Here is a 57,671-nt window from a genome sequence, read left to right as displayed (position 1 = left end):
CGCAGGTCATGCTGGTACTGCTCTGAGCGCGGCTCTGGGCATGGCCGTGGCGCGCGACATGAGCGGTGGTGACGAACACATCGTCGCGCTCGCAGGCGATGCGGCGTTTACCAACGGCATCAGCTTCGAGGCGTTAAACAACGTGGCCGCGCAGACCAAGCGCATGATCATCGTGCTCAACGACAACGAGTGGTCGATCGACAAGAACGTCGGCGCGATCGCAGAGTACTTCCACAAGATCGCCACGAACCCGACGTATGTGAACTTCTACGATCGCGTCACAGGCCTGGTTGAAAAGTTCGGCGGACAGGCTGCGCGGCACATCACGCGCAAGGCCGAAGAAGCCGCGAAGGGCGTCATCGGCCGCGGCATGATCTTCGAAGAGTTCGGGCTCGGTTACTACGGCCCCATCGACGGCCACAACCTGCCGATGCTGATCGAGACCTTCAAGTTCCTGAAGACGCAGAACCGCCCCGTCGTGCTTCATGCATTGACGCAGAAGGGCCGCGGCTTCCAGCCGGCGCTCGACAAGGTGAAGAAGTTCCACGGCCTCGGACCATACGATCCTGAGACCGGCGAGACGAAGGCGGCAGGGCAGAAGACCTATTCGGAGATCTTTGCCGAGACGCTGAACAAGCTCGCTGACATGGATCGCAACGTAGTGGCGATCACCGCGGCGATGCCCAACGGCACAGCGCTCGACGTCTTCCGTCCGCAGCATCCTGACCGCTACTTCGACGTCGGTATCGCCGAGGAACATGCCGTATTGTTTGCGGCAGGTATGGCGACGAAGGGCTATCGACCGTTCTGTGCCATCTACTCGACCTTCCTGCAGCGTGCGTTCGATCAAGTCGTGCATGACGTCGCTCTGCAAGAGTTGCCGGTTGTCTTCTGCATGGATCGCGGCGGCCTGAGTGGCGACGACGGTCCGACGCATCACGGCCTCTTCGACATCAGTTATCTGCGCAGTGTTCCGAACCTCATCCACATGGATCCGAAGGACGAGGACGAGCTGCAGGACATGATGTTCACCGCGCTGAAGCACAACGGAGCGAGCGCGATTCGCTATCCGCGCGGTACAGGCCCCGGTTCGGTGGTGAAGGAAACCCCGGTGGCGCTGGAAGTAGGCAAGGCTGAAGTCATCCGTGACGGCGCTGATCTCGCCATCTTCTCGCTGGGCAACATGCTGCCAGAGGCCGAGAAAGTCGCGAAGGCGCTCGAAGCGGAAGGCCACTCCGTCGCCGTCATCAACGCGCGCTTTGCGAAACCGATCGATGCCGAGTGCGTACTCTCCTATGCTCGCCGCTGCGGTCTGCTGATGACGTTGGAAGACCACGTCCTGGCGGGCGGTTTCGGCTCGGCGGTGCTTGAGGCCCTGCACGATGCGGGGCTCGAGACGCCGGTGGTGCGCGTGGGCTGGCCTGACCAGTTCATCGAGCACGGTAAGCCGGATGACCTTCGCGCGAAGTACGGCCTGGCGGCTGAGGCGGCGCTGGAGCGGGTTCGTCCGCTGCTCCGCAAGCCTGTCAGCGCATAGCTCAAAGTCATGAGAAAGAGGGTGGCTGCGGCCACCCTCTTTTCGTTTCAGCGAGCGTTTGTCGTGGCGCGCGCCAGCAGAGCTGCTGTGCGTTCGTGTCGGATGCGCCAGGCGTAGTGCAAAGCAGGTTTCGCGGCGAGCACACCCAGTTCGCCAAACGGCGGCTCGTAGGTCACCTCGTCTGTGACGAGAGTGCCGGGCATCCCCTTGTCGTTGTCGCGCGCGGTGACGGTGTGGCAGTGTCGCCAGCTTTTGAACGGGCCGGTGTACTGCACGTCGCAAAAACCCTCGTTCCAGCGGAAGTCTTCGATGCGGGCGTCCCACCCGGCGCGCGGAGGAAGCCACGGAGCGATGCGCGCGCTGATCAGAATGCGGCTGCCGGAGCCGGCCACGGCGCCGGGAAAGCGGGGTGTCCCTTCAGGTCTTGGCGGGGGCGCCTGGAACATCGCTTCCTCGATGCGAACCTTCTGCCAGGCGGGCATCAGCCGCGGCAGGTTCTCCGGGTTGGCGAAAAACGCGAAGACAAGCTCCACCGGATAGGGTAGCCACTGCTCGGCATGGAAATGTTGAGGCATTGCCAACTAGGATGCCTGTTTACCGTGCGAATTTCGCGCGGTCGTCTCAGATATCGCACAAAAATTGAATATGCGACGTGTCTAGTCCGAGATTTGTTGTAAGGTAAATAAGAACTCGGACTAACGGGGTCGCCAATATTTCGGACGGATGCGGTCGTATTCGTTTCCGGGGCAAACTGCGGCCTGATTTTCCGGGATTGAGAGATGACTGCGTGTGGATGAGGGCCGCGCAGGAATAGCAGAAAGGCCGTGAGGGCTGCCGATCTGCGCTGACAAACGCGCTTTCCCAGAGCTTCGCATGGGAGGCGCCAACACACAGCGCGAGGCCGTGTGTCCGGCAAGTGAGCGATGGGTCGCTGCACGAGGCCAGAGGGCACACAAGACTTTTTGAGGCAGGGAGCAAGATTTTGAGTAAGCAGATTGAGTTGAAGACAAGCCTGATGGCGGGACTTTTCGGCACGGAACCGGCGCAGCCGGCAGGCGTTACCGCCAGCCGCCGCAAGAACCCTCTGGCAGCGATGGTGGCCCTCACGCTGGCAGGTCTGACGACGACCACGGCCGTGGCCGCGACCACGCCGACGGACAAGAACGACGACCTTGGCAAAGAAGCCGACCCTCACCATGGTCACGAAGGTGCGGGCCAACATCCGAATGACCCCGCACATGAAGTGCATAAGTTTGATATCCCCGCAGGTCCTCTGAGTGAAGTAATCGCGGCGATCCGCAAGCAGGCGGGCATCCGCATCGCGCTGGCCTCGCAGGACAAGATGGCCGATGTGCCTTCGCAAGGTGTGAGCGGCGTGATGCCGGTGGACGCAGCGTTGCGTCAGGCGCTCGATGGTACGGGGCTTGCTGCGCGCTTCGACGCACCGGATTCGGTAAAGATCGACGTCCGTTCTGCAAATGAGTCGGTAGTGGTAACGGCTGACAACCAGCCTACGAATTTGAAATACACCGCACCGCTTCTCGATCTACCTCAGACCGTCAACGTTATCGGAGGCGAAGCCATGCAGCAGATGGCCGCGACTTCGCTAGTTGAGGCGCTTCGTGCTGTTCCGGGCATCACCTTCGGTGCTGGAGAAGGCGGCAACCCTCTCGGCGATCGTCCCTTCATCCGTGGTTTGGACTCTCAGTCGAGCACGTATATCGACGGCATGCGTGACATCGCAGCCCAGTCGCGCGATACCTTCGACATCGATAGCATCGAAGTGCAAGAAGGCCCTGGCGGTGCTTATGGCGGTCGCGGGACGGGCGGCGGCAGCATCAACATGAACAGCAAGATTGCTCGTAAGGATCGCTTCATTGCAGGTAGCTTTATGCCCGGCACCTCGAGCTATAAGCGCGCAACGATCGATGCGAACGCGAAGTTGATGAACAGCGTTTATGGTCGTTTGACCTCAATGTGGTACGACGCTGGAGTTGCTGGGCGCGACGGCGTGAATAACAATCGCTGGGGCTTCGCCCCGAGCCTCGCCATTGGTCTGGGCCACCCGACACGTTTGTTTTTGGACTACTACCACCTGATCACAAATAGCATTCCTGATTCGGGTATTCCGTACAACAATCCTGCAAACACGTACGCCTCAACCTACGCCGCTGCTGGATACAAGCAGGTTCTCCAGCCGGGCGATGGCACGCCGATCGCATTACCTTACAGAACGATCTTCTACGGCCTGCTTGACCGCGATAAGGATAAGGAATACGCGAAGATCGGTACCGCACGCGTCGAACAGGATTTGTTCCATGGCAAGTCACTGCTGCGCAACAGCTTCCGCTACGAGCGCACCAGCCAGGACTATCTTTGGACTCTTCCTGACGACAGCAAGGGTAATCTCTACTACGGTCTGTTATTCCGCCGCATCAATGCGAAGTACAACTCCGTGTATACGCTTGGCAACCAGACAGATCTATCAGGGGCGTTCAATACGGGAAGCATCAAGCACTCGTATGCGGTGGGCATGGAATTCTCCAAGGAACGCGGCAACATCGATAGCTACACCAACAACACGACAGCGTTCACTTCGCCCAACGCTCAGGGAACCGGCGGTACAGAAACGTGCCAGCTTGGGCTAGGTGCGGCTTCAGCTTATAACTGCACTTCGCTGTTTGCTCCCAATGATCGGGATCAGTGGATCGGAGCGTCAGCGAAGGGTGTCATTGGACTGACCTATACCAATTCGGTATACCTTGCCCATAATCCATCCCACTCGGTCGCGGTGACGAAGTCTGCTTATGGCTTCGACACCATTACGCTCAACAAGCATTTTCTCGCTACGGTGGGCGGTCGCTATGACCACTTTGAATCTAGCTATCTTTCCTCGACAGTCGCGAAGCAAGTGGTGGTCAACGATCTTGGAACTTACATTGCAGGCTTGACGTATAAACCCAACGCTGTGACGAGCATCTACGGCACAGTGAGCACGGCCGCGATTCCGACGGGCAACGCTTTGGCGCAGGGTACTGACACTTCGAACTTGAGCACGGTTGGTAACAGCAACCTGCAACCCGAGACGATTCGTCAGGAAGAGTTCGGCGTGAAGCGTGAACTCGCTCATGGTCGTGCGTTGGCGCATGTCGCGGTATATCGCGAAGACATCCAGAACGTTCGCATCACGCTCGCAGACGGCAATGTTGGCGCGGCGGGTACAGACCGTACGATCGGTCTCGAAGCTGGTGTCACTGGTTACATCACGCGCAAGTGGGATATGACCGGTGGTTATAACTTCATCGATGCCATCCTTACTAATGCCGGCGGTGCAGGTGCAGCGAACGGTCTGACGAATGGCAATCACATGCCAAACACGCCTTGGAGCAGCTTCAGCCTTACGAGTAATTACAAGATCATCCCACGCCTTCGTGTCGGTGGCGGTGTCTACGCAAACTCGATGGTCTGGGGTAATCAGTCTACAAATAAGTGGGTCCGTGGTTACACCCGTGTTGACCTGTTCAGTTCCTACGATGTGAACAAGCACTTCAGCATTCAGGGCAATGCGTTGAACGTTGGTGACAAGGTGTATTACCAGCAGGCGTATACGACGCACTACGCAGTGCTTGCTCCGGGACGCACGGTGCTCGTCGGCCTCAACGTGAAGTTCTAACTCATTAGCAATGAACGAAGAAGTAACAACGCAGGAAAATCTGGAACTGGTGCGCGAAGCGGCGATGAGCGGCGTGCACCAGGCCCAGGTGCTCTTCGGCCAGATGTTGCTTGACGGCAGACTCGTCGAGCGCAATCCGACGTGGGCGCTGCACTGGTTTGAGCGTGCTGCGCAAAGCGGCGACGTGATGGCCATGAACATGGCCGGGCGTTGCTTCGACCAGGGCTGGGGAGTCGCGCGCGATGCGGTGATGGCGGAGAAGTGGTTTCGCAAAGCGGCGGATCGCGGGCTCGACTGGGGCATGTACAACCTCGCCACGTTGCTCGCGCTGGGCGAAGGCGGCGTGAAGCAGGACAAGGCGCAGGCGTTTCACTGGCTGCTCGAGGCCGCAAAGCAGGGGCATGTGAAGTCGATGAACATCCTCGGGGGCTTCTATGAGGACGGCTGGATCGTGAAGGCTGATCGCGAGAAGGCGCGCGAGTATTACAGGCTCGCGGCCGATGGCGGTGACTTCCGCGGGCACTTCAACACAGGACGTCTGCTGCTCGAAGATGGCAACGAAGAAGCTGCGATCGCGTGCTTCCGTCGCGTGCCTGAGACCGCGACACAGGCCTTCATGGCCAAGATGAAACTCTTTCTGGAGCAGTCTGCTTCGGCGCGCATCAAGTCGTTCGCGCAGGAGCTCGCTGCTTCGCACACACCCACGCAGGCGCAGGACATACTCGTCGGCGCCTAGTTAGCCGGAGGTAAGACCATGCTGATTCCCATTCCCGATGTACTGACGCAGGACGAGGTCCGCGAATTTCGCGAGGCGCTCGACGCTTCGCAGTGGGTGGACGGCAAGGTCACTGCGGGTTATCAGTCTGCGCAGGTGAAGAACAACATGCAGATGCCGGAGAACCATCCGGTCGCGGTCGAGATCGGCCAGCGCATTCTGCAGGCGTTGCAGAACAATCCTGTCTTTGTGGCGGCCGCGCTGCCGAAGAAGATTTTCCCGCCGCTCTTCAACAAGTACGCAGGTGGACACTCGTTCGGCAATCACGTCGACAACTCGATCCGCCGGATCAACGCGACGGGCGAGCACATTCGCACCGATCTCTCGATGACGCTTTTCCTTTCGCAACCTGATGAGTATGAGGGCGGGGAACTAGTGGTCGAAGACACGTATGGCAGCCACTCGGTGAAGCTGCCTGCAGGCCACGCGATTCTGTATCCGTCGACGAGTCTGCATCATGTCCGCCCGGTGACGCGGGGCGCGCGCGTGAGCTCGTTCTTCTGGATGCAGAGCATGGTGCGCGACGACGTGAAACGCAACCTGCTGCTGACGCTGGATGTGTCGATCCAGAAGCTCACGCAGGATGTTCCAAACCATTCGTCGTTGGTCGATCTCACGGGCGTGTATCACAACCTGCTGCGCCAGTGGGCTGAGATCTAACAAGCTTCGGCAGCCTCCACTGCCGAGGAAGCGCCCGCATCACCCTCATGGTGCGGGCGCTAAATTTTTGCGCGCAGCGGTCTCTCCTGCCCATAAAAAAGAGGCGTGAGGACCCAGGGCCTCACGCCTTGCATTGGAACTTCGAGAAAGTTAGTTGGGCATCAACACGGTGTCGATGACGTGGATCACGCCGTTCGACTGGAAGACGTCCGGGGTGGTGATCCAGGCGGTGCCGCCCTTCTCATCCGTGATCTTGATCTTGCCCATGTCCATGGTGAAGGTGAGCATGCCGCCTTCGACAGTCTTCGCCGAATAGGTGCCGTTGCCCTTCTTGATCCACTTCATGAGGTCATGTGCGCTGATCTTGCCGGGCACAACGTGGTAGGTGAGGATCTTCGTCAGCGTGGCCTTGTTCTCGGGCTTGACGAGCGTATCAACGGTGCCAGCGGGCAGCTTGGCGAATGCATCGTCGGTCGGTGCGAAGACGGTGAAGGGGCCAGGGCCGTTCAGCGTATCAACGAGGCCAGCGGCCTTGACGGCAGCGACGAGCGTCTTGTGGATCGGCGAGTTCACCGCGTTCTGCACGATCGTCTTGGAGGCGTACATCGGTGCGCCGCCTACAGTGGGGTCAGCCTTCTGAGCAACCATGGTGCTGCCACAAGCGAGAAGCGCAGTGGCGCAGAGAGTGAGCAAAGTCTTCTTCATAGCGGATATTCCTTTCGTCCTGAGGACGTGGGTTTTAGAAGCACTGAAGTTCTTTTGCGTCTCCGGCCGGAAAGGCAACACTTTGCTAACGCATGGCCAAGGGAAGTGGATTGCACTTTCGAAAATTCTTTTTACTGTTGCCTCCGCGAATACAGAGAGGCCCCCTTGCGTTGACAAAGCAAAACGATGATCGTCAACTTCTAAGAGAGTGGGAAGTCTGACCCATCCCGAGCCCGTAGCCACGCCAACCCATCCTGGTGTTGACCACCATGATCGTGGGTTGCTGTTGGTCGCGCTCTTCAAGCTCGCCAAGGCGCTGTTCTTCGTTGGGGTAGGGGTGGGTGCCTTGCACCTCGTCCATCGCGATGTAGGCGAAGTGGCGATGCGTGTTGCGAGTCTCTTTCGGCTCGACACCGAAGGCCCGGTGGTGCGATTCATGCTCGATCGCGCCGATCTGATCTCCGGCCATCAACTACGCCGCACAGCGTTGTTCTCCATCCTCTACGCGGGCGTCTGCCTCGTCGAGGGTTTCGGGCTCTACAAAGAAAAGACCTGGGCGGAGTACTTCACCATCACGCTGACGGTGCTCGCGCTGCCGTGGGAGTTCTTCGAGCTCTTCCGCGATCCGACCGCCTTCCGCGCGGGCCTGCTCGCCTTGAATCTGCTGGTGCTCGGCTACCTGCTCTTTGTGCTGCGTCGTATGCGCCGCAAACAGGAACTGCGCCGTACTTCCGTCGCCAGCTAGGCCTCTACGGCGTTCACCGGCCATTCCAGGTCAAACTTACGGAATCCGCTCCACTTTCTTCCACTGAGAACGTGATTTGGCGTTCCGGCCCCAGTTTCGCGCTTCGGGAGCCGCGGATGCGGCTTCTCCGTCGGGAGAGCACAGTCGAAACGGGCATCGGGCAATGCGGATCGAGGAACGGGATTTGCGAAATTCCTAGGGAAATCGAGATTCTGCCGCTACACTTTCGCTTTTTATGCGCCTAAATGAGCAGAGGTAACTGCCACAAGTGCGACATGTGGCAAGACTCAAAAACGCCAACACTAGATGTAGTGGATATCAGCACCGTTTACACCATTCCGTGTTTTTTCCACATTCAGCGCACAAGAATTATCGGCCGATTCCAAAATAGGGCTTGCTTCGCGGGGTATCTCGCGAGATTCTTGTGGAACGAAGTGGTCAAAAGTGGTCTAAAGGGGTGAGTCGAAGCAAGATTTCAGCTCAATCCTACTTCGTTTCGGGCCCTGAAGGTGAGTAGCCGGCAAGGTTCCGAAATCGAGAGGCAGAAACGTGTTTCGCGGCAATCATCCAGCTCGGGTCGACGAAAAGGGACGCCTTAAGGTTCCTGCCGATTTCAAGCGCCGCGTAGACGAGTTGTACGGGCCGCAGTTCTTCATCACCAGCCGCGACGGTAAGCGTGCGGAGATTTACCCGATGAAGGAGTGGGAAAAGATTGAAGAGGGCATTGCGAAAGCGCCTGCTTCGGGAGCCAAGCGCAAGTTTCTGGACGTAACGAACTATTACGGCCAGGTGGTGGAAATGGATGGGCAGGGCCGGTTGCTGATTCCGCAGGTACTGCGCGGGGCAGCGGTGATCGAGGGTGATGTAGCGGTATTGGGACAGCAGACGTTCCTCGCTGTGGTGAACGACCAGAAGCACAAGGCAGCGCTGGAGGCCGAGCCTCTGACGGATGCCGATATCGAAGCGCTGGGCGTGATTGGTTTGTAAAGGTTCAGCTCCTGAGCGGAGCGCATGAGGCGGATGACAGATGGAAAAGCCGCAACATGTACCGGTTCTTTTTGATGAATGTCTTGACTATCTGAATTTGAAGCCCGGCGCGACGGTGGTTGACGCGACGCTGGGATTCGGCGGGCACTCTTCGGGCATCGTCCGGAGGCTCGGACCGAGCGGCAAGTTGATCGCGTTTGATCGCGACCCCAAGGCGATGGCCTTGGCGAAGGAACGGTTGGCAGGAGTTGCTGCTGAGCTGGGTTCCGAGATGCCGCAGGTAGAGTTTGTGCCACGAGCGTTTTCTGAGGCGCGCGAAGTGATTGCGCCGGGATCGCTCGATGGTCTGCTGGCCGACTTTGGCGTCAGCAGCATGCAGCTGGATGAAGCTGCACGGGGATTTAGTTTTCGGGCCGACGGGCCGCTGGATATGCGCATGGACGCACGCAGCGAGCTTACGGCCGAACAAGTGGTAAATCAGGCGGACGAGGAAGATCTCGCCAACCTGATTTACGAATTCGGAGAGGAAAGGAGGTCGCGGAGAATCGCCAGAGCAATTGTGCGGGCGCGGCCGGTGACGAGTACAGCAGAGCTTGCTGCAATCGTCTCGGCCGCAGCCCCGCCCAATAAATCGGACAAGATTCATCCGGCGACGAGAACTTTCCAGGCAATCCGAATTCGGGTAAATGATGAGTTGGGTGAGATTCGATCGCTGCTGGAAAGCGCGGGAAGCTTGCTCAAGCCGGCAGGACGAGTGGTGCTGATCAGTTTCCACTCGCTTGAAGACCGGTTGGTAAAGGATGCATTTCGTGACGGCGCGGTGACGGGTGAGTGGAATGTGCTCACCAAGAAGCCGGTCACGGCGACGGAAGAAGAAGAGCGCGTGAATCCGCGCAGCCGCAGCGCGAAGATGCGCGCGGCGGAAAAAGTTCAAGTACTACGTGTAAGACGGCGGTAAGCAGTTCGGGCTCGAGGCACTAGCCGGAAGCAAATGGCTGGCAGCTTTGGAGGGCAATCACAATGGCGACGATGGCAATGGCAGGCGAAGGAATGGAGCGGATGCACTCGCGCAAGACGAGTGGCCGCAATGTCAGCATTGCAGAACGCAACCGCGATCTCTACGAGAAGCAGCGTGCTCGTCGTCGTGGGCCTACACCGGAGATGTTCTTCGCCAAGCATCTGGACAACAGCCGCATCGTGAAGGCTGACGATCCTGATCGCCGTCGCGAGATGAAGACCTTCACAGCGGTAACGATGATCTTCTTCATGCTGACGATGGTCTATGTGTACCAGCACTTTTCGGCGATTGAAGTTGGCTATCGCGTGGAAGCGCAGAAGCAGCAGGTAGAGCAACTGCGTGAGACGAACCGCCAGCTTCGTTTGAATGAGGCGCAGCTGAGCGATCCGAACCGCATCGATCGCATCGCCAAGCAGCTTGGGTTGGATGAGCCGCTTCCGGGACAGGTGGTTCGCCCCGATGGCAATGACGGTACGGTTGTGGCGCAGATGCAGGCTCCGACGGTGCCGTACACGAACTAACGAGGCAAGGCTTCACCCACTACTTCTAAACCACAGGCTCCCCAGATGAAGACATCGCGACCGACATTGACCGCACCCATTCGCCGGGTGCGCTTCGTCTACGTCGCGATGTTTTTTTGTTTCTGGACGCTGGTCATTGGCGCGCGTCTGGTGTGGCTGCAGATCTTCCAGTACCACCACTACGTCGAGCGCGCTGCAATGCAGCAGGAACGCACGTTTGAAGTAGCACCGCGCCGCGGCGTGCTCTATGACCGCAACCTGCGTGAGTTGGCGATGACCGTCTCTGCGGACAGCGTGTACGCGGTGCCGAAGGAGCTTGGCGAGAACCGTGCGAACGCCGCGCAGATGCTCGCGCAGATCGTGCACGTCGATCCGCTTGACCGCTTCACGACCGAGGCGCAGATCGGAGCGCGCTTCAACGCTTCGCGCAACTTTGCATGGGTCGCACGCAAGGTGGACCCCGACACCGCACAGCGTGTGCGCGAGTTGAACCTGAAGGGCGTGTATTTCCAGAAGGAGTTCAAACGCTACTACCCGAACAACGATCTCGCCGCGCACGTGCTGGGTTACGTCGGCACGGATGATAACGGTCTCGGCGGCCTTGAGCGTGAGTTCGATGACCCGATGCACGGCACGCCAGGACATATGTTGACGGCTGTGGATGCGAAGCGTCACGTGATGGGCTCTGTTGAGAGTGAACCGATGCCGGGCGAGAACCTGGTGCTGACGATCGACGCGAATATCCAATACATGGCGGAGCGAGCGCTGGACGCGCAGGTGCAAAAGATGAAGGCGCTGCACGGCACGATCGTCGTGCAGGATCCGCACACTGGCAACATCCTCGCGCTTGCTGTGAGTCCGCGCTTCAATCCTAATGACTCCCGTCATCTCACCGCAGAAGCCCTGAACAATCTCGCTGTGAGCGACGTCTATGAGCCGGGCTCCACCTTCAAGCTGGTGACCTATGCCGCAGCGCTTGATGGTGCGGGCGTGCAGCCGACGGACAAGGTTGATTGCCAGGGCGGTGCGTGGTCGATGTATGGCCGTACGCTGCATGACGATAAAGACGATCACTTCGGTGTAGTCACGGTGCAGTACGCGTTGGAGCACTCGAGCGACGTTGGCGCGGCGAAGCTCGCCATGAAGCTGGGCAACGACAAGTTCTACAAGTACATTCGCGGCTTCGGCTTCGGCGACCGCACGGGTATCGAGCTGCCGAGCGAGACGCGTGGACTGCTGCGCAATCCGCGCAAGTGGACCGCAACAAGTTTTATGTCGATTGCGATCGGACAGGAAGTCGGCGTAACCCCGGTACAGCTTTCGACGATGGTGTCGGCAATTGCGAATGGAGGCGTGTATCTGCCGCCTCACATTCTGCTCGAGTCGACGGATGCGATGAAGGGCGATCCGCGTCTGGCACCGCGTCCGTTCAAGCCGGTGATGCAGTTGCCGAAGGACCTGCCGGAAGGCTCGCGTCGCGTGATCAGCGAGATGACGAGCGCGAAGATGCGCATGATGATGCAGGGCATCGTCACTGAGGGCACGGGTAAGCTGGCTGCGCTAAACGGCTACAGCTCTGCGGGCAAGACGGGCACAGCCGAGAAGATTGATCCGGCGACGCATACGTACTCGCATACGAAGCTCGTTGCATCGTTCGCTGGATTCGCGCCGGTGAGTGCTCCCGCAATCTCGGTGGCCGTCGTGATCGATCAACCGGGCGTGGGCACGGGCTACGGTGGAACGGTATCGGCGCCTGTGTTCAGTGAAGTGGCTCAGCAGGTGCTTGAGTACCTCGGCGTGCCGCATGACCAGCCGTTGAAGTCGAAGTCGCAGTTCAAGCAGGAGCAGGCTGCGGTAAAGCCGATGGCTGATGGTCCGAGCGACGTACAGCCAAATGATGATCTGCAGGCGATGTACGACGAGGTGAATACGCTACCCCCGGACGATCCTCTTCGCCAGCCGCAGAACGCAGCGGCGATGGCTCAGAACCAGGTGGCGGACGCAGCAGCAGCGGAAGCGGCGCAGCGTGCATCGCGTGAAGCGCTTCCACGCAAGGGGATTCTCGGTTTGCCGGACAAGGTGCTGGCGACCTTCCATGCGAACGGCAACACCACTTCCGTGATGCCTGATGCCAATGCGAATGCGCCGGTGCACACGGTGGTGCAGCCCGTGGTGCAACCGCGCAGCCCCGGCGCTGTGGTGGTCGACGCGGGCAAACGCGTGGCAGTGCCGAACTTCCACGGAAAGGCGCTGCGCAATGTTGTCGAAGGTGCGGGCTCGATTGGACTGCGTGTGCAGATGCTCGGTAGCGGCCTTGCCGTGGACCAGGCTCCTGCTGCGGGAACGATGGTGCCCCCGGGCACGGAAGTCATCGTGAGGTTCGCGCGATAAACTCGGCGCGCTGCTCGTTCTCTGCGCACACGGATTCTGCAAAGGTAGGATGAGCTATGCGCTGGCATGAGCTAAGCAAGGAAATCAACGCACTCGCTGTGTGGGGGGACCCCGCGGTTGATGTGCGTGGCGTGCAGTATGACTCGCGGCGCGTAGAGGCCGGTGATGTCTTCGTCGCTATGCGTGGCGGAAGCACGGACGGCAATCGCTTTGTCACGAAAGCTCTGGAGCTGGGCGCGAGCGCAATCATCACCGACTCGTCGGATACCGCTGCTGACGTAAAATCGCGCGGCATTCCTGTTGCACTGGTCGAGCACGGACGGCGCGCACTGGCGGAAGCGAGTGCGGCTCTCTTCGGACATCCTGAGCGGCTGTTGAAGGTGAGCGCGGTCACGGGGACGAACGGCAAGACCACAACGGCATTTCTGCTGGCGCAGATGTTGGAGAGCGTAGGCCGCAAGGTGTTGCTGCTCGGGACGGTGGAGACGCGTATCGCGGGCCGTGTGCTGGAGAGCGAGCATACGACGCCGGAGGCACGTGATCTCTATGCGCTGTTCGCGCAAGCGCTCGATGCAGGTTGCACGGAAGTCGTGATGGAGATGAGTTCGCATGCGCTCGAGCAGGAGCGCGTGTGGGGCGTGCCGGTGGATGTGGCGATCTTCACCAATCTCACTCAGGATCACCTCGACTATCACGGCACGATGGAAGAGTATGCGCGCGCTAAGGCGAAGCTCTTCCATGGTGTCGGCGGCGGAGCGCCGCGCATTGCGGTGATCAACGATGATGCTGCGTTTGCGGGCCTGATGATCGACTCGTACGAAGGTGAAGAATTTGTCATTCGTTATGGCACGACTGAGAGCGCGAACCATCGCGCGAGCGATGTGCAGCTCCACGCGGGGCACACAAGCTTCATGCTTACGACACCCGCTGCGACGGTGCTTGTTGAGTCTCCGTTGACCGGGCAGGTGAATGTAGAGAACCTCACGGCGGCAATGTGCGCGGCGATGGCGCGCGGCCTGTCGCTAGATGAGGTCTTGCTCGCTGCGCGGCAGTTGAAGGCCGCGCCCGGGCGTTTCGAGGTGGTGCCGGGGAGCGCCGAGGCTGGCTTCGCTGTCGTCGTCGACTACGCGCACACAGACGATGCGTTGGCGAACCTCGTGCGCCTTGCGCGAGAGCTCGTGCAGCCGCAAGGCGGGCGGGTCATCACGATGTTCGGATGTGGTGGAAATCGCGATCGTACGAAGCGTCCGAAGATGGGAAGGGTCGCGGCCTTGGGCAGCGATATTGTCGTGCTGACGAGTGACAATCCGCGCAGTGAAGATCCGCAGTCGATCATTGACGAAGTGATGGTGGGCGTGCGTGATGGCGTGGACGCATCTCATGCAGAGGTCATTGCCGACGCGGACCGCCATGCTGCGATCGTGAAAGCGATTCATGCGGCTAAGCCGGGCGACATTGTCTTGCTCGCGGGCAAGGGGCATGAGAAGACGCAGACGTTTGCGGATCGTACGGTGGCGTTTGATGATGTGGCTGAGGCTGCACGTGTGTTGAAGGAGATCCAGTGAGGCAACGCTCCATACCGCTGCTGGCGCTTGTTCTTGCTGTCACAACCTTGAGTGGTTGTCATAAGAAGGCTCCTCAGAGTTTGAAGGCTTGTTGCGTTCGCGGTGTTGCGAGAGCTTCGCAGGTAGGCTCTACAGTTGCTTCACCAAAGGTTCTTACGTTCAGCAATATGTACATACAGGAAGAAACGGGTGATGTTCTTGGTTGGGATATTCGTATGCGCCCTGTTGCTTCTGGATATGACGCGGTGATTTATTTCGGAGAGGGAGCGCCTGGTAATCCGCTTCGTGTGCATCTGAAATCGCTACAGGGAGTTCAGCATGTTGGTGGTGCAGAGCCTTTTGGCGCCCCAGTTCAGTTGGAGTTTGTGAGTGGCGGTGTGTATGTGACTGCCGGGGATGGCGAACGCGAACTCATTCCGAGCCATAAGAATTTTTTGAAAGAGGAATACTTCAAGTGAAGCTGACGCTGGGACAGATTGCGGATTGGATTCATGCCGAGGGCGAGTTCGATGATGATGCGGTGGCCGAGGGCTACTCGATCGACACGCGCACGATTGCGGCGGGTGAGTTGTTCTTTGCAGTGAAGGGCGAGGTCGTGGATGGACATGACTTCGTCGAGAAGGCCATTGCGAATGGTGCTGTTGCCGCTGTGGTGAGTCAGCATTGGCTGACGCCGCCGGAGCTTGAGGCGAAGGTGCTGCGTGTGCCGGATGATTGCGATGACTGCGTGCTGAACGCGATGCAGAAGCTCGCGCATGCGGTGCGGAAGCATTGGGGCAAGCGCGTGGTGGGCATTACGGGGTCGGCGGGCAAGACGACCACGAAGGAGTGTGTGGCGGCGGTACTGGCTGCGAAGTTCCGCGTGCTGAAAACGGAAGGGAACTACAACAATCATCTCGGCGTGCCGCTGACGCTGATGCGCCTCGAGCCGGAGCACGAGGTCGCAGTCGTTGAGATGGGTATGAACCATGCGGGTGAGATTTCGTTGCTGGCGAAGATCGCCGCACCGAACTGGGGTGTGGTGTCGAACGTGGGCATGGCGCACACGGAGTTCTTCGCGGATGGCATCGACGGCGTGGCACGTGCCAAGCGTGAGTTGATTGAAGAGCTTCCTGCCGATGGTGTGGCTTTCCTGAATGCAGATGATGAGCGTGTGCGGCGCTTCGGCGATGGCTTGTCGCTAAAGGTCGTGCTCTACGGCACGAGCGATGATGCCGAAGTGCGTGCGACGGACGTGCTGGAGCGCGGGCTCTTTGGTACGGACTTCATTCGCCGCGCGCCAGGCCTTCTTGAGTCGCAGACGCGTTGGCCGGTGCATCTCTATCTGCCGGGTCGTCACAATGTGTTGAACGCGCTGGCCGCCTTTGCGGTCGGCCGCGAGGCTGGCGTGGAGCTTGCGGATGCGGTCGCGGCGATTGAGCGGTTGCGGCCGACGGAGAAGCGCGGCAACACGCTGCAGTTCAACGGTGCGATGATCGTGAATGACACGTACAACTCCAATCCGGCAGCGCTGCAGGCGATGATCAAGGCGTTGGCCAGCAGCGAGAGTGCTCGTCGCATTCTTGTGGCCGGAGAGATGCGCGAGCTTGGACCGGAGGGCGAGTCGCTGCATCGGGCCTGCGGCAAGGCCGCTGCCGCTGCAGGAATCGATGTCGTCATCGGCGTGACCGGCATGGCGCAGGCGCTCGTCGAGGAAGCAAGTGCGCAAGGGGTTGTCGCGCAGTTTGTTGCCACGCCTGCGGAGGCTGGAGCTTGGTTGAAGGCGAACCTCCGCGCAGGCGATGTGGCTGTGCTGAAGGCTTCGCGCGGTGTGAAGCTCGAAGGTGCGCTGGTCGGCTGGGTCTAGCTCGGCCTTCGATGAGTTTGGAGTTTGGTTCCTGCTCGTGAATCGTGAATCGCAAATGCGATTCGTCCCGCGTATTCTGAGCCACGAGGTCTCTGCGCGTTGCTCTTCTGGCTGCTCTATCAAAAGCTGTTTCCGTATTTTCGACTCTTCCGTATCTTCCGATACGTGACGTTTCGCTGCGTCTTTGCCAGCCTCACCGCGCTCCTCATCGGGCTGCTGATTGGGCCCTTCGTGATCGACCGCCTGAGACAGTTTCAGATCGGCCAGTACATCCGTGAAGAAGGGCCGCAGAGCCATCAGAAGAAGGGGGGCACGCCCACGATGGGCGGCGTGCTCATCTGCATCTCGATTCTCGTGCCGACTTTGTTGTGGAGCGATCTTTCGAACCCGTTCGTTTGGCTCGTCTTCTTTTCGACGCTGGCGTTTGCGGCGATCGGTTTTGCGGACGACTACATCAAGGTCGTGCACAAGCGGAACCTTGGCCTGACCTCGCGGCAGAAGCTCGCGGCACAGCTTGGTGTCAGCGCGATCATCGCAAGCGCGCTGCTGGTGCTCGATTGGCAGGGCGTATATTCGACGCGTTTGGTTGTGCCGTTCATCAAGAACTTCCGCCCGAACCTCATCATCGACACGCTGCTGCACACGCACTTCTGGCCGTTGGCGTTCCTGCCTTTCGTGCTGTTTGTGATGTTCGTCATCACCGGTGCGTCGAACGCGGTGAACCTCACCGATGGCCTCGATGGCCTCGCGATTGGCTGCACAATCATCGCGGCGGGCGCGCTTACTGTGCTGACGTACGTGAGCGGTCACTCGGTGTTTTCGAACTATCTCGAACTGCAGCGCATGCCGATGGTCAGCGAGTTGACGATCTTCTGCGGCGCGATGGTCGGCGCGTCGATCGGCTTCCTTTGGTACAACGCGCATCCGGCGGAGATCTTCATGGGCGACGTTGGCTCGCTGATGCTCGGCGGCGCGATTGCAACGGTTGCGGTGGTGATCAAGCAGGAGTTGCTGCTGCCGTTCATCGGTGGCGTGTTCATCATGGAAGCGCTGAGCGTAATGCTGCAGGTGGGCAGCTACAAGCTGCGCAACGGCAAGCGCATCTTCCGCATGGCGCCGATTCATCATCACTTCGAGCTGCTTGGATGGAGCGAGTCGAAGGTGATTGCGCGCTTCTGGATTTTGGCGTTGGTGTTCGCGCTATTTGCGCTGACGACGCTGAAGCTGCGATGACGCCAGGCAACAAAGTCGGTGTTGGCTCGATCATTGCACTCTACTTTGGATGCTTGCTTCTATTTGCTCAACTTCCATTTCTAACGCCGATCGGTATTGCATTGGCCTTGGGTTCCATTCTCGGCTGGTGCGTTGCTGGAGTCTTGAAGCCACGCTGGTGGTTCGTGCCGCCAGTGGTCTTGGTTGGCGTGTTTGTGTGGTTGCTTAGCCTTGCAGAGTGAATTTCGAGTGCTGCGTTGCCACGGGCAGGCGCAGCGTCGCTTCGGGAACGAGACATGAAGAAACGCGCTGCGCTCAAGATGACAATTCAACGTTGGCGGTCATCCACAATCCTTGTCGGTGCGATGATAGCTTCGAGGAAATCGGCGGATGGCAATGGAACTCAAAGGCAAACGGATTCTCGTCGCAGGGCTTGGTAAGAGCGGGCTTGCGGCGGCGCGTTTTTTGAAGCAGCACGGTGCGCGCGTAACAGTGTCGGATTCGCGTCCGGCGACGTTGATTGCTGAGCTTCCCGTATTGCTGGATGAGGGCATTGATGTTGAGACCGGTGGGCACGGTGTGCTCACGTTTCGTCGTCAGGATTTGATCGTCATTTCGCCGGGTGTGCCGTTGTCGGTGCCGGAGATTCAGCGCGTGATGGCGCTGGGAATGCCGCTGATCGGTGAGCTTGAGTTGGGGTTTCAGTTCTTGCAGGGTGAGGTGATTGCGATCACCGGATCGAATGGCAAGACGACCACGACGACGCTGGTGGGCGAGATCATGAAGTCCGCTGGGCGGCCGACGTTGGTGGGCGGAAACATCGGCACGCCGGTCACGGAGATGGTGCCGCCATCTACGCCCGAGACGTGGTCGGTGCTTGAGGTGTCGAGCTTTCAGTTGGAGACGATTGAGACTTTCAAGCCGCGCATTGCGGCGGTGCTGAACATCACGCCGGACCATCTGGACCGCCACGGATCGTTTGCGAACTATGCTGCGGCGAAGACACGCATCACCGAGAATCAGACGGCAGAAGACTTCCTTGTGTTGAACGGCGAAGATGAGCCGACGAAGCTCGTCGCCGCGAACACGAAGGCGCAGATTTATTGGTTCAGCGCGAAGCGGCAGGTGAAGCGTGGAGCGTTCGTGGACCGCGATGCGATTGTGTTCCGTCGCGAAGAGGGTGGAGCGTTTGAGCCGGTGTTGCCGCTGAGCGAGATTCCGCTGGCGGGGCAGCATAATGTGGAGAACGTATTGGCCGCCGTGGCTATGGCGAAGCTTGCGGGCGTGTCGAATGAAGTGATTCGCGAGACGGTGGCGGCGTTCAAGGCCGTGGAGCATCGCCTGGAATTTGTGCGCGAAGTCGATGGTGTGCGTTACTTCAACGACTCGAAGGCCACGAATGTGGACGCGACCGCGAAGGCGTTGGAGGCGTTCGCGAGCGGCGTGCACGTGGTGCTTGGCGGCAAGGACAAAGACTCCGATTATGCCACGCTGGCGCCGTTGATTCGCGAGCGAGTGAAGACGGTTATCACCATTGGTTCAGCCGCGGAAAAGATTGAGCGGCAACTGGCGGGTGTCGCGAAGATAGAGAGTGCGGGGACGTTGCAACGCGCGGTGCTGCTGGCGAAGGAGCATGCGGTGGCGGGTGACGTTGTGCTGCTGGCTCCGGCGTGTGCCAGCTTCGACCAGTTTGAGAACTACGAGCATCGCGGGCGCGTCTTCAAGGAGATCGTCGCCGGGCTGTAGTAGCTGGTTGTCCGCGACGGGCTAGTGAAGGAAGCGGGCGATGGCGAAGCGCGTTGGCGTAGATAAATGGCTCTTTGGCACGGTGCTGACGCTCGTGCTGTTCGGGCTGGTGATGGTCTTCTCGGCCTCGGCGGTGATCGCCAAGGCGACGCAGGGCTCGCCGTATGCGTTTGTGATCAAGCAGGCTGCGTTCGTGGCAGCGGGGCTGGTAGCGCTCTTCGTGATGATGAAGATCGACTATCGCAAGTACAACAACCCCAAGGTGATCTTCCCGCTCATGGCGATCACGGCGTTGTTGCTGCTGGTGGTATTTGGCATGGGCGCGATGAACGGCGCGCATCGCTGGATCCGTTTTGGTGGCTTCACGCTGCAACCCAGCGAGTTGGCGAAGCCTGTGATTGTGCTGTTTCTTGCATGGTTTTTGCAGACGCGCATCCATCAGATCGACAACATCAAAGAGACGATTCTTCCCGCCGCATTGCCGCCGCTGGTGTTCATTGCGCTGATTCTGAAGGAGCCAGATCTTGGCACGGCGATGGTGTGCGCGCTGGTGCTGATGGCGATGTTGTATCTCGCCGGAATGCAAATGAAGTGGATCGGTGTTGCGATTCTGGCTGCATCGCCGGTGATGTACTTCATGCTCTTCCGCGTGGCGTGGCGTCGTGCTCGCTTGCTCGCGTTCCTCAATCCTGAGGCGGATCCGAAGGGCGTTGGTTATCACACGCTGCAGTCGTTGATCGCCGTCGGCACGGGCGGACTGCATGGCAAAGGCCTGATGGAAGGTGTGCAGAAACTCTTCTTCCTGCCCGAGCCACACACCGACTTCATCTTTGCGGTGATCTGCGAAGAGCTTGGCTTGATCGGCGGCTTGCTGGTGATCGCCGCGTTTTGCGTGCTGGGGTTCCGCGGTATGCGCGCGGCGTACAAGTCCACCGATCCGTTTGCGCGCTTCGTTGCGTTCGGTATGACGACGACGATTCTCGTGCAGGCGTTCTTCAACATCAGCGTGGTGTTGTCGATCGTGCCGAATAAGGGTCTGCCGCTGCCGTTCATCTCGTCTGGTGGCACAAGCGTAGCGATCATGCTGGCGTGCATGGGCGTGTTGCTGAACGTCACGCGAGAGATCGACTGATGGGTTTGCGAATCTTGATCGCAGGCGGCGGAACCGGCGGGCATGTCGTGCCTGCGTTGGCGATTGGCCGCAAGCTGCGCGACGAGCATCAGGCCGAGTGCTTGTATGTGGGCACGGAGCGCGGCATCGAGAAGAAGCTCGTGCCGGAGGCCGGCTTCCGGCTGGAACTGGTGCGCTCGGGGCAGCTCAATCGCGTCAGCCTGAAGACGAGGCTGAAGACGTACTTCGATCTGCCGCGCGGCGTGCTGCAATGTATGAGCCTGATCCGTTCGTTCAAACCGCAGGTGGTCGTGGGCGTGGGTGGCTATGCGAGCGGCCCCGCGATGCTGGCCGCCGTGATGCTGCGTGTGCCAACGTTGGTGTACGAGCCGAACGCTGTGCCGGGTATGACGAATCGCGCGCTGGGCAAGCGCGTGAGCGCAGCCGCCGTGAACTTTGCACAGACCACACAGTTCTTTCGCCACGCTGAGGTGACCGGTGTGCCGGTGCGTGAAGAGATTTTCTCGCTGCCAGAGAAGACCGGTGGTGAGCCGCGTTTGCTCGTGACGGCAGGTAGCAACGGTGCACAGGTTTTCAACGACCTCATACCGAAGATTGCGATGCGCCTGTTGAACGAAGTGCCAGGGCTGACGATCGTGCATCAATCGGGAGTGCGTCAGCTTGAAGTGACACGCGCTGCGTTTGCTGCGAGCGGCGCTGATAAGTCGCGTTGGTCGGTGGAAGCTTTTCTGACGGACATGCCTGCGCAGTATGCGGCGGCGGACGTGGTGCTGGCCCGCTCTGGCTCTACGGTGAGTGAGTTGTGCGCGGCAGGCAAGCCATCGTTGCTGGTGCCGTTCCCGCAGGCTGCGGATGATCATCAGCGCAAGAACGCTGAAGTGCTCGCGGAGGCCGGTGCGGCGCGAATGATTCTGCAGCGTGATGTCACGGCGGACGTATTGTCGGCGAATCTTGTGGAGATGCTCACGGACGCTTCGCTGCGGCATGAAATGTCTGTCGCTGCGCGGTCTTTGGCAAAGCCCGGTGCGCTTGAGAAGATCGCTGCGATGGTTTTGAGGCTGGCGCGAGTGTGATCCAGGCAGAGCGAAGAGAATCAGTGTTTAGACGGAAAGCAAGGGCTGAGGAGTGATCCTCAGCCCTTGCTGTTGGTTTAGCGATGTCCGCCGCCGCCGCCGTGGTTGCCGCCTCCACCGCCACCGCCGTGGAAGCCACCGCCCCCACCGCCTGGCGCGCCATGGCTGGCCTGCGGAGCTGCGCCGCCTCCACCCGAGAAGCCGCGACCGCCGCCGGAAGGCTGGCCACCACCGCCGCTGAATCCGCGACCGCCGGTGTTGCCCATCGTCTGCCCGCCGCTAAAGCTGCGGCCTGCGTTTGAGGAAGGCTGCTGTCCACCGCCGTAGTTGCCACGGTTACCGCCGTTGCTCTGTACGGAGCCGCCGAAGCTACGCTGCGCACCGCTGTTTGCAAAGCCCTGCTGCTGGCCACCGCCGCGATAGCTGTTGCCACCTACGTTGCCACCCTGCTGTCCGCCGCGGAAGCCTGCGCCGGCAGAGAAGTTCTGCGAGCCGCGACCGTTGATGGGCGAGCTGTGATCAAAGCCACCGCGGTTACCGGCGAACTGCGCCGGAGGATGCGACTGGAAGCTTGCGCCTCCGGGGCGACCGCCAAAACCTGCATACGTGCGGTTGTAGAAGCCTCCACGGAAGCCCGGGCCAAAGTGGCCGTAGGCGCGGTTATAGAGGAAGTGACCGCCGTTCCAGTAGCCGCCGTAGAAGCCGGTGCCGAAGTAGCCGAAGCCGTAGTTGATGCCACCGTAGTAGCCGATGCTGCGGCCCCAGTAACCGGCGTGCCAGAAGTAGCCGCCGCCACCCCAGCCCCACCAGCCGGGCGTCCACAGCGCGCCCATGTAGGGCGGCTCAATCCATGCGCCGTCTACCCACTGGTAGCCGTCATCGCCCCATGCCCAGTAGCCCGGGGTCCAGATGTAGCCATCGCCGGGGCACTCCGGCTGGTCGTAGGCCGGGATGGGCGGCGGAGCGTAGCCCGCAGTGATGCCCACGCCAACGGCGATCTGTGCCGATGCGGATGCGGTAAGCGTGAGTGCAGCGACGCCAAGCGTGGCGGCTGCGAGTGTCGTGCGGATTGCGCCCTTGATCTTCATGGTTCAGTCCTGCCTGCGAGTGGCCTTCGGTTTTCCTGCGTCTACTGCAGGTTTCGCGGCCCACGCGAATGGAGTTCCGGCTGATCGCTCAGTCCGGCTCACACTTGATTAGACACAGCTCGTTCTGCGGAGTTGCGCCGATCAAAAGATAGCCTGCGAGCCTATTGTTTTGCAGGAGCAAGCGCCTTGAAGAGAGACTTCGAGCACATCACATGCGCGCCGCTCTTGGTGTCGACGAGTTGCGTGATTTCGACGTTGCAGGCGGTGGAGATCAGCGAATAGGCGTCGTCGCGCGAGAGCTTCGGGAAGCCCGGATGCACGGCCGGCATTTGCTCGCTGAGCAGCGTGATCATGTTGCGAACGGCCATCTCTGTGGCTTTGGTCAGGTCTTCGTGGAAGCCCATGGTGATGAAGTCGGTACCGGTGTCGGCGACCGGCCAGAGCAGGTGAACCTGCGTGGCCATGCCTTTGTGGACGGTGAAGCGGAAGCTGCCGGTCAGCTGCGTTTCAAGCGCGGTGATGTCGACCTCGCCATCGCCCTGGTTGGCGTGGCCGTCGCCCGCTTCAAAGAGCGCGCCCGCCGCGTGCACCGGGTAGAAGATTTTTGTGCCGACGCCAAGGTTGCGGTTGTCCATGTTGCCGCCATGCATCCACGGGGGCGCGGAGTTCCACTTGCCGGCGGACTCCGGCGGCGCCACGCCCATGGAGCCAAAGAACGGGTGCAGAGGGATCTCGATGCCGGGTGCGAAGTGGCCGATCATCTTTTCGCGGTCGAGCGGAATGATGCGCGTGCGGCCGTAGGGGAAGTCGTCCGGCAGGAAGCCGCGACCGGTGCCGAAGCCGTTGCAGGACCACGGCGCGTCGAGGTTGATCTTCACGACGTCGACCTCGAGCACGTCGCCGGGGTCGGCCTCGGCGATGGCGATCGGGCCGGTGAGGATATGTCCGCCGGGGCCGCGCTCTTCTTTCGGAAATTTGTCGTAGAGATCGCCGAGCCACGCGGGGATGTCTGCGTCGGCGACGCCGAGCGATTTCAGACGCGCGGGTGGGCCGCAGGTGGAGGCTGTCTGCATGACGACGGTGTCGCCGGAGTGCACGGTAAGCGCGGGCTTGGCGTGCGCTGAGTAATTGCCCCAGGCGATGGTCGCGGGCGTGGCGTCGAGCGTGTAGGTCTTCTGCGCGCAGGCAGAAGCAGCAAAGGCGAGCAGCAGGCAGGCGGCGGCGCTACGCAAATGGCTCATGATGTGGCGAGGATACCGCATCGCCGCTCCGCTACGGCGCGGGATTCCACACGGCCGACTTGAGAACGCTGGGAACAAGCTTGCGGTAGGCCGCGGGGAGCCGAACGTAGAGCGCGGTGGCTTCGTTGTCGCCTGTCGGGTTGAATTGGATCAAGCCACGGATGGGCTGATCGTTGGGCTGGAGCCAGCTATCGGTGCCGAGCCCTCGGTGATGCGCGGGCGTTTCGTATTCGACGAAGTGGTCGGAGAGGTAGTGCAGCTTGTCGGTGGGATACGGTCCGAAGGGGAAGTCTGTCGCGGGCTCGAGGACTTCGGCGATGACCTTCTGTGCGTACTTCCGATGCTTCGGGAAGACACGCGCAACGAGCCTCGCCACCTCGAAACGGCCGGAGGTATCGCCGACTAGGGAGGTGATCTGGATGCCGTAGCCCGTGAGTCCTTTCCACTTCGGCCTGGAGTCGAAGAACTCCGTGGCGGTGATGGCATCCGGGCTGACGTAGAGCGAGCTTCCGTTGGAGCCGTAGGTGCCGAAGCAGTGCCAGCCCTTGGGCGCCAGGATGCCCGGGCCGTCCTCGGCCTGGTACCACGCGAGTTGGCCGCTTGGATCGTCTGGGATCATCCTGGGGCGTTGCACAGGAGCGGGTTGCGGTCCTTGCTGCCCGTCGCGGGGGCAGCCGACGAACGGCGTAGCCGCATGGCTCGCGACCGATGTGAGGGGGAAGAGGCTTAGAGCAAGGATGAGTGCTCGCATGGGGAGAGCTCCTTGCCGCCATTAGACATCGACATCTTGCCCTTGCGTGGTGTCCGCAAGGAGAAAGCGCAGATTCTCGGCAGGAAGAACGAAACGAAAGACACAGCAGGATCATGCAGAATGAAGAGGTCGATTCTTCGTCCGGAAGCCGCCTTTGAACACGCCTGATCACGCACTTTTTGCCCCGTCGCAACGCATTCACTTCATCGGTATCGGCGGCATCGGCATGAGCGGCATTGCGGAGATTCTGCTGACGATCGGCTATGCGGTTTCGGGGTCGGATATGCGGGAGTCGCCGACGACGGAGCGGCTGCGAGGATTGGGTGCGACGATCTACGTCGGCCATGCGGCGTCGAACGCAGCGGCGAGTGATGTGGTCGTGACTAGCTCGGCCGTGGCCAAGGATAATCCCGAGGTGCTGGAGGCGCGCTCGCGCAAGATTCCGGTGATTCAGCGCGCGGAGATGCTCGCCGAGCTGATGCGGTTGAAGTATGGCATCGCCGTAGCGGGCATGCATGGCAAGACGACTACGACGAGCATGATCGCCGCCGTGCTGGCGGGCGGCGAGCTGGATGCAACGGTCGTGGTGGGCGGACGCGTGGATGCCATGGGTTCGAACGCTCGGCTGGGCAAGTCGCAGTACCTGGTGGCCGAGGCCGATGAGAGCGATCGCTCCTTCTTGAAACTGCCGCCCGTGCTCGCCGTCGTGACGAATCTCGATCGCGAGCACATGGACACCTATCGCGACATGCAGGATGTTGAAGGCGCGTTCGTGGAGTTCATGGATAAGGTGCCGTTCTACGGCGCGGTGACGGCGTGCATCGACAACCCGATGCTGAGGGCGATTCTGCCGCGCGTGACGCGTCGGCTATTTACCTATGGCGAGTCGGCGGAGGCAGACTTCCGCCTGCGGATTTTGCCGAAGGGGACCGACGGTTCACACTCGACCTTCGAAGTGAACACGCGCGGGCTGGTACTGGGGCCGTTCACGCTGAACGTGCCGGGCAAGCACAACGTATTGAACGCCACGGCTGCGGTTGCGATCGGCGTGCAGCTTGGCATCGCGCCGGAGAAAATCGCCGCAGGGCTGGCGAGTTTCCGCGGCGTCGATCGTCGTTTCCAGACCAAGGGTGTGGAGCGCGAAGTCACAGTGGTGGACGATTACGGCCATCATCCGACCGAGGTGAAGGCGACGCTGGCGGCAGCACGGAGCTGCGGCTTCGGGCGCGTGCTGGTGATGTTCCAGCCGCACCGTTTTACGCGCACGCGCGACCTGATGGAGGAGTTCGCCATTGCCTTTGGCGACGCGGACGCGGTGCAGGTGTTGGACATCTACGCGGCGAGCGAGCAGCCGATTGAAGGCATCACCGGCGAGACGCTGGCGCAGGCGATCCGCGAGGCTGGCGGCGGTCGCGTGGTTTATGCGGACTCCATGCAATCAGCGGTGGAGCGGCTGGTCGCGGACGCGCGTCCCGGAGACCTGATTCTGACGCTCGGCGCGGGCAGCGTGTCGCAGGCTGGGCCGATGTTGCTCGAGGCGTTGAAGGGGTAGGCGGGGCGAGAGAGGTAAGACCGGCGGCTTGGCGATCCGACTTGGGGCTCCGGTTGGCATCCTGGGAACCCATGTCTCAGGATCGAGACATGGGGCACCCGTTCTTCGCGGGGCGGCAGGGTCCTTTCTTCATGCTTTGTCCGCTTCCTGCCTGTTCCTTCGCTGGTTCATCGCCCATTTGGAGCGCTGCGGCGGGCTGTGGCGTGGATAGAATCATCGCAGGCGATTCTCCTGCGGCCTTGCTCGGGCTAAGCGGGAATGAAATTGAGCTTCAAACGCGGAACTTCTCGCGGTACTGCGGTGCTGGATGCGCCGGAGGAGACGTACGCCTCGGAGTTCGAGCGCGAAGGCGCTGAAGTTTCCGAACCTCCGGCGGTGCGCGAACCGGCTCCTGCAGGCGCGTTTCAGCGCGCTCGCGAACGTGCGGCTTCGGGCGAATCGCTCGAGGAAGAGGCCTACGTCCCCAAGCGCGGCGCTCCGAAGAAGTTCAACCTGCGCGCCAGCGTGCCGAAGTCTGTGGCCGGGCGCCTCGTGGCTGCGTCGCTTGCCGTGCTGACTCTCGGCGCGGCTGCGGTGATCATCACGGCCGTAGAGCACTCGCTGATGCGCGATGAGCGCTTCATGGTCGCGACCTCTTCTGACATTGAAATCAGCGGGAACCAGCACCTCACGCGGTCGCAGTTGCTCAGTGTTTTTGGGGCAGACCTCGAGCGCAACATCTTCAAGGTGCCGCTGGCCGAACGTCGTACGGACCTTGAGCGTCTGCCCTGGGTGGAGCACGCGACGGTGATGCGTTTGCTGCCGAACCATCTTCGCGTGAAGGTAATGGAGCGCACGCCGGTGGCGTTTGTGCGCCAGGGAACGCAGATCGGCCTGGTGGATGCGAACGGTGTGCTGCTGGATATGCCGCAGGATGCTGCGGGCGATCCGCATTACTCTTTCCCTGTATTGACGGGGCTGAACGCGGGCGATCCGCAGTCCACACGCGCGGCGCGCATGGCGATCTACGCGAGCTTCATGAAGGACCTCGGTGGCGACACCGATGACGCCAGGAAGCGCACCGCCTCGCTAAGCGAAGTGGATGTGACAAACCCCGAGGACATCAAGGCGCTGGTCGCGTTGAACGGATCCGACGTGCTGGTGCACTTCGGCGACGAGAAGTTTCTGGAGCGCTACAACGAGTTTGCCGAACATCTGTCGGAGTGGAAGTCGCAGTATCCGAAGCTGAGTGCGGCGGATATGCGTTACGAGCACCAGGTCGTGCTCGAGATGCAGGGCGCGGCTCAGTCGAACGCAGCAGCTGCGACGGCGAATCCTGCTGCTCCTGCGGCGACGACGCCTGCAATGGCCCCGGCCACGGCTGCAGCGAAGCCTGCGCCCGTGGCGGCAAAGCCCGCGGCGAAGGCTCCGGCGAAAGAGCCCCCTGCGAAAGCCAAGGCTGAAGCGGCGAAGCGTTTGATGGCGCAAAAACTGGCGCGTGCACGAGCGGCAGCAAAGGCGCATACTACGACTCATCCTGCGAAGGCGAACCAATGAACCCACGCAACGAAAATCTGATTACGGTGCTGGATGCAGGCAGCTCGAAGAGCTGCGTGCTGGTGGCTGAACTGGTCGATGGCGTACTGCGTTACCGCGGCCATGGCTTGGAAGAGTCCAAGGGAATGCGCCGCGGCGTGATCTCGGACCTCGTCCCTGCGGCCGAAGCGATCGATCGCGCCGCGCTCTCAGCGGAGAAGCTGTCGAAGGCCCCGATTGAAGCGACGGTCGTCGGCATCGGCGGCCCGCACATTCGCGGCGTGAACTCGCAGGGCGGCATCAGCATGGGCTCGCGCATGAAGGAGATCACGCGCGAGGACGTGAAGTCGGCGATTGATCGTGCGCGCTCGATTGGGCTGGCTCCGGACCGTGAAGTGCTTCACTTGCTGCCACAGCAGTTCATCCTCGACGACCAGGGTGCGATCCACGATCCGGTGGGCATGGTGGGGAACCGCCTGGAAGTTTCGCTGCATATCTCGACGTGCTCGGGCTCTGCGTCGCAGTCGGTGGTGACGTGCGCGAACAAGGCCGGACTCGAAGTGACGGATACGATTTTTGAAGGCATCGCAGCGGCGGAGTCGGTGCTGAGCGCAGACGAGCGCGAGCTGGGCGTCTGCATCGCGGACATCGGTGCGAGCTCGACCGAGTTGGTGGTGTTCTTTGAAGGCTCGGTGGCACATACCGCTGTGCTGCCTATCGGGGGCGACCACTTCACCAACGACCTCGCGGTGGGCCTGCATGTTTCGGTGGAAGAGGCCGAGCAGCTCAAGCGGACGTACGGCCATTGCGTCGTGACAGCTGTCCCGCAGTTGAATGAAATCGAAGTTGGCGGCGATCTCGCGACGGGCGGGCAAAGTCCGCGCGTGGTGCGGCAGCGCTTCCTTGCGGAAATTCTGGAGCCGCGTGCGCGTGAGTTCCTCACCATGCTGCGCGACAATCTGCGCCAGGGCGGCGTGCTCGAAGCGATGGGCGCGGGCTGCGTCTTCACCGGCGGCGGCGCGAACCTCGTCGGCCTGCTGGACCACGCAGAAAGTCTGCTGCGCGTGCCGGCCCGCATCGGTTACCCGGTGCCGCTGAGCCGTATGCCGGCTGAGTTGGCGAAGCCTGAGTTTGCCGCAGCGATTGGAATGCTGCTTTACACGCACCGCACGCAGGTCCGCAAGGCCAGCGAGGAGCAGGGGCTGCGTCAGAAGTTGAAGTCGATCTTCGCTGGCAGCTTCTAGGGGCGTTGGCGATCGAAAATCCGGGCGGTTCCGCGACAAAATCACGCGCGGGACCGCTTTTTTACGCTTGCGGAACGGTACACTGAAAGCATGAAATTCGGCAGGATCGTTGGTCTTGGTTTGGCGCTGTTGGGAAGTGCCGTGGCACACGCACAGTTTTCGGTTTACGGCATCTACGAGGCGACGCGCCATACTGGAGTCAACTGCCTGGACACGCGCGGCTGCGCGAACGGCGCAGGCTATAACCAAAACGGCTCGGTGAATGCGACCGGCGGCTGGGGCGGTGTTTCCTATGATTGGAAGCAGTACGGTCCGGCGATGATCGGTTTCGACGTTCGCGCGGGCGAGTCGCACGGCAACAAGTCGGGTACCGCAAACGCGGGCGGTCACGGTTCGGCCAACGCGCAGAATGTGCTCGGCGGCGTGAAGGCGACCTTTCGTACACCGATTCGCGTTGTGAAGCCCTACGGTCAGATTTCGTTGGGCTGGAGCCGCTCGAACATCACCGAACCGCTGAAGACGTATCCCACAATATTGAACCCGACGCCGCCGCTGCGCTACGACAATTTCTTCGTCGTCCAGGGTTTCGCGGGCGTGGACATTCGTCTGGCTCCGGTGCTGGACCTTCGCCTGGTGGAGTTGAGCTACGGCAACATGCAGCGCATGGGCGGCCAGGGTTCGTCGTCGGTCGGCCTGCTTTCGGCAGGCGTGGGCGTGGTCTTCCACTTCCCGTCGCCGCACTAAACCAGCTTGCATCGCGGCACGCTTTGCGTGCCAGCAACAAAAGAGAACCCACGCAGGTACGCCTGCGAACGGCAGTGTATTTTCCTCTGCCTGATTCTGCGTGTGATTGTGCAGAATCAAGAGAGTGTTTCTGCCCGAAGCTCTGAGGAGTTTGCTCAATGTCTTATCCGCCTGATGACGCGCTCAGGATCCACTACCACGACGAAGCTCAACGCTCTGCCCGCATCAAGGTCATAGGCGTAGGCGGCGGCGGTAACAATGCGGTGAATCGCATGATTGCTGCCGGTGTGGAGGGCGTTGAATTCATCGCTGCGAACACGGATGCGCAGGCGCTCGAGACCTCGCAGGCACCGGTAAAGCTGCAACTCGGCGTGAAGCTGACGAGCGGCCTCGGCGCAGGCGCAAACCCGGATATCGGCCGCCGCGCGGCGCTCGAAGACTCCGACAAAATCATCGAAGCGCTCGAGGGCGCAGACATGGTGTTCGTCACCGCAGGTCTCGGCGGTGGAACGGGCACGGGTGCTGCTCCGGTGATTGCCTCGCTCGCCAGCGAGATGGGTGCGCTTACAGTGGCTGTGGTCACGCGCCCCTTTGCGTTTGAAGGCAAGCGCCGCCTGAAGCAGGCCGAGCGCGGCCTGCAGGAGTTGCTGGAGTCGGTGGACACGCTGATCGTGATCCCGAACGAAAAGCTGCTCGCTGTGGCGAAGGACGCCGGCTTCTTCGAGAGCTTCCGCATCGCGGACGATGTGCTGCGCCAGGGCGTGCAGGGCATCTCGGACATCATTACGATTCCCGGTGTCATCAACCGCGACTTTGCGGACGTGAAGACGACGATGGCCGGCATGGGTTATTCGGTGATGGGTACGGCTGTTCGCTCGGGCCCGGATCGTGCGAAGGAAGCGGCGATTGCCGCGATGGCTTCGCCGCTGCTGGAGTCCGGTGCGATCGACGGCGCGCGTGGCATCCTCATCAACATTACGGGTTCGTCCTCGTTGAAGCTGAACGAAGTGAACGAGGCTTCGACGCTGATCCAGGACGCAGCGCATGAAGACGCGAACATCATCTTTGGCGCAGTGCAGGACGAGAGCATGGGCGACGACGTGAAGATCACCGTCATCGCAACCGGCTTTCGTGACGAGGCTCCGCAGCGCCGCGAGCGCATGTTGAGCGAGACCTCTCTCGGCCATCACAGCGCGCGTGTGCGTGATGAAGAGGCTGAGTACAGCGAGCCGCGCATCAACATTCGCCCGGCGACGGTGCCGTTTGCAAGCGAAGCGCGGGAAGCTGCCGCGCAGCCTGAAGTAGCGCAGCCGCCGGTGGAGTCGCACATTGTGGTTGAGCCTGCAGGCGAGATTACCTCGCCGCCCGCGCAGGAGATTCCGATCACGCGACCGATCGTGCAGCAGGTGATTGCGCCGGTGAGCGACGGGCTGGATGATTTCCCGGGCTTCCGCGCTGTGCCGCGTAGCACTCCTTCGAGCGCTTACTACGACCAGGCGCGTGAGCAGGCTGCGATTCGCGAGGTGCAGGCAGCGCCTGCTTCTGAGCGTTCGCAGGGGGCGTACATTCCCGAAGCAGCGGCGGAGCCTTTACCGGAGCTGGTGCCGGTGCCGGCGTCGGTCTTCGATGACGACTTCTTCCGCAAGCCGAATGAAGACCTGCGCACGCAGCCTCAGAACGAAGCAGCATGGCCCGAGGCCAAGGTGCCGACGTTCTCTGGATACGCTGCGCCGGAGCCTGCGACCGGTGGACCGAGCGATGATGAGCTCGACATTCCGGCGTTCCTGCGTAAGAACCACTAGCGCTGACTAAACTAGAGCAATGAGGCATGGGACGTTGAAACTCGGGCTGGCGGCAGTACTGATCTCCGCTGTGGCAGCAACGGCCACGGCACAAACGCACAAGCGTCCGAGCGCGGCCCATGCTCACACGGCGGCCCCGCACCACTCCGCGGCGCACCAGGCTGCGGGCGCGCATCATGCGCCTGCGGGACGCAGCGTGAGGCGCCAGGCTTCGAGCCGCCACGTGGTCGCTCATCGCGGAGTCCGCGTACACGCCGAACGCTTTTACACTTCGAGCTTTGTCACCACGCCGCAGGGGCAGGGCGATGTCGTCGACGGCGAAGACCCTGTCGTGCGCGCAGCCGCTATTGAAGCGCTGGGCAACATGAATGGCACGGTGCTGGCAATCGATCCTTCGAGCGGCCGCATCCTGACGATAGTCAACCAGAAGCTCGCGCTGAGCGCAGGCGCGGAGCCTTGCTCGACGATCAAGGTGATGGTCGCGCTCGCCGGTTTGAAAGAAGGCCTCGTGAAGGCCGACACGCCGGTGAGCCTCGGCGGACATTACTCGCTGGACCTGACTCATGCGCTCGCGAAGAGCGTGAATCTGTACTTCGAAGTGCTTGGTCGCGCGTTGGGCTTTGAGCGTGTGAAGCACTACGCGAACGAGTTTGGCCTGGGCGAGCTTGCGGGCTATAACATCGCGGGCGAGCAGCTGGGCACGTATCCCGATGTGCCTCTTCCGCAGGCGCAGGGCGGCGTGGGCCGCATGTGCTCGTTTGGCGAGAGCATCAACATGACGCCGCTGCAGCTTGGCGCAATGGTGTCGTCGATCGCAAACGGCGGAACACTCTACTACCTGCAGCATCCGACGACGCCGCAGGAAGTGAAAGACTTCCAGCCAAAGGTGAAGCGCCTGGTCGACATCAAGGACATCGTCCCGGAGATCATGCCGGGCATGAGCGGCGCAGTGAACTACGGCACCGCGCGTGGACTTCATGCAAGCTTCGTGTCATTCCCCGTGTTGGGCAAGACAGGCACGTGCTCGAACAACGGCACGCGTTACGGCTGGTTCGTGAGCTACGGCGACGCACCGACGGGCCGCATCGTGACGGTGGTCTTCCTCAATGGCGATCACAATGTGGCGGGGCCGCGTGCGGCGGAGCTGACGGGCGTGTTCTACAAGGCGATGCAGAACCGCAATTACTTCGCGCCGAACGGCACGGCTCCTTCGCAGCAGTCCCCGACGACGAGTGCATCGCTCGTAGGCGCAAGCGAACACGCGGGAAGATAGCTGCGCTCCGCAGCGCAGAGCCTGCATCCAACAAGCGAGGCGCAATGAAGATTCTGACAGCAGCAGAGATGGGCGAGGCGGACAAGCGTTCCGTCGACGCGGGTGTGTCCGTTCACGATTTGATGGAGCAGGCCGGCGCGGCTGTTGCGGCGTTCGTGCGCGAGCAGTTTCCTGATCGCCGCGTGATCGTGATCCTCGCAGGCAAGGGTAACAATGGCGGCGACGGGATGGTCGCAGCGCGAGAGCTTGCGGAAGGCTACGGCGATGTGCGCATTGCGCTGCTTGGCCGTGAAAGCGAACTGAAGGGCGACGCGCTGGCCGCTTGGGAAGCCGCTGGCGAAGCGGCGAAGATCGAGTGCGAGAGCATTGATGATTTGTTCGCGGCGCTCGAGGGCGCGGAGCTGGTAATCGACGCGATTGTAGGCACGGGCTTCAAGCCGCCGCTGCGTGGTTTGGCTGCGAGCGCGAAAGATATTCTCGATGGCATTCTGCTGCCCGTGGTGGCGGTGGACCTGCCGAGTGGATGGGATGCGGACTCGACCGAGCAGACCGTGGATGGAGCCTGCCGAGCGAACGCGGTGGTGAGCTTTGCGGCTCCGAAGCTGGCGCACGTCTTCGGCCACCTCACGGCGCCGGATGTTTTCGGGCCGGTGCTGGTCGCGCCGATCGGCACGCCGGAAGAGGCGATCGTCTCTACGCAGAACCTGACGTGGGCGGGTGCCTCGAAGGAGATCACCGAGACGCCGCGCAATATCAACTCGAACAAGGGCCGCTTCGGGCATGTGTTGATCGTGGGTGGAGCGTTGGGCAAAGCGGGCGCGCCGTCGATGGCTTCGCTCGCTGCGCTGCGTTCCGGGGCCGGGCTGGTGACGGCTGCTGTCGAGCGCGAGATTCTGCCAACGGTAGCGAGCGTGGCTTCGGAATTGATGCTGACGCCGCTTGACCTTGCTGCAACCAGCTTTGATTCGTTGACCAAGGGCATCAGCATCGTCGGTCTGGGGCCGGGGCTTGGTACGACGGATGCCGCGAAGTCGTTCGTGGAGCGCTTCATTCCGGCAGTGGATCTGCCGATGGTGATCGACGCTGATGCATTGAACATCTTGTCGGAGGGCCGTCTTGGTTTGCTGAAGCAGGGCAAGCCGCGCACCTTTGTGCTGACGCCGCATCCGGGTGAGATGGCGCGTCTGCTTGGCGTGACGGTGAAGGAAGTGGAAGCGGACCGCATCAACCTCGCGCGTAAGTTCGCCACCGAACATGGCGTGACGCTGGTGCTCAAGGGATGGCGCACGCTGATTGCGCATCCGGATGGGCGCATCGCGGTGAACACGACCGGCAATCCGTCGATGTCGAAGGGAGGCTCGGGCGACATTCTTACGGGGATCGTTGCGGCGTTGGTGGGGCAGTTCCCGGACAACGTTGCCGAGGCCGTGGAGACTGCGGTGTATCTGCATGGGCTTGCAGGCGACTTCGCCTGCGCCGCGCAGGACGAGCATACGGTGCTGGCTACAGACACCATCATGCATTTGTTTGAGGCCTTCCGCTCACGCGCGGTGGATGGCAACGAGATGACCTGGCTTACAGGATTGGCGGTGCGGTAGTGAGAGAGTGGACGCGCGAAAAGCGGCTGAAGACGCGCAGCGTAAATGGCACGCTGGCTTTGGGCGAGATGATCACGGAGTTGCTGGCGGCCCCGAAGCTGGTGGTGCTGCGTGGACAGCTTGGCGCCGGTAAGACGACGCTCGTCCGCGGCATGGCGCAGGCCATCGGCGCGGATGTGAGCGAGGTTTCGAGCCCGACCTTCACGCTCGTGCAAGAGTACAAGGGCCGCAAGACAACGCTCTACCATCTCGATCTTTACCGTCTGGAAGAAGAGCGTGAGCTCGAGAGCATTGGACTGTGGGAGTTGGTCGAACAGCCGAACACGCTGGTGATGGTGGAGTGGGGCGATCGCTTCGAGTCTGTGATGGAGCGTGCGGATGCTGAGATCCAGATGGGACAGGGCGAGGAAGAGAACGAGCGTTTGCTGCTGATTCACTGGCGCGACTAAAAAATCCAAGCTGGTTGCGTCGGAATCGACGTGCAGGCAACACAAAGGCCGCGAGGTGATCGCGGCCTTCTCCTTTGTACTGGAAGCGTCCTTCGTGTTTCTCTTCGTGGCGCTGTGCAGCTTTGGTACGAGTGAGTGCTACAGGTGTTGCAGGTGTTACTGGTTCTTACAGCGAGCGCCAGTCAGCGTTCGAGCGGTCACGCATGCCGATGAAGGCGGGAACGAAGACGGTAAGAGCAGCGAAGGTAGTGGTGATAGCAAAGTACATGATTCCGTCTCCAAGTTTCAGGCGCACGAGTGTCCCCCGGCGCGAAGCCCAATGTTTTGGGGTTTCAAGGGTATGTGTATCGGTGAGGGCAGGGACGGGGTCATGACCCGGCTGTCGCAACACTGATGTGGTTCCGAGTCTGTCGGCCTGGATGCGCTTCAACGCTGGGCGTCGTGGCGTTCCGGCTCTGCTTCTAGAACCTTCTATGTTCTAGAGTACAGCAAACGGTCGTTGGATGCACTTTTATCGACACGTTTGTTCGATAAACGGCTTCGAGAGGGCGGTTCGTTTTCCAGCCGACTCAGCCAACAAAGATCTATACGCAGGCGGTTCAGCGGAAGTTCCGGATTTTCGAAAGATTTTCTACTGACCGCGAGGATGGAAGCGATAGATGGCGCAAAGTTCGTCGCCGGTAGAGCCGTACTCGGTTTGCTGGGCTATTTCGGCCAGGTCTGCGAGGTGGTCGTCGGTGGACATGGGGACGCGGCCGAGCCAGATGCGACGGAAACAGGGATCGCGGTCCAGCAGCGAGTCGTGCTCGGCATTGGCGTAGATGAGGTCGAAGGGCTGCGGGGATTCGGCTTGCTCTGACTCCACGTGCCGCAGGAAGCGGTTGAGCAGCTTGGCTTCAAACGGGTGAAAGAGGAAGGCGAGCGTCGGCGCATGGGGCAGCGGGTGCGTAGTCGCGTCGGCGTGGTGCAGCATGATGGGCGCGAGCGCTTCGGCGGTGGGGTCCGCGCCCCAGATAGCGAGGTTGCGCTGGGCGATCGCGTACATGGCGGGGCTGAGCTCGATGCCTTCGATGCGGCGGAAGGGAAGCTGCGAGGCGAGCATCATGGCACGGCCTTTGCCGGCGCCGACGTCGAGGAAGACGGTCTGCTCGATGGGGCTCTGCGGGTGAAGCTGCTGCAGCCAGAGGTCGGTGAGCCCGGTGAGGATTGACGGCGCGATGCCGTAGTAGGCCGTCAGGTCTTCGACTTTATGGGTCGTGCCTTCGGCGATCGCCGGGCCAGGGATGAGGCCGGAGGTGTCCGTGCCATGCGCGCGGTCGAAGGGATGGACGGCTGGGGCGATCGGCTTTTTACGCGGCGGCATAAGAGCGAGGGTATAGGGTGTAGGGTTTAGGGTCTAGCGAAGGCTCGCATTCAAAGCTGCGAAGAGACGACAGAATGCCAGAGATCCAGGGGTCCGGAGTGTCAGGGTATCGTTCGGAGCCCCGGATTTATCGCAGCATCGGGAAGAGCGGTGGCAGCATTTTGATCTCGGTGCCAGAGATCGCCTCGAGCCCTGCGAGGCGATTGGCGATCTGGGCTTCGAGCTGTGCGTTCAGCGTGTCGTCGCTGGAGGGCGAGAGGATGCTGAGCTTCGCGATATAGCGCGAAGGCACGCCGCGGATGCCCTGGCCGGGAGCCTCGGTATCGAATGCGAGCGCGTGCGACTGCACGAGGCGCGCTTCCACGATGTTGCGCTTGGAAACGGGGTCGAAGCAGTCGCGCAGAGCTTGGAGGAGGTCAGCGTCAGTCACGGCTTAGAGGGTGGTGTCGGCGTGCTGCTGCGTGCAGCCCTTCAAGTGATGCTCGAGCGGGTCCTTCCACGCAGGATCGTTCTTGTGCGAGCGATAGAACTCAAGCCATGTCTGGCAGCCGCGGACTTCGGAGAGCAGGTCGGCGTTTGCCTTGAGGTTAGGCGGCGTCACGCTGGCCTTCGCCGTTTCGAGGTCCTTGATGCCTGCCTCGAACTGGTCGGCGCTGGCGTCACGCAGGCTGGCTGCGTGGTCGAACGCCGTCCACACAGGGTTGCTATCGCCCGCTGAGGCAACAGCTACGGGCGTGGCGGCGACGGAGGCCGCGTGCTTGGACTGCTGGAAGGTCCAGACCTTCCATGCACCGACGAGCAGCACGAGAACGAGCAGGATGATCTGACGAGGCTTCAGGGTCATAGGAACTCCGTGCGTTTAGTGCTTGCGGTCGACGAGGTAGTTGGCAACGGCCTTGAGCGGTTCAGCGGCTTCGCCGAAGGGCGCAAGCGCGGCAAAGGCATCGGCGATGAGGGCCGCAGCGTCTTTCTGCGACTGCTCGATACCGTAGATCGCGGGCCACGTGGACTTCTCGGTGGCGGTGTCCTTGCCAGCGGTCTTGCCAAGCTCTTCAGAGGTCTGGGTCATGTCAAGCACGTCGTCGACGATCTGGAAGGCGAGGCCTGCCTTTTCGCCGAAGGTGCGCAGCGCGGCGATGAGGTCGGCGTGCGTGTGGTCCAGCGACTTGCCTTCAGCGGCGAGCTTTGCGTCGAGGCCGAGGATGCCACCACAGACGATGCTCGTCGTAATGAGCGCGCCCGTCTTGGAGCGGTGGATGCGTTCCACGCCTGCGGCGGTGGGCTGCTGGCCTTCGCCTTCGATGTCTTCGACCTGGCCACCGATCATGCCGTAGGGAATGCCGGTTTCGGGGCCGACGCCGGTGCCGATGGCGAAGCTGAACTCCTTGATGATTTCGACGATGGCGGCGGGGCGTACCTTGAGCTGCGCAAGCGTCTGGAAGGCGAGCGTCTGCAGAGCATCACCGGCAAGGATCGCGATAGCTTCGCCGTATACGACGTGGCAGGTGGGCTTGCCGCGGCGCAGGTCATCGTTGTCGAGCGCGGGCAGATCGTCGTGGATCAGCGAGTAGGTATGCACCATCTCGATGGCGGCGCCGAGTTCGACAGCGGCGTCGGGCAGCGTGCCTGCAACGGCGCGCGCGGCTTCCATGGCGAGCACGGGGCGCAGGCGCTTGCCACCGGCGAAGGTGGAGTGGCGCATGGCGCGGTGGATCGAGTGGGGCGCGGTGGTCGCTGCTGGGAGCAAGCGCTCGAGGGCCTCGTCCGCGAGGACGACGCCGGACTTCAGAAGGGTTTGAACATCAACGGGCATGGTTGTCAGATTCGATTTTACGGGAATCGGTGTGGAGGCGCGCGAAAACCGCCAAGGCCAGGAGAGAGAGAGCGATTCCCAGCCAGTGGTCGAGGCCGATATGCCATCTGAGATTGATCTTGGAGATGCCTGCGGGCAGGGCGAGAGCGATCAAGCCGTCGTCGCGCCTGAGGAGCTGCGCGGGTACATCGTTCACCGTGACGCGCCAGTCCGGATAGGCGCGGCGGTTCATCACGAGGATGCGCGGGCGTTGCAGTGCGAGCTGGATCTGCTCGGGCGTAGAGCCGGAGAGGGTATGCGCGGGGTCGGGGTCACCGAAGTCGGTATCGGGTGCAGTGGCGTTGGGGTTCGGCGTGGTGTCGGGCGCGAATTCGCCAGGGCTGTCGGCGAGCCAATAGGGCGGATCGTCGAAGCGGAGGAAGTCATTGTCGGCGTTGTTCGGGGTGTACTCGTCGGTGGAGGGGACGCCGTGGGAGGTGTCGAAGCGGGCAGCAATGTCGGCAGGTTGGTCGCCGCGTGGGCATGCGTGGAGGTAGCGCTGCGAGAGCGGGAGGCTCAGCGCGAGGACGATGATCGCGGCGCAGGGGATGGCGGCTCGCTGCGGTAGACGGCTGCAGAGCGGCAACGCTGCAAGACACGCGAAGGGCGCGAGCACGGTCATGAAGCGCCACGGAAATTGCAACACGTGAAGCGCGGGAAGGTGTTGCCAGAGGATGAGCGACAGCGGCAGTTGTGCTAGCGCGATCACAGCGGTGAATATCGCCGCAGCGCGGAGTAGAGGCGAGGGTAAGCTGCGTTTCTGCCGCCATGCGATAAATAGCAGCACGGCCGAAGCTGCGAGGAGTGCCAGCGTGATGCGGCTTACCTGGGCGTCCACGAAATCGTGCGCCGCGTCGGCCGTGTGCGCGAAGAGGAAGTTGGCTGCGACGCTGAGGCCGGGCGCGAAGGCGGAGTCCACTTGCACGAAAGCGCGCTCGTAGATGGCAGGCACGAGATAGATTGCTGCGAGGCTCACGCCCAATGCGAACGCTGCTACGAAGCGACCCAGGATGCGCGTGAGTTCGGTACGTTTCGCGCGGAAGATGCGCAACACTCCGAGGAGTGCGAGGACATAGCAGCCCATGATGCCTGCGGGCACATTGGTGAGCCAGAGCAGTGCGAGCGGCCACGCAAGCGATGCGATGCGCGGCTGATCTTCCAGCGCGGCGGCGATGAGCCATGGCATCCAAGCGGCGGCGAGCAACTCTGCGAAGGCTGTGCGCTCCCACGCCGTGAAGAGCAGATAGGGGTTCGCAACGTAGAGAGCCGATGCCAGGAATGCGGTGTGTGGTTCCGCATATCGGCGAGCTACGAAGAAGAGGGACAACGCAGCGCTGGAGAGAACGAGCACCGTGTACGTCGCTGGAACGATGCGGAAGGGGAGCAGTAGTGTGAGCAACCCGCCGAGCATCCACGAGAGCGGTGGATAGAAGGTGAAGCGCGGCTCGCCCGCGTTCCACGCGGCGTTGAAGTCCCATGCAGGGTAGAGCGTGCCGTGCCGCAGCTGCTGCGCGGCGTCGAGCCAACTCCCCATGTGGAAGAGGATGTCGTGTCCGCAGGCCGCGCCTGCGCGGAGCAACGGCAGCGAGGCGATCAACGCGAGCAGCACGCAGAGCATGGCCCAGCGAATTGTCGGCTGCTTGGAATGGGGCGCGGAAGGCATTGCGTCCATTGTGCCTGAGCCTAGACGGGACGCAACGGCAGATGTGGTTCAGCGGGGAGTTCAACGCGGATTTCGTCATGCGGGTAGACGTGTCCGCCGGTGAGCACGATGCTCATCACACCAGCGCGCCGCGATCTCTTGCCGTCGTCGCCGCGTTCTCCCCAGAGATGTTGTTGCAGGCCGTTGCGGAAGCCGTCGATCTGTGAGCAGGGGGTGCGCAGCCCGGTGAGCTGCACGATCGCTTCGTTGCCGAGATAGAGCCGCGTGCCCTCGGGCAGGCTGAGCAGATCGACGCCACGCGTGAGCACGTTTTCTCCGAGGCCACCGTTGGGGATCTCGAAGCCGAGTGCGCGCAGATCATCGAGCGCTTCGCCGGCGAAGAGGTGCACCTGTGAGTGGTTGTACGTCGTCGGGTCTTTGCGCTTCAGGTAGAGGTGCTGCACGGTACGTCCGCGGTGAGCGTCGCCTTCCACGCCTTCGCCCTCGATGAGCAGGATCGACAGCTGCGGCTCTTTGCTGAAGCCATGCTTCGGACTGATCGACACAGATTCGACAACGGCACTCATGCTTTGAGCTTACTGCGGCAGCAGCTTCAGCGTGTGTTGGACTTCGACGTTTTCAAGCGGCAACGCAAAGGTTGTGCCTTCGTGATACGCCTTTGACTGGTCCAGGGCGTGAGGGCTGGCAAGGTTGCCGGACTGGCCGGACGGCAGGTTGGCCGTGTTGCTGTCCGCCGACGAAAGGTCCGCGGTGAAGCGTTCGCTTGCGCCGAACTTCTTCGCCGATGCGTTCACGGTGGTGCTGTCGCCATCCACGGCCTGCGGGCCGAGGCCCACAGGCGTGCCGAGCAGGAAGCCGAAGTAGCGTCGATGCGTGCCGAAGATCGGGTGTGCGATGTCCTGCTTGTGGACGTCGGCGTACTTCCATCGCGCAAGATCATGCGGCGCGCCGTGTAGCGCATCGAGCGTCACCGTGGCGAGCAGATCGTTCCACGTCGTGATGCCTTCAGGAAGCCAGCGCGCAGGCTGCAGCAGCACAAGCTTCTCCATCGCAGAGTTCGAAGCTGTCCAGTGATAGAGCGAGGCGAGCTCTTCGACCTTCTTGTCGTTCGGCTTCAAGTGGTCGTGTTTGCTGATGGCTGCGTTCAGCAACGCGGCGCGCAGAGCGGGCTTGATCGCATCGACGATGGCGGCGGCGCTGGAGTCGGTCGTCATGCGGCCGTCAAAGCTGCGCAGCAGATCGGCAGCGGCCTGCAAGCGCTTGGTGTCACCCTTCACGTTGTGCGCGTGGTCGATGGCGTAGGCCACGCGTTGCGCGAGGAAGTGATCGTAAGCCGAGTAAGCATCGGTTTGCAGCGCGAGCATGTCGGCGGGCGTCAGGCCATCGCGCCTTTCCAGGCGGCGATAGATGCGCTCGGCGCGATAGGCATCCACCCACTCGTTGGAGAGCGTGTAGGGATAGTCGTCAGGAGTGATGCGCGCGTTCGCTGTGGCGATGACGCCGTTGGCCGGGTCGACGATGGAGGGTAGCTCGTCGAAGGGAACGACGCCCGCCCACGCTGCGCTGCGGTCGAGCGCATCCACGGGTGTGTTGGCGATGGCTGCGCCCACAACGTAGTCGATCACAGGCTTCATCGGCGCGATGGGTTTCTCGACTGGCGGCTCGGGCTTCGCAACGGGGCGCGGTTGCTTGATCTGCGGAGGCAGCGCGCGGTGGCGACCACGTACAGGCGCGACACGCTGAGGCTTTGCCGGCTCGCGACGAACGACGCGGCGACGGCGCTGCGGCTCCCATGCCGAGAGCAGGAGATGCGGCGCGCCGAAGTTCATCTCGCGCATGGTGGCCTGCGTGTCGGGCTCGTTGTCCGGCACGGGCTCGGTGGTCTGCTCAGGCGTCGGCTGGCCGAGGTCGAGTGTCGGCAGCGAGCGCGGACGGCGGTCCATCGAACCGCGCACTGGGATCATGCCGATCGCGTGATAGCCGATGTGCTTCTGGTCGTCGGCCCACACCAGATTGAGCGACGGTCCACCGAAGTTGCGGAAGGCCTGTGCGAGCTGAACGCCCGAGCTGGCTTGCGCGACGCTCAACGACGGCAGATGCAGAGCGTCGCTCGCGTAGAGGATCCACGCGAGCGACAGCGAGCGGTGCTCGCTGGGGAAGAGTGGCGAGATGATCGGCGCGGCGATGGTCTTTGCGCCGAGCGGATGTTCGGTGGTCTGTACGTCGAGGTGCACGTCGCGTCGTGCGCGCACGTGGATGATCTCAGGATGGTGCGCGACGGCGGTCCAGGAGCCGTCGGCTCGCTGGTACTCAGTCTGTGCGCCGGTGCCGCGTGTGTGCTCGATGTAGACGTCCTGCACATCGCCGCCGAGGTTCGTGAAACCCCACGCGACGTGCGCGTTGCGGCCCACCATGATCAGTGGCATGCCCGGCAGCGAGAAGCCTGCAAGCGCAATGCCCGGCGCATGGAGCTGCGTTTCAAACCACAGGTTCGGCAGGCTGAGGCCAAGATGCATGTCGTTCGACACGATGGGCGAGCCCGAAGCGGAACGCGCTGCGGAGACAGCCCAGTTGTTTGAGCCCGCGCGGCAATCGCTGCAGCTCGTGGGCGCGAGCATCTGCTCGCGGTCGAGCAGGTCTGCCGGGGTAGCGAGCTTCGACTGCGTGGAGTCGAGCGGAATCTGCTCGATGGACTCGACGGGTGTCGAGAGGTCCTTGCGTGGATCGGATGGAATGCGGTCGCGGAAGGTAGAGGTAGGGTAAAGATCGCTGGCGAGATCTGCCGGAAGATGCTGTGCGAGCGCTTCGCGATCGAGCTTCGTCGGGAAGCTCGTTGAAAGGTCCTGCCACATGGCAAGCATCACGAGCACGGAGTCGCGCGGCGTCCATCGCGTGGGCAGGTAATGCAGCACGCTGAACTCGACTGGCAGCGCGTTCACGTGGCTGTCGATGTAAGCGTTCACCCCGCGCGCGTATGTCTCAAGCTGATGGCGTTCGTCGTCGGACATTGCCGCCACAGCATTGTCGGCGGTGGCACGCAGTTGCAGGATGCGCTGCTGCCGATCATGGTCGAGCATGGACGAGCCGAGCACTTCGGCGAGTTCACCGGCAGCGTGGCGACGCAGCATATCCATCTGCCACAGACGTTCTTGCGCGGTGACGTACCCTTGCGCTTCGAGCAGATCATCGATCGATTGCGCGGTGATGCTCGGCACGCCCTGCGCATCATGCGTGATGGTGACGGCCTGCTTGAGTCCTGCGGCGTGAGCTGTGCCGTCAAGTTGCGCGATGCTGGCGCGGAGATCGTGCCGCGAAGAGAGGATGAATCCACCGGTCGCTACGCCGCAGAAGAGAAGCACGCCGGCGGCGCTGAAGGCGGCGATTCTGCCCCAGCGGCGGGGCTTTTGAGAAGGCGGCGAGGGGCGCGTCGGTGTGCTCTCCTGGCGGGCCTTCCAGCGCGAGACGGCATCGCGCGCAGCGGCGCTTGCGGCCGCAGCTTTGGCTTCGGCTTGCTCGCGCAGTGACGGGCGTTCGGGCGCGTCTTCTTCGACGGCTCCGCGACGCGTTAGCAGGCGCGGTTCGACGGTTTCCGAGGACTCCGCAGACGGTGTTGCATCAGGTTGTTGCGGCTGCTCGAAAGGCTCCATCTGGCCTTCAATTTTAGGCGAGCGTATTGTGGAACCCACCCGCATCCGGGGTTGCCTGAGCGATAGGTGCCGAGGCTGATTCGGCCTCGGGCGGAGGCAGAACGCCGCGCCTGGAGAGGTGAATCGCACCCACGGTAAGCAGCAATGCGAGGCTTGCGAAGATGGAGCCTTCCGGCCCGGCGCTTCCGCCGGAGAGCAGCGTCTTGCCCTGTGCGTGGGTGACGAACAGTCGCCCGACGGAGATGTTGCCGCTGTCGGCGACGCCAAAGAGGAAGCTCTGCGCCCAGTCCCAGGTCATGTGGAAACCTACGCCCCACCACAGTGATCCGGTGTGGAAGACGGCGTAGCAGAAGACGATGCCCGCGAGAAAGACCTGAAAGATGCCGAAGGCGTTTTCACCGCCGTTGCCGAGATGCGCGGCCGCGAAGAGCAGGGACATGATCGTAGCTGCGAGCCAGAACGCGACCGCGTGTACGTTGCTCGGTGCGATGCTCTCGGCAAGCCCCCATACACCGCGCTTGAGCGTGTAGAGCAGATAGCCGCGGAACATATACTCCTCCGCGAAGCCGACGCAGAGGAACGCGAGCAGCCATTTGAGAGCGTAGGACGCTGCGGTGACGCCGTGGACGTTCACGCCATCGAAGACGAGCCAATGTCCCGCGCGCAGAACAACGACGATTGCGCACATCATCACGAGGCCCCAGATGGCTCCGGGGAGAAAGTCGCTGCGACGCTGTTTGCCCAGGCCGTAGTAACCGAGCGGGCGGTGCTCGCCCTTGGAGAAGAACCAGCAAACGCCCAGCAGTGCGAGGATCTGGATGCCATCCTGCGTGATCGGCGAGGACGGTACGAAGGGGAGGTGGAAGTGTGACGAGGGTTGGCCTGGATGTTGCTCTGCCTGCTGTTGTGCTGCGATCACTTCCTGCATGTGGCCGCTGACGCCGAGCGAGAAGATGCTGGAAAACATGAGTATCGCGACCGTCAGCACAAGATAAATCGACATGCCCCAACCGGCGCGCAAACCAAAGCGACCGAAGAAGATCGGATTTTCCGGGGAGTGATGCGGTGCGAACGACGGTGTTTGCGGCTCGGGCGTGAGCGGATCCATGAGGCTCCTGATGAGGCTGCGTGAGGTTGCACCCAGCATACGCGATATGCTGGATAGCGTTTGCCGCACTCGGCTGAGGTATTGCTTGTGAACTGTCGCGTCTTCTTCCATGACAAATGTTTCGACGGAGCCTGTTCGGCTTCGCTCTTCGCTCGCTTCCATCGAGAGTGTGTCGGTACAGCTTCCAGCTTCGAATACCGCGGGCTCGTGCATCGCGCGGGGAAGATGTTTGAAGAAGAGTGGTTCTTGAACGATGGCGAGAACGCGATCGTCGACTTCAAGTACGATCCCTCCGAGAAGCTAACGTGGTGGTTCGACCATCATCAGTCCGCGTTTGCCACTGCAGAGGATGAAGCGAAGTTCAGTGCAGGGCAACAGAACGCTGACGGCACGCCCGGACCGCTGGCGATGCGGCAGTTCTTCGATCCGAAGTACATCAGTTGCACCGGCTGGATCGCGCACATTGCGAGCACGAAGTTCGGCATGGATGTGAAGCCGCTCGAGGAGCTGATCTATTGGGCGAACATCGTGGACGGCGCGAAGTATGAGAGCGCAAAGTCTGCCGTGGAGATGGAAGCTCCCGCGATGAAGCTCACGATGGCCATCGAGAGTGCGCAGGATGCGGAGTTTGGTCAGCGCATCATTCCGCTGTTGACGGAAATGTCTTTGCAGCAGTTGCTCGAGCAGCCGTTTGTCGCTGAGCGCATCGCTCCGCTGCTGGAGAAACATCGCGCGCAGATCGCATTGATCGGCGAGCGCGCTTCGTTGGAGCGCGAGGTGATTACGTTCGACATCACTGACCAGCCGACCGAGGGCTACAACAAGTTCATCCCGTACTACTTGCACCCGGACGCGACATACAACGTGGGGCTGTCGAAGTCGAGCTTCCGCACGAAGATCAGCGTGGGCACGAACCCGTGGACGACGAAGCCTGCAAGCGATCTGGCGAACATCGCGGAAATCTGCGAGTCGTATGGCGGCGGCGGTCACCCGCGTGTGGGGGCGATCAGCTTCCCGGTCGATAAGGAAGCCGAAGCGCGCAAGGCTGCAGCAGAGATTGTGGCGATGTTGCGCGACCGCGCGTAAGTGCTGGGTACAACGAAGAAAGCCCCGCAAGGTTGCGGGGCTTTCGTTGTTGCAAGTGCGTTCTAGTGATGAATGTGCAGCTTCGTGATGTCGTTGAAGAGCACGAAGACGGCGAACATGATGAGGCAGACGAACGCGACCTGATACACGCGCTCCTTCACCACAATGCTGACGTCGCGACGGATGATGCTCTCCCACAGCAGGAAGATGATCATGCCGCCATCGAGTAGCGGCATCGGCAGCAGGTTGAAGATGCCGAGGTTGATCGAGATCATGCTCATCACGCGCAGCACGGTCCAGATGCCGAACTGCGTAGCCATGTCGATCTCTTGCGCGATGCCGACAGGGCCGCTGAGCGCCTTCACCGAAACGTGGCGAATGACGAGGCTCTTCAGCGTCTTGAAGATCTGGCGCGAGTCATCGAGGTTGTCCTTGAAGGACTCCTGCACGGCTGCGAAGAAGGGCAGGTGCACGATCTTCGCAGGCGACGGCTTATTCGTGAAGCCGATGCGATACGCGACGGAGCCGGTGCCGTTATCGAGCTTCTCCGGGACGATCGGCAGCTGCAGCGTTTGTCCGCTGCGAAGCACCGTCAGCGTAGAAGGCTTGCCGGCTTCGTCCTGCAGATAGGCGAGCAGTGCGGCGACCGAGTGCGGAGCGAAGTCGTTGATGCGCGAGAGCTGATCGCCTGCGAGCAGGCCAGCGCGCTCTGCAGGCGTACCTGCGGCGACGGAGTAGACGCCAATGGGGCCGGCCTGTTCACGCGGGATGAGACCAATCGCCGGAAGCATCTTCGACGGATCAGGCTGCTGATCATCGCCGCCGGAGAGCGAGCGGATCGTGCCGCTATGCGCTTCGCCGTTGTGTCTCCAGGAGACAGCGAGGTCGCGGTTCAGGTTGAGCGCGCTGTTGTTCAGCACGTCCGTCCATGTGGGGTTTTTCGTGTCTCCGTAGACAGTGAGCGTGTCGCCTGCGGCGATGCCGATCGCTGCTGCGCCGCTCTTCGTCGGAACGTAGTCAACAACGGCAGGGCCGTCGAGGTACTCATCCACCGTATGGTGGAACATGCCGACCAGCGTGAGCAGAAAGAGCGAGAGGATGAAGTTCGCAAACGGTCCCGCGAGTGCGATGAGCACACGCTGCCAACGCGGACGCGCGTTGAACTCCGCCGGATCATGCGGGCGGTCAGCGCCGTGAAGGTCGATGCCTTCGTCAAGGCGACGCTCGGCGGGATTGTCGTTGTCGCCAGCCATTTTGACGTAGCCGCCCAGGGGCAGCAGCGACAGGCGATAGTCTGTGTCGCCGCGCTTGATGCCGATGATGCGTGGACCGAAGCCGATAGAGAAGGTCTCGACGCGCACGCCGCAGAGCTTCGCCATCGCGAAGTGGCCGAACTCATGCACGAGCACCATGATGCCCAGCACGATGGTGAACTCGATAGCAACGAGAAGAATGTGGGCTGCGTTCATGAAGTGGGCGACCGAACTTTCTCTAGAGGTGCAATGTCAGGCGGTTACGGCCTGGTTTTGTGCGATGACTTCGCGTGCCTGCTGGCGCGCATGCTGATCCAGTGCCAGAACTTCCTGAATAGATGCAGGAGAGGTCGAAGGCGTCAGCGCAAGCACGCGCTCAATCGTACGCGGAATGCCGAGGAACGGTAGTTCGCCCTTAAGGAACGATGCCACGGCGATCTCGTCGGCTGCGTTGAGCGCGATGCAATGCGCCTGCGATGCGGCTGCGGCTTCGTACGAAAGACGCAGGCAAGGAAAGCGCTCTAGGTCGGGCTGCTGGAAGTCGAGCTGAGCCAGCGCGGCCATGTCGAAGATGAGGTCGCTGGACAGGCGCTCCGGATAAGCCATCGCATAGAGGATCGGCAGGCGCATGTTCGTCACCGAGATCTGCGCGAGGATGGAGCCGTCGATGTACTCGACGAGTGAGTGGATCGTCGACTGCGGATGTACGGTCACCTTCACGCGGTCGGGCGGAAGGTTGAAGAGTCGGCAGGCTTCGATGATTTCGAGGCCCTTGTTCAGCATGGTCGCCGAGTCAATGGTGATGCGCTGACCCATGACCCAGGTGGGATGCTTAAGCGCCTGCGCGGGTGTGATGTGCTCGAAGTCGGCCAGCGGCGTGTTGCGGAAGGGGCCGCCCGATGCGGTGAGCCAGATCTGCTTCACCTCGTTGGCGGTACCTGCGCGCAGTGCCTGGTGAATCGCGTTGTGTTCGCTGTCGATGGGCAGCAGCGCCACGCCGCGTTCGCGCGCAGCGGCGAGGATCAGGTCACCCGCAGCGACGAGTGCTTCCTTGTTTGCAAGACCGATGTCCTTACCCGCGAGCACTGCGGCATAGGTGGCTTCCAGGCCCGCGACGCCGACGATGGCCGCAACGACGAAGTCCACCTCAGGCAGCGTGGCGACGCGAACGGTTCCAGCGGTGCCGTGGACGACTTCCACGCCGATCACGCCAGCGGCCTTGAGCTTCGCGGCAAGCTCGGCGGCGAGCGCTTCGGTGGAGATCGAGATGACCTGCGGACGCCAGCGCACGCACTGCTCAAACGCGAGCGCAAGGTTGCTGCCCGCAGCCAAAGCGATGGGATGGAAGTGTTCGGGATGAGACTCGCAGATGCTGAGGGTGCTCGTTCCGATGGAGCCGGTGGAGCCAAGGATGGCAATCTTCTTCACCGGTCTATTTTCGCAGATCGGTGTTGGAAATGCAGATCGGTATTGGAAATGCAGAGTCTTTGCTGAGTCACATCTATGGATGCTTGTCGTAGCGGCTTTCCGGACGGATCGGTTTCAGCATCTCCGAATTCTCGCGTCGAGATTGGGCGAGACGGAAACGTCTCGGCCGCGACGCCCGGCAACGTCGCCCAGAGCTGCATCTAACCGGCCATGTTGAATGTTCGCGTGACGGGTTCGCAGGGGCCCACGGTCGTGATGTTGCACTGGCTCGGTGGGACTGCTGAAAGTTGGAATGAGGTAGCGCAGGAGCTGCTGCGCTGGGGTGTGCGCAGCGTGGCGATCGATCTGCCCGGCTTCGGTGGATCGGCGGATGTTGAGCCGGCTGACGTCGCGATGATGGCAGCGCAAGCGATCGCGGCAGTACGGTCCGTGGAGCCGATAGGCGATTGGTTCCTGATAGGGCATTCGATGGGCGGCAAGGTGGCCGCCGTGCTCACGCACGAGGCTGAACGCGGCGACGGTGACCTCGCCGGACTGCGCGGTGTGATGTTGGTTTCGCCTTCCCCTGTTAGCCCGGAGCCTATGCAGGAGTCGAAGCGCGCTGAGGTCATCGAAAAGCTGGGAAGCGATGGTGCGGATACGCGGCGCGATTTCGCGCGCGAGTTCGTGAAGCAGAACACGGGGAAGCTCGCGCTCTCTGACGCTGTGCTGGAAGACGCTGTGGAGCAGGTCATGGCGAGTCGTCCCTCCGCCTTCCGTCGCTGGATGGAGGCAGGTAGCCGTGAAGACTGGAGTGAACGCGTTGGCGTTCTGGCGACGCCGACTATAGTTTTCGCAGGCACGGCGGAGGCGGAGTTAGGTGCTGACCAGCAACGGTTACTGACGGCGGCACATTTCTCCAATGTCACCGTGACTGCGCTGGAAGGTGCAGGACACCTTTCGCCGATCGAGCGTCCAGCGGAGTTGGCTCTGCGCTTCGCGCAGTTTATGGAGTCGCGCGGGGTGTCTTTACAGCGACAGACTGAGGCTCTGAACGACACCTTCATTGCGTTGATCGACTCTGCACAGACTTCGTCACAGACTCGCGCTGTGATGAAAGACCGCCTTCGATCAGGCAAGGGTGCCAGCAGTATTTTCAGCGAGGAGACCTCCGTAACGCTGCACGCGCTTGTGCATTGCATCGTGCCGCAAGCCGGCTTCGACCTGGCGCGCAAGCTGGAGGACACGCTTGCGCAGAGAGCGGGAGACGGATGGCGGTTCGATGCGCTTCCTGCGGATCCTGAGGCATGGACGGCAGGACTGGCGACGCTGAACCATGCGTCCATCGCGCGTTGGGGGGTGAACTTCGCGGCGCTCGATCAGGAGAAGCAGCAAATGATCGTTCAAGCTGCACAGGATGGGGAACTGCATCGAGGTGTTGCTGGCGCTCTGCATCTGGGTGCGCGGGCGAACGATGCAACTGCGGCGCAGATGAAGCTTTGGATAGAAGATGTGCGCGGTGATCTGGCTCGGCTCTATGTGGCCGACCCTCGCGCGATGCAGCGTATCGGGTTCGACGGCTTTGCCGACAACAATGGCTTCGTCGTCATCACAAACGCGAGCGAGGTCGGAGCATGAACCGTCTTGGAAGCTTGCGCGCTTCGATGCAGCGATTCACGACGGCAGAGGAAGTGGATGCCGTCGTGATTGGCACAGGCGCTGGCGGCGCTCCGCTGCTGGCGAAACTGGCGAACAAGGGCTTGCGTGTCGTGGCTCTGGAGGCTGGGCCTTGGTTCGAGTCTCCTGCGGATGAGTTCGCCACGGACGAAGTGGACGCGGCGAAGATCTACTGGACGGATGAGCGACTGAGTGCCGGTGAGACTCCGCTTGTCTTTGGTGCGAACAACAGCGGCACAGGCGTTGGCGGAAGCACGCTGCACTGGGGCGCATTCGTGCCGCGCGCAAACCCTGACGACATGCGGTTGCGCAGCGATACGGGCGAAGGTGTTGACTGGCCGATTCGCTATGCGGAGCTTGAACCGTACTATCGCGAGGTCGAGGAATTCATCGGCGTCAGTGGACCGGAAAGTTATCCATGGGACGCCACGCGCCACTATCCGCTGGGGCCAATCGCCATCAACAAGCCGGGTGTGTTCATGCAGCGTGGATTTGCTGCACTGGGGCTACGCACCGCGGCTGCGCCGATCGCGGCGGTAAGCGAGCGCTATGAAAGACCGGAGTATGGCGCGCGCGAAGCCTGCGTGAATCGCGGCTTTTGTCATCAAGGCTGTCGCAACGGCGCGAAGGCCAGCATGGATGTGACGTACCTTCCGTGGGCGGTGGAGCGTGGCGCTGAGATTCGCGAACGTTGCTTTGTGCATGGTTTTGAACGCGATGATGCGGGCCGCATCACGGCGGTGCTCTATCGTGACCTGCGCAGTGGACAGGCGATCGAGACTCGGCAGCGTTGCAAAGCTGTTTTCCTGTGCGCAGGCGGAGTGGAGAGCGCGCGTCTTCTGCTTCATGCGGAGATCGCAAACGGAAGTGGAGAGGTTGGCAAGAACTTCACCGCGCATGTGGCCACGCAGGTATGGGGCACGTTCGGGGAGCGCGTGAAGATGAATATCGGCTTTCCTGCGACGGTGATTTCCGAGGACCTGCTTCGTCCGAAGGACGCGAATTTTGCGGGCGGCTACCTGGTGCAGAGCCTTGGCGTCGTGCCGGTCACGTGGGCGCAAAGCGTGGCGCGCGGTCGCGGTTTGTTTGGAGCCGCGCTCCAGAGCTATCTCGACCAGTACAACTTCGTCGCGGGCATCGGGATCAACGGAGACTGTTTGCCAAGCGCGAAGAATTATCTGGAGCTTTCGGATGAGGTTGACCACAGTGGCCTCAAGAAGCCGCGCGTGTTCTTCTCCTATGGCAAGAACGAACTCGCGATGGAGCAGCACGCGACGCGCGTGATGACGGAGGCGTGGCAGGCTGCGGGCGCTTCGGACATCTGGTCGTTGCGGCGAACGGCGCACATCATCGGAACCTGCCGCATGGGGACGGATGCAAACCAGAGCGTCGTTGATCCGCACGGGCGATCGCACGAGGTCGAGAACCTATGGATCTGCGATAACTCAGTCTTCCCGAGCGCGTTGGCAGCGAACCCTGCGCTCACCATCATGGCACTTTCGCTGCGGACGGCGGACGCGTTTCTGCGCGGTGTGTAGAGGAGAATCTAGTCGCCGATGAGCACGGTCGGTAGGCCGCTGGCGATCGCTCCACCATGTGCCGTCGTGTCGCCCATGCGAGCCGCAGGTCTGCCGCCGATCATAACGGTGCTGGAGCCTTTCACAATGACGTCGGGAGGGCCGACGCAGATCGCCATATCTCCCACGACGGCAGCGAGCAGACCGCCGATGAGCACAGTAGGTTCGCCCGGACCCACGATCGGGCCGCCAATGTGCGGAATCGGCGGAGAGAGTGGCGTCTCCATCGGGCAGGTGTGCATGTCGGTGATACGAGCGGCTGGGGGCATCGGAACCTCGCTAGTTGATCATGACCAGTGCGCCTTTGACGACGGTCTCGCCAGAGGAGGAAAGCTCCGCGGAGTTGCCTTTCGCAGTGAAGTTCGCGAGAGCTGTATGCGTAACGTTGACCCCGGAAATTGCTGCCTCCGTGCCGGCGCTCAACGTCAGCGTCGTTTGGCTGGCTACCGTGACCCCGTTGCCGTCGAGGGTGATCGTGTGGCCACAAGCGCGCAACGTCAGCGAGTCGGTGTGCTCGTCGTATTGCACAATCGATTCGAGCAAGGCAAGACGCTGCTGCAGAGCTTCGATCTGTTCCTGCAGGGAAAGCTTCGGAGGGGAGTCACTCATGCGAGGACTATACCCGCGCTAGAAGCTGCCGAGTGAGAAGTATTCCTTCACGACCCAGACAAACCACAGCACGGGCGCGGCGAGTAGCAGCGCGTCGATGCGGTCGAGGACGCCACCGTGGCCGGGGAGCAGTGTGCCGGAGTCCTTCACGCCTGCGCCGCGCTTGAGCGCAGACTCAAGCAGGTCGCCGAACTGTGCGGCGATGTTCAGCAGGATGGCGAGCAGAACGTATTCCCACCACGGTGCCGAGGTATGCAGGCGCGTGTAGCCGGAGCCGTTGGTCGAAAGCCAGTTGCCGAGCGCGATGAGCGCCATGCCGAAGCCCACTGCGGCGACGACCGAGGCGATCGCGCCTTCCCAGGTCTTGTTCGGTGAGAGTGTGGGCGCGAGCTTGCGCTTGCCGAAGTTCTTGCCGACGTAGAGCGCGGCGATGTCTCCGCACCAGACGCAAAGGAAGAGGAAGAGCAGGAGCGCGGTGCCGTTTTCGAGCGACCAGATTTGCGGCAGCAGCGTGAGCGGATAGGCGATGTAGACGAGTAGCAGCACGCCCGAGGCGGTTTCGCCGAGCACGCGGTCCACGCCAGTGGCGAGAGCGTTCCACGCAAAGAGGACAAGCGTGGAGAAGACGACGGCCGTGATGGTGTCCTGCGGTCGCAGGAAGACGGCGAGGAAGAAGAGCGCGATGGCACCGATGGTCCACCACATGGGCACAGGGCTCTTCATGGCGGCAGAGATGGTGCGGTACTCCAGCGCAGCGAGCACGGCGATGGCTCCGGCGAGGAGCGTGATCATCCACAGCTTGCCGAGTAGCACAAGCGAGACGACGATGGCGATCAGAACAATTGCTGTGAGGATGCGCTTCATTTCGTAGTTGAGGATATAACGCGGGGCCGCCGGATGCACTCGACGGCCCCACGCCGGCTATACCGCGCAATTCGGCATGTGATTCTCCTGGCAGAACTGCTCCTGCGCTTTCTTGGCGTTATCGACCGAGTGGCGGAAAGCGACGATGCCTCCCACCGTGGCGGCGACGAAGACGCCAATGACGATGAAACCCGCAGTTCTGGCGACCTTGCGATCGTGTGCGATCTTACGGTCAAGGTAGCCGAGGTCGCTCGTTTCCTGGGGCGTGAGTGCGACGCCATCCAGCAGTTTCACCTGGCTGACGACGTTGCCGATCGACATGGCGAAGAGGTCGCGGGTGTGATCGTAGCCTGTGAGGGCAGGCACCGTGATGCTCCAGAGCGGATCCTCGGTCTTTGGATCGACGACCGTCAGCTGCAGGTAGGGATTGTGGCCGTGATAGGCGACGCCGTGCGGAGAGTAGTAGGTGTAGGGCTGTCTGGTGGGGCTGATCTCAAAGACCACATCTGCCTTCGACGGGTCACGGGTGATTTTGAACTGGCCCCATGCGCGCATGGCTGCTTGCAGGAGTGGTGTGGCGTTGACCTCGGCCTCCGACCAGCCGAAGGGCTGGCTGACGTCGACGATGGCGATGGTGTGGGCCTGTTGTAGCAGCTGCTGGGCTTCCACCTCGGGGGAGACGGAGGCGGGAGATTGTTGCGGCTGCTGCGCGTGTGCAAGCGGGGTCGCGACGATGGCGGCGACGAGCATGGCCGCGATGGCGGACTGAATACGATAGATGATGCGCATGACTGGTTCCTCTCCTGCAGGCCACGTGGGCCTGCGAATCCGGGCGCACTGGGCCGCACCGATGGGTGCAGCGGCGTGAAGGCTCGGAAATGCTCATGGGGGACTCAGCGCGTGTGGCTACGCGGTGAGTTCAGGGTGGGGTGAGCAAGGGAGTTGTCGTGCGAGGCTATTCGCGGAGAGTGAAGCGATCACGCTGCGGAGCGACACGGAGGACCTGGCGCTCGCAGCTCGTGTAGCTGCGCTTGATCTCGTTGCGGAGCAGGAACAGCGCAGCAAGCGCCAGCGCTGCAGCAAGCGGTGTGTTGCTTGTGAACGGCGGTTGAGGCTGTGTGTTGAAGACGGTACGCAGCAAGGCGAACTTCGTCTGCGGAGCCGTTGCGCCAAGCTTGATCAGCGGCTGGGCGCAGCGTTCGAGGTTCGCCTGATGCGCGACCTTGTGCGTCAGGTGCGCGGTCTGGCTGAAGAGCAGAACGCAGCAGAGCATCGCAGCTACGACAAAGGCGTATGTGCGACGTGCGGTGTGCATTGCGGCTCAACCTCTCAGTGATTAGTGAGAACGCAAGCCCGTGCAAAAAGTTTTCTTGAGACGGAAGTATTTTGTTAGCGTGCGAGTTCGGCTTCGCTTGGCAGCACGTCGCTGAGGTTCTCGTCGGTGGTCTCGCCCAGACCGCCGAAACGGCGTTCACGCTGCTGGTAGGACTGGATGGCTTCGAGCAGATGCTGGCCACGGAAGTCCGGCCATAGGCGATCGGTGACGAAGATCTCCGAGTAAGCAAGCTGCCACAGCAGGAAGTTCGAGATACGCTGCTCGCCCGAGGTACGAATGACCAGATCGGGGTCGGGCATGTGCGCGGTATAGAGGTTCTGCGCCATCGTGTTTTCGTCGATGCGTGCGGCGATCGCTTCAACATCACCGCCTTCCGCGGCGAGCATGTCTTCGATGGAGATGCCGCGCTGGTGCGCTTCGGCGAACATCTTTGCGACGACACTGCGAGCGGAGTCGACGATTTCGGCGCGCGAGCCGTAGTTGAGCGCGAGGGTGAGCGTGGTGCCGGTGTTCCTGGCGGTCTGCTCCTCGGCCCAGCGCATGGTCTCCTGCACGTCGTCGCTCAGCTCGTGTGTGCGACCGATGTAAGCCATGCGGATGTTGTTCGCGTTCATGCGATCGACGTTCGCCACAAGGAAGCTCTTGAGCAGCTTCATCAGGAAGCCGACTTCGGTCTCGGGGCGGCGCAAATTATTTTCGATGGAGAAGGCATAGAGCGTGATCCACGGCACGTCGATGCGCGAGGCGGTTTCGACGACGTACTGCACGCTTTCAGCGCCCTGCTGATGGCCGAGAAAGCGCTTCAGCGCCCGCTTGCCGGCCCAGCGGCCGTTGCCGTCCATGATGATGGCGACGTGCTGCGGCATGCGGCTCTGGTCGAGCGCATCGTAGATGCGGCGCTCGTCAGGCGTCAGTTCATGCGCGCGGTTGGAGCGCTCGTAGATGCGGGATGTTTGTTGCTGGGCCAAGGGTGTTGCTCTCGCTCCTCGCAAGGTTAGCAAAAATGGAGAGGCGTCGCAGCCACCGCTCTCCACAGAATGGAGTGCGAGGCCACGACGCCTGAGGAAAAGAGGTTGTAGCAGCCCGCTTCGTTCGGCCGAGCGAGCGTGCGGGGCTTAGGCCAACTTGCGGCTGCGGCCCTGTGCGAGTTCACGCACATGGTTGAGGAAGATCGACTTCTGCGTCGAGTTCAGGTGCGCGGCGTACTTGGCGATCTCGGCCAGGAACGGGTCCGAGGTCAGCATGGCGGCCTCGTCCTTGTGGCGCGTCGGCGCATCACGGAGCAGGGCAGAAATGTCCACCTGCAGGGCCTTTGCGAGGCGGTCCAGCGAAGACAGCGTCGGCATCGCCTTGCCGTTTTCGATCTTGGAAATGTAGGTGCGGGGCACGTTCATGCGAGCCGCAAGCTGGCGCTGCGAGAGGTTGCGCACGCGGCGCAGATCACGGACAGCCGTTGCGACCTGGATCGTACCTTCGGCTTCTTCCTCGACAGGCGCCGGGACGAGCGAAATGGTGGACTGGGTCTTGGGAAGCTCCGGCAGCAAGGACTTCTTGCAGCGGCGGCAGATATCGCTTGCGGTCCGGAACTGGACCAGCTTGCAATGATCGCACTTGAGGACTTCGCGATCAGCCGCGACCTCGTGTGCTGCGGTTGCGACGGCGACGGGCGTCATCGAGATTGCCATTATTTAGTTTTCGCGGACGGCTGCCAGAGCGGGGCGCCGACCAGTCACGTCCGATAACGGAGGTGAACGATGTGCCTAGAGTGACACCCCGTATCGAGTGAGTCAAGGGTTATCTCGGAGATACTCCCCAAAAAGTAGGAGGAAAGCTGGAAGAGAACCTAGGTAGTAAACACCGGGTTCAGGCGGAGCGCGATGGTTCGCCCGCTATCGCGTTGTGCCGAAAGGGGATGGAGGTCTAATTTTCGCTCAGGTTGCGCTGCGTGATGTTCGCGGCGTCGAAGAGCATCTGCATCGTCTGGGCTGTGGAAGGTGCAACGGCCCGCGTAAGGTCTTCGAGCACGACCGCTTCAAAGCCGAGCTTGGCCGCGTCGAGTGCTGAATTGCCGACGCAATAGTCATACGCAAGTCCGCAAAGGAAGATGCGAGTGAGGCCGCGTTCGCGCAGGTAGCCCGCGAGCCCCGTCGGCGTGGTCTTGTCGTTCTCGAGGAAGGCGGAGTAGCTGTCGATCTCGCGGCGAAAGCCTTTGCGGAGGATCAGCTCTGCGTGCGGGATGTTGACGGCGATCTCCGCGCCGCGCGTGCACTGGAGGCAGTGATCGGGCCACAGATGCTGCTTGCCGTAGGGAGCCTCGTGGATGTCCACGAACGGCTGCTTGCCGTGCGTGGAGGCAAACGAGATGTGCCCGGCGGGGTGCCAGTCCGCGGTGAGGATGACGTGCTCAAATTGCTGCGCAAGCTGCTCAATCGGTGCGATGATGCTATCGCCACCGTCGACGCCGAGCGCGCCTCCGGGAAGGAAGTCATGCTGCATGTCGATGACGAGGAGCGCGTCGGTAGGGCGGAGTTCGAGCGACTTCTGAGGCATGGGGTGAGCATACGCCTGCGGTATCGTTTCGCAATGGCACGAGCGAGGTACGGATGATCTCGAAGCGGACTATTTGCTGGCTGGTTCTGTTGCTCATCGCGACGGGTGGGATGATCGCGGGAGGATGGGACGATTTGCGTTCGTGTCGCGAATTTCAACGAACACATGACGCGAGTTCAGCTCGTGACACACCTCGCGAAGGTGTAGCGTTCGATCCCTGTCAGCTTACGAGCCGTACGCCGCCATGGCTGAACCTTTGTGCCTTCCTCTGGCTTGTTTCAGCTATCGGCTTTCTGCGGGGACTGACGATTGATCTTTGGAAATGGCGAACGCTACGTGCCGAGCGCAGGCGCATGTTGATGCGAGAGAATAGAACGTGATGGTCAAGATTGTTGAAAGCCCGAGAGATTTGTTCCAGAGCCTCCGCCGACCGGTGCGGCTCGAAGATAAGGCGCGCTATCTGCGTGCGTTGGTGGAGACCGGATTTCAGCACATGGATGCCGTGGGCTTCGTGAGCCCTCGCTTTGTGCCGCAGCTTGCGGACGCTGAAGAGGTATTGGAGTATCTCGATCCGCCGGACGATGTGGAGATCATCGGCCTGGTCGTCGATGCGGATGGCGCGAAGCAGGCGGTGAAGACGCGCGCGGTGTCGACGCTCGGGTTCTCGTACTCGATCTCGCCGACTTTCCTCGATCGCAGCCAGCGACAGACGCCTGAAGACGCGCTCGAACAGCTTGAGCAGATTGGTGAGATCGCCTACAAGGCTGGCCTCGACATGGTCGCGTATGTGGCGATGGCGTTTGGCAATCCGTATCGCGACGCGTGGGATGTGGACG

51 protein-coding genes (2 of these 51 running past the window's edge) are annotated in these 57,671 nt (G+C 61.7%); 28 read left to right on the top strand and 23 right to left on the bottom strand.

Features of this window, described 5'->3' with window-relative positions; all coding sequences use genetic code 11:
- Positions 1-1,537: the 3' portion of a 1-deoxy-D-xylulose-5-phosphate synthase gene (gene dxs, locus OHL11_RS08940; protein ID WP_263371141.1), read on the top strand. It extends 338 nt beyond the left edge of the window; only the last 1,537 of its 1,875 coding nucleotides appear in the window; its start codon lies beyond the left edge, outside the window; it ends in the stop codon at positions 1,535-1,537.
- Positions 1,538-1,584: 47 nt separating this feature from the next.
- On the opposite strand, the gene OHL11_RS08935 is transcribed toward dxs, so the two are convergent.
- Positions 1,585-2,112 (bottom strand): SRPBCC family protein, encoded by a 528-nt coding sequence (locus OHL11_RS08935; protein WP_263371140.1) that lies wholly within the window; start codon positions 2,110-2,112, stop codon positions 1,585-1,587.
- Positions 2,113-2,519: 407 nt separating this feature from the next.
- On the opposite strand from OHL11_RS08935, the gene OHL11_RS08930 reads away from it, so the two are divergent.
- From OHL11_RS08930 to OHL11_RS08920, 3 genes are read left to right on the top strand one after another with little or no spacing between them, the layout of a single operon-like run.
- Positions 2,520-5,210, top strand: a complete 2,691-nt coding sequence (locus OHL11_RS08930; protein ID WP_263371139.1) for a TonB-dependent siderophore receptor — start codon at positions 2,520-2,522, stop codon at positions 5,208-5,210.
- Between the two features lie 10 nt (positions 5,211-5,220).
- On the top strand, positions 5,221-5,946 hold the full coding sequence (locus tag OHL11_RS08925) for a tetratricopeptide repeat protein (protein ID WP_263371138.1): 726 nt from the start codon (positions 5,221-5,223) through the stop codon (positions 5,944-5,946).
- A gap of 18 nt (positions 5,947-5,964) precedes the next feature.
- Positions 5,965-6,645: a Fe2+-dependent dioxygenase gene (locus OHL11_RS08920; RefSeq protein ID WP_263371137.1), complete on the top strand. Its 681-nt coding sequence runs from the start codon at positions 5,965-5,967 to the stop codon at positions 6,643-6,645.
- Positions 6,646-6,795: 150 nt separating this feature from the next.
- Here OHL11_RS08920 and OHL11_RS08915 read toward each other — a convergent pair whose 3' ends face one another.
- The gene (locus OHL11_RS08915; protein ID WP_263371136.1) at positions 6,796-7,350 is read right to left on the bottom strand and encodes a fasciclin domain-containing protein; all 555 of its coding nucleotides are present in this window, start codon (positions 7,348-7,350) and stop codon (positions 6,796-6,798) included.
- Positions 7,351-7,558: 208 nt separating this feature from the next.
- Here OHL11_RS08915 and OHL11_RS08910 point away from each other — a divergent pair, with 208 nt between their 5' ends.
- The 12 genes from OHL11_RS08910 (at position 7,559) to murG (ending at position 21,586) form a co-directional block, all read left to right on the top strand.
- Positions 7,559-8,095: a DUF2127 domain-containing protein gene (locus OHL11_RS08910; protein ID WP_263371135.1), complete on the top strand. Its 537-nt coding sequence runs from the start codon at positions 7,559-7,561 to the stop codon at positions 8,093-8,095.
- 549 nt (positions 8,096-8,644) lie between these two features.
- A complete protein-coding gene (locus OHL11_RS08905; protein WP_263371134.1) occupies positions 8,645-9,082 on the top strand; it encodes a division/cell wall cluster transcriptional repressor MraZ in 438 nt (145 codons plus the stop codon).
- A 40-nt stretch (positions 9,083-9,122) separates the two neighbouring features.
- On the top strand, positions 9,123-10,040 hold the full coding sequence (gene rsmH, locus OHL11_RS08900; protein WP_263371133.1) for a 16S rRNA (cytosine(1402)-N(4))-methyltransferase RsmH: 918 nt from the start codon (positions 9,123-9,125) through the stop codon (positions 10,038-10,040).
- Positions 10,041-10,102: 62 nt separating this feature from the next.
- Positions 10,103-10,621 (top strand): septum formation initiator family protein, encoded by a 519-nt coding sequence (locus OHL11_RS08895; protein WP_263371132.1) that lies wholly within the window; start codon positions 10,103-10,105, stop codon positions 10,619-10,621.
- 45 nt (positions 10,622-10,666) lie between these two features.
- Complete coding sequence (locus OHL11_RS08890; protein WP_263371131.1) at positions 10,667-13,012, top strand: penicillin-binding protein; 2,346 nt, start codon at positions 10,667-10,669, stop codon at positions 13,010-13,012.
- Positions 13,013-13,068: 56 nt separating this feature from the next.
- Positions 13,069-14,577 carry a UDP-N-acetylmuramoyl-L-alanyl-D-glutamate--2,6-diaminopimelate ligase gene (locus OHL11_RS08885; protein ID WP_263371130.1) on the top strand — a complete coding sequence of 503 codons (1,509 nt, stop codon included), beginning with the start codon at positions 13,069-13,071 and terminating at the stop codon, positions 14,575-14,577.
- Positions 14,574-15,035, top strand: a complete 462-nt coding sequence (locus tag OHL11_RS08880; RefSeq protein ID WP_263371129.1) for a hypothetical protein — start codon at positions 14,574-14,576, stop codon at positions 15,033-15,035. The genes OHL11_RS08885 and OHL11_RS08880 overlap by 4 nt, the downstream gene beginning before the upstream one ends.
- Positions 15,032-16,423, top strand: coding sequence for a UDP-N-acetylmuramoyl-tripeptide--D-alanyl-D-alanine ligase (locus OHL11_RS08875; RefSeq protein WP_263371128.1), 1,392 nt, complete (start codon positions 15,032-15,034; stop codon positions 16,421-16,423). The genes OHL11_RS08880 and OHL11_RS08875 overlap by 4 nt, the downstream gene beginning before the upstream one ends.
- Positions 16,424-16,522: 99 nt before the next feature.
- Complete coding sequence (mraY, locus tag OHL11_RS08870) at positions 16,523-17,656, top strand: phospho-N-acetylmuramoyl-pentapeptide-transferase (RefSeq protein ID WP_263371127.1); 1,134 nt, start codon at positions 16,523-16,525, stop codon at positions 17,654-17,656.
- A gap of 375 nt (positions 17,657-18,031) precedes the next feature.
- Positions 18,032-19,381, top strand: coding sequence for a UDP-N-acetylmuramoyl-L-alanine--D-glutamate ligase (gene murD / locus OHL11_RS08865; RefSeq protein WP_263371276.1), 1,350 nt, complete (start codon positions 18,032-18,034; stop codon positions 19,379-19,381).
- Positions 19,382-19,421: 40 nt separating this feature from the next.
- Positions 19,422-20,513, top strand: a complete 1,092-nt coding sequence (gene ftsW, locus OHL11_RS08860) for a putative lipid II flippase FtsW (protein WP_263371126.1) — start codon at positions 19,422-19,424, stop codon at positions 20,511-20,513.
- Positions 20,513-21,586, top strand: coding sequence for an undecaprenyldiphospho-muramoylpentapeptide beta-N-acetylglucosaminyltransferase (gene murG / locus OHL11_RS08855; RefSeq protein WP_263371125.1), 1,074 nt, complete (start codon positions 20,513-20,515; stop codon positions 21,584-21,586). The genes ftsW and murG overlap by 1 nt, the downstream gene beginning before the upstream one ends.
- A 77-nt stretch (positions 21,587-21,663) precedes the next feature.
- Here the strand turns inward: murG and OHL11_RS08850 are convergent, their stop codons facing one another.
- The 3 genes from OHL11_RS08850 to OHL11_RS08840 form a co-directional block, all read right to left on the bottom strand.
- The gene (locus OHL11_RS08850; RefSeq protein ID WP_263371124.1) at positions 21,664-22,674 is read right to left on the bottom strand and encodes a YXWGXW repeat-containing protein; all 1,011 of its coding nucleotides are present in this window, start codon (positions 22,672-22,674) and stop codon (positions 21,664-21,666) included.
- A gap of 161 nt (positions 22,675-22,835) precedes the next feature.
- Positions 22,836-23,915: an acetamidase/formamidase family protein gene (locus OHL11_RS08845; RefSeq protein ID WP_263371123.1), complete on the bottom strand. Its 1,080-nt coding sequence runs from the start codon at positions 23,913-23,915 to the stop codon at positions 22,836-22,838.
- A 31-nt stretch (positions 23,916-23,946) separates the two neighbouring features.
- Complete coding sequence (locus OHL11_RS08840) at positions 23,947-24,666, bottom strand: hypothetical protein (RefSeq protein WP_263371122.1); 720 nt, start codon at positions 24,664-24,666, stop codon at positions 23,947-23,949.
- Between the two features lie 226 nt (positions 24,667-24,892).
- Between OHL11_RS08840 and murC the strand changes: the two genes are divergently transcribed.
- The 8 genes from murC (at position 24,893) to tsaE (ending at position 34,843) form a co-directional block, all read left to right on the top strand.
- Positions 24,893-26,218 (top strand): UDP-N-acetylmuramate--L-alanine ligase, encoded by a 1,326-nt coding sequence (gene murC, locus OHL11_RS08835; protein ID WP_390236513.1) that lies wholly within the window; start codon positions 24,893-24,895, stop codon positions 26,216-26,218.
- A 264-nt stretch (positions 26,219-26,482) separates the two neighbouring features.
- Complete coding sequence (locus OHL11_RS08830) at positions 26,483-27,754, top strand: cell division protein FtsQ/DivIB (protein WP_263371120.1); 1,272 nt, start codon at positions 26,483-26,485, stop codon at positions 27,752-27,754.
- The gene (gene ftsA, locus OHL11_RS08825; RefSeq protein WP_263371119.1) at positions 27,751-28,977 is read left to right on the top strand and encodes a cell division protein FtsA; all 1,227 of its coding nucleotides are present in this window, start codon (positions 27,751-27,753) and stop codon (positions 28,975-28,977) included. Before OHL11_RS08830 ends, ftsA begins: the two co-directional genes overlap by 4 nt.
- Positions 28,978-29,067: 90 nt before the next feature.
- A complete protein-coding gene (locus OHL11_RS08820; RefSeq protein WP_263371118.1) occupies positions 29,068-29,721 on the top strand; it encodes a hypothetical protein in 654 nt (217 codons plus the stop codon).
- A 158-nt stretch (positions 29,722-29,879) separates the two neighbouring features.
- Positions 29,880-31,523 carry a cell division protein FtsZ gene (gene ftsZ, locus OHL11_RS08815; RefSeq protein ID WP_263371117.1) on the top strand — a complete coding sequence of 548 codons (1,644 nt, stop codon included), beginning with the start codon at positions 29,880-29,882 and terminating at the stop codon, positions 31,521-31,523.
- Between the two features lie 34 nt (positions 31,524-31,557).
- On the top strand, positions 31,558-32,796 hold the full coding sequence (locus OHL11_RS08810) for a penicillin-binding transpeptidase domain-containing protein (protein WP_263371116.1): 1,239 nt from the start codon (positions 31,558-31,560) through the stop codon (positions 32,794-32,796).
- Between the two features lie 44 nt (positions 32,797-32,840).
- Positions 32,841-34,394: an NAD(P)H-hydrate dehydratase gene (locus OHL11_RS08805; RefSeq protein ID WP_263371115.1), complete on the top strand. Its 1,554-nt coding sequence runs from the start codon at positions 32,841-32,843 to the stop codon at positions 34,392-34,394.
- Positions 34,394-34,843 (top strand): tRNA (adenosine(37)-N6)-threonylcarbamoyltransferase complex ATPase subunit type 1 TsaE, encoded by a 450-nt coding sequence (tsaE, locus tag OHL11_RS08800; protein WP_263371114.1) that lies wholly within the window; start codon positions 34,394-34,396, stop codon positions 34,841-34,843. The genes OHL11_RS08805 and tsaE overlap by 1 nt, the downstream gene beginning before the upstream one ends.
- 631 nt (positions 34,844-35,474) lie before the next feature.
- On the opposite strand, the gene OHL11_RS08795 is transcribed toward tsaE, so the two are convergent.
- From OHL11_RS08795 to OHL11_RS08760, 8 genes are all read right to left on the bottom strand, one after another.
- A complete protein-coding gene (locus tag OHL11_RS08795; protein ID WP_263371113.1) occupies positions 35,475-36,206 on the bottom strand; it encodes a class I SAM-dependent methyltransferase in 732 nt (243 codons plus the stop codon).
- A gap of 127 nt (positions 36,207-36,333) precedes the next feature.
- Complete coding sequence (locus OHL11_RS08790; RefSeq protein ID WP_263371112.1) at positions 36,334-36,636, bottom strand: DUF59 domain-containing protein; 303 nt, start codon at positions 36,634-36,636, stop codon at positions 36,334-36,336.
- Positions 36,637-36,639: 3 nt separating this feature from the next.
- Positions 36,640-37,050, bottom strand: coding sequence for a hypothetical protein (locus OHL11_RS08785; protein ID WP_263371111.1), 411 nt, complete (start codon positions 37,048-37,050; stop codon positions 36,640-36,642).
- Positions 37,051-37,065: 15 nt separating this feature from the next.
- A complete protein-coding gene (locus OHL11_RS08780) occupies positions 37,066-38,019 on the bottom strand; it encodes a polyprenyl synthetase family protein (protein ID WP_263371110.1) in 954 nt (317 codons plus the stop codon).
- Complete coding sequence (locus tag OHL11_RS08775) at positions 38,009-39,721, bottom strand: 6-pyruvoyl-tetrahydropterin synthase-related protein (RefSeq protein WP_263371109.1); 1,713 nt, start codon at positions 39,719-39,721, stop codon at positions 38,009-38,011. The genes OHL11_RS08780 and OHL11_RS08775 overlap by 11 nt, the downstream gene beginning before the upstream one ends.
- Before the next feature lie 20 nt (positions 39,722-39,741).
- Complete coding sequence (locus OHL11_RS08770) at positions 39,742-40,287, bottom strand: MOSC domain-containing protein (protein ID WP_263371108.1); 546 nt, start codon at positions 40,285-40,287, stop codon at positions 39,742-39,744.
- Positions 40,288-40,296: 9 nt separating this feature from the next.
- Positions 40,297-43,368 carry a penicillin acylase family protein gene (locus OHL11_RS08765; protein WP_263371107.1) on the bottom strand — a complete coding sequence of 1,024 codons (3,072 nt, stop codon included), beginning with the start codon at positions 43,366-43,368 and terminating at the stop codon, positions 40,297-40,299.
- A 13-nt stretch (positions 43,369-43,381) separates the two neighbouring features.
- Complete coding sequence (locus OHL11_RS08760; protein ID WP_263371106.1) at positions 43,382-44,476, bottom strand: CPBP family intramembrane glutamic endopeptidase; 1,095 nt, start codon at positions 44,474-44,476, stop codon at positions 43,382-43,384.
- A gap of 87 nt (positions 44,477-44,563) precedes the next feature.
- On the opposite strand from OHL11_RS08760, the gene OHL11_RS08755 reads away from it, so the two are divergent.
- Entirely contained in the window at positions 44,564-45,562 is a 999-nt protein-coding gene (locus tag OHL11_RS08755; RefSeq protein WP_263371105.1) for a phosphoesterase, read from the top strand.
- 62 nt (positions 45,563-45,624) lie between these two features.
- On the opposite strand, the gene rseP is transcribed toward OHL11_RS08755, so the two are convergent.
- Complete coding sequence (gene rseP, locus OHL11_RS08750) at positions 45,625-47,031, bottom strand: RIP metalloprotease RseP (protein WP_263371104.1); 1,407 nt, start codon at positions 47,029-47,031, stop codon at positions 45,625-45,627.
- Positions 47,032-47,067: 36 nt separating this feature from the next.
- Positions 47,068-48,243: a 1-deoxy-D-xylulose-5-phosphate reductoisomerase gene (dxr, locus tag OHL11_RS08745; RefSeq protein ID WP_263371103.1), complete on the bottom strand. Its 1,176-nt coding sequence runs from the start codon at positions 48,241-48,243 to the stop codon at positions 47,068-47,070.
- Between the two features lie 210 nt (positions 48,244-48,453).
- Here dxr and OHL11_RS08740 point away from each other — a divergent pair, with 210 nt between their 5' ends.
- Both OHL11_RS08740 and OHL11_RS08735 read left to right on the top strand, forming a co-directional pair.
- Positions 48,454-49,860 carry an alpha/beta hydrolase gene (locus OHL11_RS08740; protein WP_263371102.1) on the top strand — a complete coding sequence of 469 codons (1,407 nt, stop codon included), beginning with the start codon at positions 48,454-48,456 and terminating at the stop codon, positions 49,858-49,860.
- Positions 49,857-51,437, top strand: coding sequence for a GMC family oxidoreductase (locus OHL11_RS08735; protein ID WP_263371101.1), 1,581 nt, complete (start codon positions 49,857-49,859; stop codon positions 51,435-51,437). The genes OHL11_RS08740 and OHL11_RS08735 overlap by 4 nt, the downstream gene beginning before the upstream one ends.
- 8 nt (positions 51,438-51,445) lie before the next feature.
- Here OHL11_RS08735 and OHL11_RS08730 read toward each other — a convergent pair whose 3' ends face one another.
- The 8 genes from OHL11_RS08730 to OHL11_RS08695 form a co-directional block, all read right to left on the bottom strand.
- Complete coding sequence (locus OHL11_RS08730; protein ID WP_263371100.1) at positions 51,446-51,745, bottom strand: PAAR domain-containing protein; 300 nt, start codon at positions 51,743-51,745, stop codon at positions 51,446-51,448.
- 10 nt (positions 51,746-51,755) lie between these two features.
- Positions 51,756-52,085: a hypothetical protein gene (locus OHL11_RS08725; RefSeq protein ID WP_263371099.1), complete on the bottom strand. Its 330-nt coding sequence runs from the start codon at positions 52,083-52,085 to the stop codon at positions 51,756-51,758.
- Between the two features lie 18 nt (positions 52,086-52,103).
- Entirely contained in the window at positions 52,104-52,949 is an 846-nt protein-coding gene (locus OHL11_RS08720; protein ID WP_263371098.1) for a phosphatidate cytidylyltransferase, read from the bottom strand.
- Between the two features lie 57 nt (positions 52,950-53,006).
- Entirely contained in the window at positions 53,007-53,738 is a 732-nt protein-coding gene (locus OHL11_RS08715; protein WP_263371097.1) for a hypothetical protein, read from the bottom strand.
- A gap of 166 nt (positions 53,739-53,904) precedes the next feature.
- Entirely contained in the window at positions 53,905-54,264 is a 360-nt protein-coding gene (locus tag OHL11_RS08710; protein ID WP_263371096.1) for a hypothetical protein, read from the bottom strand.
- A 74-nt stretch (positions 54,265-54,338) separates the two neighbouring features.
- Entirely contained in the window at positions 54,339-55,253 is a 915-nt protein-coding gene (gene uppS, locus OHL11_RS08705) for a polyprenyl diphosphate synthase (protein WP_263371095.1), read from the bottom strand.
- A gap of 147 nt (positions 55,254-55,400) precedes the next feature.
- Positions 55,401-55,970, bottom strand: a complete 570-nt coding sequence (locus tag OHL11_RS08700; RefSeq protein WP_263371094.1) for a helix-turn-helix domain-containing protein — start codon at positions 55,968-55,970, stop codon at positions 55,401-55,403.
- 235 nt (positions 55,971-56,205) lie between these two features.
- On the bottom strand, positions 56,206-56,835 hold the full coding sequence (locus tag OHL11_RS08695) for a nicotinamidase (protein WP_263371093.1): 630 nt from the start codon (positions 56,833-56,835) through the stop codon (positions 56,206-56,208).
- 379 nt (positions 56,836-57,214) lie between these two features.
- Between OHL11_RS08695 and OHL11_RS08690 the strand changes: the two genes are divergently transcribed.
- Positions 57,215-57,671, top strand: partial view of a beta/alpha barrel domain-containing protein gene (locus tag OHL11_RS08690; protein ID WP_263371092.1) — the 5' portion only. The gene runs 395 nt beyond the window's last position; the window shows 457 of its 852 coding nt (coding positions 1-457); it begins with the start codon at positions 57,215-57,217; its stop codon lies off the right edge, out of view.

Source organism: Granulicella cerasi, assembly GCF_025685575.1.
In the GTDB taxonomy this organism is placed as follows: Bacteria; Acidobacteriota; Terriglobia; order Terriglobales; family Acidobacteriaceae; genus Granulicella; species Granulicella cerasi.
The sequence above is the reverse complement of the archived record's forward strand: the minus strand, read 5'-3'. Positions and strand labels throughout refer to the sequence as shown.

Bases quoted from the DNA above. Each gene is read 5' to 3' on its own strand.
- ftsZ (WP_263371117.1), top strand. From the start codon at position 29,880: ATGTCTTATCCGCCTGATGACGCGCTCAGGATCCACTACCACGACGAA.
- murG (WP_263371125.1), top strand. From the start codon at position 20,513: ATGGGTTTGCGAATCTTGATCGCAGGCGGCGGAACCGGCGGGCATGTC.
- ftsA (WP_263371119.1), top strand. From the start codon at position 27,751: ATGAACCCACGCAACGAAAATCTGATTACGGTGCTGGATGCAGGCAGC.
- OHL11_RS08715 (WP_263371097.1), bottom strand. From the start codon at position 53,738: ATGCGCATCATCTATCGTATTCAGTCCGCCATCGCGGCCATGCTCGTC.
- OHL11_RS08820 (WP_263371118.1), top strand. From the start codon at position 29,068: ATGAAATTCGGCAGGATCGTTGGTCTTGGTTTGGCGCTGTTGGGAAGT.
- OHL11_RS08725 (WP_263371099.1), bottom strand. From the start codon at position 52,085: ATGAGTGACTCCCCTCCGAAGCTTTCCCTGCAGGAACAGATCGAAGCT.
- murC (WP_390236513.1), top strand. From the start codon at position 24,893: ATGAGCGGCATTGCGGAGATTCTGCTGACGATCGGCTATGCGGTTTCG.
- OHL11_RS08700 (WP_263371094.1), bottom strand. From the start codon at position 55,970: ATGGCAATCTCGATGACGCCCGTCGCCGTCGCAACCGCAGCACACGAG.
- OHL11_RS08915 (WP_263371136.1), bottom strand. From the start codon at position 7,350: ATGAAGAAGACTTTGCTCACTCTCTGCGCCACTGCGCTTCTCGCTTGT.
- murD (WP_263371276.1), top strand. From the start codon at position 18,032: ATGGAACTCAAAGGCAAACGGATTCTCGTCGCAGGGCTTGGTAAGAGC.
- ftsW (WP_263371126.1), top strand. From the start codon at position 19,422: ATGGCGAAGCGCGTTGGCGTAGATAAATGGCTCTTTGGCACGGTGCTG.
- OHL11_RS08850 (WP_263371124.1), bottom strand. From the start codon at position 22,674: ATGAAGATCAAGGGCGCAATCCGCACGACACTCGCAGCCGCCACGCTT.
- OHL11_RS08795 (WP_263371113.1), bottom strand. From the start codon at position 36,206: ATGCCGCCGCGTAAAAAGCCGATCGCCCCAGCCGTCCATCCCTTCGAC.
- OHL11_RS08770 (WP_263371108.1), bottom strand. From the start codon at position 40,287: ATGAGTGCCGTTGTCGAATCTGTGTCGATCAGTCCGAAGCATGGCTTC.
- OHL11_RS08805 (WP_263371115.1), top strand. From the start codon at position 32,841: ATGAAGATTCTGACAGCAGCAGAGATGGGCGAGGCGGACAAGCGTTCC.
- OHL11_RS08730 (WP_263371100.1), bottom strand. From the start codon at position 51,745: ATGCCCCCAGCCGCTCGTATCACCGACATGCACACCTGCCCGATGGAG.
- OHL11_RS08735 (WP_263371101.1), top strand. From the start codon at position 49,857: ATGAACCGTCTTGGAAGCTTGCGCGCTTCGATGCAGCGATTCACGACG.
- OHL11_RS08890 (WP_263371131.1), top strand. From the start codon at position 10,667: ATGAAGACATCGCGACCGACATTGACCGCACCCATTCGCCGGGTGCGC.
- OHL11_RS08920 (WP_263371137.1), top strand. From the start codon at position 5,965: ATGCTGATTCCCATTCCCGATGTACTGACGCAGGACGAGGTCCGCGAA.
- OHL11_RS08740 (WP_263371102.1), top strand. From the start codon at position 48,454: ATGTTGAATGTTCGCGTGACGGGTTCGCAGGGGCCCACGGTCGTGATG.
- OHL11_RS08935 (WP_263371140.1), bottom strand. From the start codon at position 2,112: ATGCCTCAACATTTCCATGCCGAGCAGTGGCTACCCTATCCGGTGGAG.
- OHL11_RS08885 (WP_263371130.1), top strand. From the start codon at position 13,069: ATGCGCTGGCATGAGCTAAGCAAGGAAATCAACGCACTCGCTGTGTGG.
- OHL11_RS08895 (WP_263371132.1), top strand. From the start codon at position 10,103: ATGGCGACGATGGCAATGGCAGGCGAAGGAATGGAGCGGATGCACTCG.
- OHL11_RS08760 (WP_263371106.1), bottom strand. From the start codon at position 44,476: ATGGATCCGCTCACGCCCGAGCCGCAAACACCGTCGTTCGCACCGCAT.
- OHL11_RS08840 (WP_263371122.1), bottom strand. From the start codon at position 24,666: ATGCGAGCACTCATCCTTGCTCTAAGCCTCTTCCCCCTCACATCGGTC.
- OHL11_RS08710 (WP_263371096.1), bottom strand. From the start codon at position 54,264: ATGCACACCGCACGTCGCACATACGCCTTTGTCGTAGCTGCGATGCTC.
- OHL11_RS08765 (WP_263371107.1), bottom strand. From the start codon at position 43,368: ATGGAGCCTTTCGAGCAGCCGCAACAACCTGATGCAACACCGTCTGCG.
- OHL11_RS08775 (WP_263371109.1), bottom strand. From the start codon at position 39,721: ATGCCTTCCGCGCCCCATTCCAAGCAGCCGACAATTCGCTGGGCCATG.
- rsmH (WP_263371133.1), top strand. From the start codon at position 9,123: ATGGAAAAGCCGCAACATGTACCGGTTCTTTTTGATGAATGTCTTGAC.
- rseP (WP_263371104.1), bottom strand. From the start codon at position 47,031: ATGAACGCAGCCCACATTCTTCTCGTTGCTATCGAGTTCACCATCGTG.
- OHL11_RS08785 (WP_263371111.1), bottom strand. From the start codon at position 37,050: ATGACCCTGAAGCCTCGTCAGATCATCCTGCTCGTTCTCGTGCTGCTC.
- OHL11_RS08720 (WP_263371098.1), bottom strand. From the start codon at position 52,949: ATGAAGCGCATCCTCACAGCAATTGTTCTGATCGCCATCGTCGTCTCG.
- OHL11_RS08695 (WP_263371093.1), bottom strand. From the start codon at position 56,835: ATGCCTCAGAAGTCGCTCGAACTCCGCCCTACCGACGCGCTCCTCGTC.
- OHL11_RS08925 (WP_263371138.1), top strand. From the start codon at position 5,221: ATGAACGAAGAAGTAACAACGCAGGAAAATCTGGAACTGGTGCGCGAA.
- OHL11_RS08845 (WP_263371123.1), bottom strand. From the start codon at position 23,915: ATGAGCCATTTGCGTAGCGCCGCCGCCTGCCTGCTGCTCGCCTTTGCT.
- OHL11_RS08780 (WP_263371110.1), bottom strand. From the start codon at position 38,019: ATGCCCGTTGATGTTCAAACCCTTCTGAAGTCCGGCGTCGTCCTCGCG.